Origin of the sequence: Priestia aryabhattai (assembly GCF_023715685.1) — a bacterium.
Classification (GTDB): Bacteria; Bacillota; Bacilli; order Bacillales; family Bacillaceae_H; genus Priestia; species Priestia aryabhattai_B.
On the sequence record NZ_JAMBOQ010000003.1, the window covers coordinates 288,357 to 346,027 of the forward strand.

57 protein-coding genes and 1 pseudogene (2 of these 58 cut by a window edge) are annotated in these 57,671 nt (G+C 38.6%); 43 read left to right on the forward strand and 15 right to left on the reverse strand.

Going from position 1 to position 57,671, the window contains the following annotated elements:
* The 12 genes from M3225_RS14590 to rpiA all read left to right on the forward strand — a co-directional run.
* Window positions 1-602: the end of a 6-phospho-beta-glucosidase gene (locus M3225_RS14590; protein ID WP_251394881.1), read on the forward strand. 715 nt of this gene lie to the left of the window's left edge; 602 of the gene's 1,317 nt are visible here — the last part of the coding sequence; its start codon lies beyond the left edge, outside the window; its stop codon occupies window positions 600-602.
* Window position 603: 1 nt separating this feature from the next.
* Complete coding sequence (gene anmK, locus M3225_RS14595) at window positions 604-1,749, forward strand: anhydro-N-acetylmuramic acid kinase AnmK (RefSeq protein WP_251394882.1); 1,146 nt, start codon at window positions 604-606, stop codon at window positions 1,747-1,749.
* A gap of 17 nt (window positions 1,750-1,766) precedes the next feature.
* Window positions 1,767-2,102, forward strand: coding sequence for a PTS lactose/cellobiose transporter subunit IIA (locus M3225_RS14600; RefSeq protein WP_014461294.1), 336 nt, complete (start codon window positions 1,767-1,769; stop codon window positions 2,100-2,102).
* Window positions 2,099-3,187 (forward strand): DUF871 domain-containing protein, encoded by a 1,089-nt coding sequence (locus M3225_RS14605; protein ID WP_251394883.1) that lies wholly within the window; start codon window positions 2,099-2,101, stop codon window positions 3,185-3,187. Before M3225_RS14600 ends, M3225_RS14605 begins: the two co-directional genes overlap by 4 nt.
* 4 nt (window positions 3,188-3,191) lie before the next feature.
* A complete protein-coding gene (locus M3225_RS14610) occupies window positions 3,192-4,085 on the forward strand; it encodes a BadF/BadG/BcrA/BcrD ATPase family protein (protein ID WP_251394884.1) in 894 nt (297 codons plus the stop codon).
* Window positions 4,086-4,120: 35 nt separating this feature from the next.
* Entirely contained in the window at window positions 4,121-5,035 is a 915-nt protein-coding gene (gene murQ / locus M3225_RS14615; protein ID WP_251394885.1) for an N-acetylmuramic acid 6-phosphate etherase, read from the forward strand.
* A 120-nt stretch (window positions 5,036-5,155) separates the two neighbouring features.
* Entirely contained in the window at window positions 5,156-7,222 is a 2,067-nt protein-coding gene (locus M3225_RS14620; RefSeq protein WP_251394886.1) for a BglG family transcription antiterminator, read from the forward strand.
* Between the two features lie 15 nt (window positions 7,223-7,237).
* On the forward strand, window positions 7,238-7,513 hold the full coding sequence (locus M3225_RS14625) for a PTS sugar transporter subunit IIB (protein WP_013055730.1): 276 nt from the start codon (window positions 7,238-7,240) through the stop codon (window positions 7,511-7,513).
* A 3-nt stretch (window positions 7,514-7,516) separates the two neighbouring features.
* The gene (locus M3225_RS14630) at window positions 7,517-8,779 is read left to right on the forward strand and encodes a PTS ascorbate transporter subunit IIC (RefSeq protein WP_251394887.1); all 1,263 of its coding nucleotides are present in this window, start codon (window positions 7,517-7,519) and stop codon (window positions 8,777-8,779) included.
* A 67-nt stretch (window positions 8,780-8,846) separates the two neighbouring features.
* Window positions 8,847-9,605, forward strand: coding sequence for a carbon-nitrogen hydrolase family protein (locus M3225_RS14635; RefSeq protein WP_251394889.1), 759 nt, complete (start codon window positions 8,847-8,849; stop codon window positions 9,603-9,605).
* A 132-nt stretch (window positions 9,606-9,737) separates the two neighbouring features.
* Window positions 9,738-10,328, forward strand: coding sequence for a hypothetical protein (locus M3225_RS14640; protein WP_251394891.1), 591 nt, complete (start codon window positions 9,738-9,740; stop codon window positions 10,326-10,328).
* 82 nt (window positions 10,329-10,410) lie between these two features.
* Window positions 10,411-11,079, forward strand: a complete 669-nt coding sequence (rpiA, locus tag M3225_RS14645; RefSeq protein ID WP_251394893.1) for a ribose-5-phosphate isomerase RpiA — start codon at window positions 10,411-10,413, stop codon at window positions 11,077-11,079.
* A 32-nt stretch (window positions 11,080-11,111) separates the two neighbouring features.
* Here the strand turns inward: rpiA and M3225_RS14650 are convergent, their stop codons facing one another.
* Window positions 11,112-11,705: a YdbC family protein gene (locus tag M3225_RS14650; RefSeq protein WP_013055735.1), complete on the reverse strand. Its 594-nt coding sequence runs from the start codon at window positions 11,703-11,705 to the stop codon at window positions 11,112-11,114.
* 136 nt (window positions 11,706-11,841) lie between these two features.
* On the opposite strand from M3225_RS14650, the gene M3225_RS14655 reads away from it, so the two are divergent.
* On the forward strand, window positions 11,842-13,773 hold the full coding sequence (locus M3225_RS14655; protein ID WP_251394895.1) for a hypothetical protein: 1,932 nt from the start codon (window positions 11,842-11,844) through the stop codon (window positions 13,771-13,773).
* A gap of 62 nt (window positions 13,774-13,835) precedes the next feature.
* Here the strand turns inward: M3225_RS14655 and M3225_RS14660 are convergent, their stop codons facing one another.
* On the reverse strand, window positions 13,836-14,897 hold the full coding sequence (locus M3225_RS14660) for a L,D-transpeptidase family protein (protein ID WP_251394897.1): 1,062 nt from the start codon (window positions 14,895-14,897) through the stop codon (window positions 13,836-13,838).
* Window positions 14,898-15,466: 569 nt separating this feature from the next.
* Entirely contained in the window at window positions 15,467-16,141 is a 675-nt protein-coding gene (locus M3225_RS14665) for a class I SAM-dependent methyltransferase (RefSeq protein WP_251394899.1), read from the reverse strand.
* A 131-nt stretch (window positions 16,142-16,272) separates the two neighbouring features.
* Between M3225_RS14665 and M3225_RS14670 the strand changes: the two genes are divergently transcribed.
* Genes M3225_RS14670 through M3225_RS14685 form a run of 4 tightly spaced genes read left to right on the forward strand, consistent with a single transcriptional unit; the run spans window position 16,273 to window position 17,529 of the window.
* The gene (locus tag M3225_RS14670; RefSeq protein ID WP_251394901.1) at window positions 16,273-16,500 is read left to right on the forward strand and encodes a LysR family transcriptional regulator; all 228 of its coding nucleotides are present in this window, start codon (window positions 16,273-16,275) and stop codon (window positions 16,498-16,500) included.
* Window positions 16,466-16,861 (forward strand): LysR family transcriptional regulator substrate-binding protein, encoded by a 396-nt coding sequence (locus tag M3225_RS14675; protein WP_251394903.1) that lies wholly within the window; start codon window positions 16,466-16,468, stop codon window positions 16,859-16,861. Before M3225_RS14670 ends, M3225_RS14675 begins: the two co-directional genes overlap by 35 nt.
* A 54-nt stretch (window positions 16,862-16,915) precedes the next feature.
* Window positions 16,916-17,143 (forward strand): substrate-binding domain-containing protein, encoded by a 228-nt coding sequence (locus M3225_RS14680; RefSeq protein ID WP_251394905.1) that lies wholly within the window; start codon window positions 16,916-16,918, stop codon window positions 17,141-17,143.
* Between the two features lie 32 nt (window positions 17,144-17,175).
* Complete coding sequence (locus M3225_RS14685) at window positions 17,176-17,529, forward strand: DUF4181 domain-containing protein (RefSeq protein ID WP_251394907.1); 354 nt, start codon at window positions 17,176-17,178, stop codon at window positions 17,527-17,529.
* Between the two features lie 37 nt (window positions 17,530-17,566).
* Here the strand turns inward: M3225_RS14685 and M3225_RS14690 are convergent, their stop codons facing one another.
* Window positions 17,567-18,499, reverse strand: a complete 933-nt coding sequence (locus M3225_RS14690) for an aldo/keto reductase (RefSeq protein ID WP_251394909.1) — start codon at window positions 18,497-18,499, stop codon at window positions 17,567-17,569.
* Window positions 18,500-18,686: 187 nt separating this feature from the next.
* Entirely contained in the window at window positions 18,687-19,400 is a 714-nt protein-coding gene (locus M3225_RS14695; protein WP_251394912.1) for a suppressor of fused domain protein, read from the reverse strand.
* 181 nt (window positions 19,401-19,581) lie between these two features.
* Here M3225_RS14695 and M3225_RS14700 point away from each other — a divergent pair, with 181 nt between their 5' ends.
* Window positions 19,582-19,728 carry a hypothetical protein gene (locus M3225_RS14700; protein WP_251394914.1) on the forward strand — a complete coding sequence of 49 codons (147 nt, stop codon included), beginning with the start codon at window positions 19,582-19,584 and terminating at the stop codon, window positions 19,726-19,728.
* A 44-nt stretch (window positions 19,729-19,772) separates the two neighbouring features.
* On the opposite strand, the gene M3225_RS14705 is transcribed toward M3225_RS14700, so the two are convergent.
* Window positions 19,773-19,928 carry a hypothetical protein gene (locus tag M3225_RS14705; protein WP_251394916.1) on the reverse strand — a complete coding sequence of 52 codons (156 nt, stop codon included), beginning with the start codon at window positions 19,926-19,928 and terminating at the stop codon, window positions 19,773-19,775.
* 127 nt (window positions 19,929-20,055) lie between these two features.
* The gene (locus tag M3225_RS14710; protein WP_251394918.1) at window positions 20,056-20,766 is read right to left on the reverse strand and encodes a M50 family metallopeptidase; all 711 of its coding nucleotides are present in this window, start codon (window positions 20,764-20,766) and stop codon (window positions 20,056-20,058) included.
* A gap of 202 nt (window positions 20,767-20,968) precedes the next feature.
* Between M3225_RS14710 and M3225_RS14715 the strand changes: the two genes are divergently transcribed.
* The 6 genes and pseudogenes from M3225_RS14715 (at window position 20,969) to M3225_RS14735 (ending at window position 25,573) form a co-directional block, all read left to right on the forward strand.
* A complete protein-coding gene (locus M3225_RS14715; protein ID WP_251394920.1) occupies window positions 20,969-22,168 on the forward strand; it encodes an amidase in 1,200 nt (399 codons plus the stop codon).
* A complete protein-coding gene (locus M3225_RS14720) occupies window positions 22,165-23,049 on the forward strand; it encodes a fumarylacetoacetate hydrolase family protein (RefSeq protein ID WP_251394922.1) in 885 nt (294 codons plus the stop codon). The genes M3225_RS14715 and M3225_RS14720 overlap by 4 nt, the downstream gene beginning before the upstream one ends.
* Window positions 23,050-23,247: 198 nt before the next feature.
* Window positions 23,248-24,228 (forward strand): UDP-glucose 4-epimerase GalE, encoded by a 981-nt coding sequence (gene galE / locus M3225_RS14725; protein WP_074678814.1) that lies wholly within the window; start codon window positions 23,248-23,250, stop codon window positions 24,226-24,228.
* 229 nt (window positions 24,229-24,457) lie between these two features.
* Entirely contained in the window at window positions 24,458-24,640 is a 183-nt protein-coding gene (locus M3225_RS14730; RefSeq protein WP_013055747.1) for a DUF3973 domain-containing protein, read from the forward strand.
* 192 nt (window positions 24,641-24,832) lie between these two features.
* Window positions 24,833-25,057 (forward strand): annotated as a pseudogene (locus M3225_RS29940) (PAS domain-containing protein); the annotation flags it as partial.
* 9 nt (window positions 25,058-25,066) lie between these two features.
* Window positions 25,067-25,573, forward strand: coding sequence for a diguanylate cyclase domain-containing protein (locus tag M3225_RS14735; RefSeq protein WP_374109836.1), 507 nt, complete (start codon window positions 25,067-25,069; stop codon window positions 25,571-25,573).
* Between the two features lie 22 nt (window positions 25,574-25,595).
* On the opposite strand, the gene M3225_RS14740 is transcribed toward M3225_RS14735, so the two are convergent.
* On the reverse strand, window positions 25,596-25,910 hold the full coding sequence (locus tag M3225_RS14740; protein WP_013055757.1) for a winged helix-turn-helix transcriptional regulator: 315 nt from the start codon (window positions 25,908-25,910) through the stop codon (window positions 25,596-25,598).
* Window positions 25,911-26,199: 289 nt separating this feature from the next.
* On the opposite strand from M3225_RS14740, the gene M3225_RS14745 reads away from it, so the two are divergent.
* Together M3225_RS14745 and gdh are read left to right on the forward strand one after the other, a co-directional pair.
* Entirely contained in the window at window positions 26,200-27,051 is an 852-nt protein-coding gene (locus tag M3225_RS14745) for a RhaT/GlcU family sugar-proton symporter (RefSeq protein ID WP_025749619.1), read from the forward strand.
* 62 nt (window positions 27,052-27,113) lie between these two features.
* The gene (gene gdh / locus M3225_RS14750; RefSeq protein ID WP_014461262.1) at window positions 27,114-27,899 is read left to right on the forward strand and encodes a glucose 1-dehydrogenase; all 786 of its coding nucleotides are present in this window, start codon (window positions 27,114-27,116) and stop codon (window positions 27,897-27,899) included.
* Window positions 27,900-28,078: 179 nt separating this feature from the next.
* Here gdh and M3225_RS14755 read toward each other — a convergent pair whose 3' ends face one another.
* Entirely contained in the window at window positions 28,079-29,041 is a 963-nt protein-coding gene (locus tag M3225_RS14755; RefSeq protein WP_251394926.1) for a bile acid:sodium symporter family protein, read from the reverse strand.
* 201 nt (window positions 29,042-29,242) lie between these two features.
* On the opposite strand from M3225_RS14755, the gene M3225_RS14760 reads away from it, so the two are divergent.
* The 12 genes from M3225_RS14760 (at window position 29,243) to M3225_RS14815 (ending at window position 42,568) form a co-directional block, all read left to right on the forward strand.
* On the forward strand, window positions 29,243-29,443 hold the full coding sequence (locus tag M3225_RS14760; RefSeq protein ID WP_251394927.1) for a DUF3311 domain-containing protein: 201 nt from the start codon (window positions 29,243-29,245) through the stop codon (window positions 29,441-29,443).
* Window positions 29,440-30,894: a sodium:solute symporter family protein gene (locus M3225_RS14765; RefSeq protein ID WP_251394929.1), complete on the forward strand. Its 1,455-nt coding sequence runs from the start codon at window positions 29,440-29,442 to the stop codon at window positions 30,892-30,894. The genes M3225_RS14760 and M3225_RS14765 overlap by 4 nt, the downstream gene beginning before the upstream one ends.
* 578 nt (window positions 30,895-31,472) lie before the next feature.
* Window positions 31,473-32,780, forward strand: coding sequence for a sensor histidine kinase (locus M3225_RS14770; RefSeq protein ID WP_251394931.1), 1,308 nt, complete (start codon window positions 31,473-31,475; stop codon window positions 32,778-32,780).
* 1 nt (window position 32,781) lies between these two features.
* On the forward strand, window positions 32,782-33,705 hold the full coding sequence (locus tag M3225_RS14775; RefSeq protein WP_251394933.1) for a response regulator: 924 nt from the start codon (window positions 32,782-32,784) through the stop codon (window positions 33,703-33,705).
* A gap of 215 nt (window positions 33,706-33,920) precedes the next feature.
* On the forward strand, window positions 33,921-35,192 hold the full coding sequence (locus M3225_RS14780; protein WP_074894094.1) for a cation:dicarboxylate symporter family transporter: 1,272 nt from the start codon (window positions 33,921-33,923) through the stop codon (window positions 35,190-35,192).
* Window positions 35,193-35,425: 233 nt separating this feature from the next.
* Window positions 35,426-35,605, forward strand: coding sequence for a YfhD family protein (locus M3225_RS14785; protein ID WP_013055768.1), 180 nt, complete (start codon window positions 35,426-35,428; stop codon window positions 35,603-35,605).
* Between the two features lie 520 nt (window positions 35,606-36,125).
* Window positions 36,126-36,590: a C40 family peptidase gene (locus M3225_RS14790; RefSeq protein ID WP_251394935.1), complete on the forward strand. Its 465-nt coding sequence runs from the start codon at window positions 36,126-36,128 to the stop codon at window positions 36,588-36,590.
* Window positions 36,591-36,796: 206 nt separating this feature from the next.
* On the forward strand, window positions 36,797-37,675 hold the full coding sequence (locus M3225_RS14795; RefSeq protein WP_251394937.1) for an N-acetylmuramoyl-L-alanine amidase: 879 nt from the start codon (window positions 36,797-36,799) through the stop codon (window positions 37,673-37,675).
* Window positions 37,676-37,891: 216 nt separating this feature from the next.
* The gene (locus M3225_RS14800) at window positions 37,892-40,957 is read left to right on the forward strand and encodes an Ig-like domain-containing protein (protein WP_251394939.1); all 3,066 of its coding nucleotides are present in this window, start codon (window positions 37,892-37,894) and stop codon (window positions 40,955-40,957) included.
* Window positions 40,958-41,138: 181 nt separating this feature from the next.
* The gene (locus M3225_RS14805) at window positions 41,139-41,981 is read left to right on the forward strand and encodes an aldo/keto reductase (protein WP_251394941.1); all 843 of its coding nucleotides are present in this window, start codon (window positions 41,139-41,141) and stop codon (window positions 41,979-41,981) included.
* A gap of 166 nt (window positions 41,982-42,147) precedes the next feature.
* Complete coding sequence (locus tag M3225_RS14810) at window positions 42,148-42,315, forward strand: Fur-regulated basic protein FbpA (protein WP_251394943.1); 168 nt, start codon at window positions 42,148-42,150, stop codon at window positions 42,313-42,315.
* Window positions 42,316-42,364: 49 nt separating this feature from the next.
* Window positions 42,365-42,568: an IDEAL domain-containing protein gene (locus M3225_RS14815; protein ID WP_016766443.1), complete on the forward strand. Its 204-nt coding sequence runs from the start codon at window positions 42,365-42,367 to the stop codon at window positions 42,566-42,568.
* 532 nt (window positions 42,569-43,100) lie between these two features.
* Here the strand turns inward: M3225_RS14815 and M3225_RS14820 are convergent.
* From M3225_RS14820 to M3225_RS14845, 6 genes are all read right to left on the reverse strand, one after another.
* A complete protein-coding gene (locus M3225_RS14820) occupies window positions 43,101-44,456 on the reverse strand; it encodes an arsenic transporter (protein WP_251394945.1) in 1,356 nt (451 codons plus the stop codon).
* 328 nt (window positions 44,457-44,784) lie between these two features.
* Window positions 44,785-46,191 (reverse strand): amino acid permease, encoded by a 1,407-nt coding sequence (locus M3225_RS14825; RefSeq protein ID WP_251396084.1) that lies wholly within the window; start codon window positions 46,189-46,191, stop codon window positions 44,785-44,787.
* A 251-nt stretch (window positions 46,192-46,442) separates the two neighbouring features.
* Window positions 46,443-47,552 (reverse strand): o-succinylbenzoate synthase, encoded by a 1,110-nt coding sequence (gene menC / locus M3225_RS14830; RefSeq protein WP_251394947.1) that lies wholly within the window; start codon window positions 47,550-47,552, stop codon window positions 46,443-46,445.
* A complete protein-coding gene (locus M3225_RS14835; RefSeq protein WP_251394949.1) occupies window positions 47,552-48,385 on the reverse strand; it encodes a GNAT family N-acetyltransferase in 834 nt (277 codons plus the stop codon). The genes menC and M3225_RS14835 overlap by 1 nt, the downstream gene beginning before the upstream one ends.
* Window positions 48,382-49,533, reverse strand: coding sequence for an amidohydrolase (locus tag M3225_RS14840; RefSeq protein WP_251394951.1), 1,152 nt, complete (start codon window positions 49,531-49,533; stop codon window positions 48,382-48,384). The genes M3225_RS14835 and M3225_RS14840 overlap by 4 nt, the downstream gene beginning before the upstream one ends.
* Before the next feature lie 19 nt (window positions 49,534-49,552).
* Window positions 49,553-50,410: a MurR/RpiR family transcriptional regulator gene (locus M3225_RS14845; protein ID WP_251394953.1), complete on the reverse strand. Its 858-nt coding sequence runs from the start codon at window positions 50,408-50,410 to the stop codon at window positions 49,553-49,555.
* Window positions 50,411-50,622: 212 nt separating this feature from the next.
* Between M3225_RS14845 and M3225_RS14850 the strand changes: the two genes are divergently transcribed.
* The 5 genes from M3225_RS14850 to M3225_RS14870 all read left to right on the forward strand — a co-directional run.
* On the forward strand, window positions 50,623-51,993 hold the full coding sequence (locus M3225_RS14850) for a sigma-54 interaction domain-containing protein (protein WP_251394955.1): 1,371 nt from the start codon (window positions 50,623-50,625) through the stop codon (window positions 51,991-51,993).
* 73 nt (window positions 51,994-52,066) lie between these two features.
* A complete protein-coding gene (locus M3225_RS14855) occupies window positions 52,067-53,383 on the forward strand; it encodes an aspartate aminotransferase family protein (RefSeq protein WP_251394958.1) in 1,317 nt (438 codons plus the stop codon).
* Between the two features lie 70 nt (window positions 53,384-53,453).
* Window positions 53,454-54,860, forward strand: a complete 1,407-nt coding sequence (locus M3225_RS14860) for a sodium:solute symporter (protein WP_251394959.1) — start codon at window positions 53,454-53,456, stop codon at window positions 54,858-54,860.
* Between the two features lie 130 nt (window positions 54,861-54,990).
* Entirely contained in the window at window positions 54,991-56,328 is a 1,338-nt protein-coding gene (locus tag M3225_RS14865) for an MFS transporter (RefSeq protein ID WP_251394961.1), read from the forward strand.
* A gap of 332 nt (window positions 56,329-56,660) precedes the next feature.
* Window positions 56,661-57,671: the 5' end (the start) of an efflux RND transporter permease subunit gene (locus M3225_RS14870; protein WP_251394963.1), read on the forward strand. 2,001 nt of this gene lie beyond the right edge of the window; 1,011 of the gene's 3,012 nt are visible here — the first part of the coding sequence; the start codon lies at window positions 56,661-56,663; its stop codon lies off the right edge, out of view.

The following is a 57,671-nucleotide window of genomic DNA, read 5'->3' on the forward strand; positions in this document are numbered from 1 at the left end:
CGGATTTTTTGGAAGCTCTTGGAGTAATTTTATGTCCTTATCATCGCTACTACTACAAAACAAAAGAAATATTAGCAGAAGAGCTTCTGGCCTTTCAATCAGGTACCACGCGCGCTGAAGTGGTTAAAACACTAGAAGCCGAGCTTTTTGAACTCTACAAAAATCCAAATCTAGAAATTAAGCCTCCACAGCTAGAAAAAAGAGGAGGTGCTTATTACAGCGATGCCGCATGTAATTTGATTTCATCCATTTGTAACGATAAAGGGGATATTCAAACATTAAATGTAAGCAACAATGGCGCTATTTCCTCACTCCCAAACGAATCTGCAGTTGAAGTAAACTGTGTGGTAACAAAACAAGGACCAGTACCACTTGCTGTCGGTGAACTTCCTGTAGAAGTGAATGGACTTGTGCAGCAAATTAAATCGTTTGAACGAGTAGGGGCAGAAGCAGCGGTTACAGGATCTTACGAAAAAGCGCTTGTTGCGCTGACCATTAATCCGCTTGTTCCAAGTGACGAACTGGCTAAATCGGTCTTAGATGAACTGCTTCAAGCTCACCGCAAGTATTTACCCGCTTTTTTTAAGGAAGTGAACGCGTAGTATGTATGCTGTTGGACTTATGTCAGGAACGTCACTCGACGGAATTGATGCAGCTCTTGTTCAGATTGAAGGAAGCGGCTATGAAAGTAAAGTTAAGCTTCTTCATTTCATTACCATGCCGTTTTCACCGCAGTTAAAAAAGGAAATTGAACAGGCACTTTCTTTCGAACATTCAAATGTGCAGCTGATTTGCAGCTTAAATTTTAAACTTGGCTATGCATTTGCAGATGCAGTGAAAAGAGTGTGCCAAGAAGCCGGCTTTTCTCTTGAACAAATAGATGTCATTGGATCGCATGGGCAAACCATTTACCATCAGCCTTATACTTCGGGAAATACAGCAATGTCTACGCTGCAAATTGGAGAGTCAGCTGTTATTGCCTATGAAACAAAAACGAAGGTAGTGGCAAACTTCAGAGTGATGGACATGGCAGCGGGCGGGCAAGGAGCTCCGTTAGTTCCTCACACCGAACGGATTTTGTACAGCCACGATGATCATACAAGGTTGCTTCAAAACATTGGAGGTATTGGAAATGTAACGTTGATTCCGCCAAAACACTCTAGTATACCCGTAGTAGCTTTTGATACGGGGCCGGGAAATATGATGATAGATGAAGCGTGTCAACAGCTTTTTAATGTTTCATTTGATGAAAATGGGCGTTTAGCAGCTGGAGGAAATATTATTTCAGAGCTTTTAGAAGACTGTATGAATCATGATTATATGAATCTTTCTCCGCCTAAATCCACGGGAAGAGAGCTGTTCGGTACACAGTACACAAGGAGACTGCTAGAGAAATATAGCAAGCATAAAAAAGAAGATCTGCTAGCTACGATTACCATGTTCACGGCATCATCCATTGTGCATCACTATGAAACATTTATTTTTCCTGCCTATTCTATTGACGAAGTCATTATTGGAGGAGGCGGAAGTTATAACAATACGCTGGTGAATATGATTAAAGCGCGGCTTGGGAAGCGCTGCCGTGTGTATACACAAGAAGAGATAGGGATGTCTTCAGAAGCAAAAGAAGCCGTAGCTTTTGCAGTGCTGGCAAATGAAACACTTTCAGGTTATCCAAGCAATGTACCAAGTGCAACCGGCGCCTTGGCTTCCGTAATATTAGGAAACATTACGCCTGTACCATTATGAAAAAGGGGATGGAAGAAATGACAGAAGCAGCAAATATGGAAAATGAAATTTTTGAACTTATTGCATACGGAGGAAATGCTAGGTCACTGGCATACGAAGCGTTAGAAGCAGCTGAAGATTATGATTTTAATAAAGCTGACGAACTTTTAAAGCAGTCGCAAGAAGAGCTCAGTCATGCTCATAAAACGCAAACTACGCTTATTCAACGTGAATTGAACGGAAAAACAATTGAAAAGTCGCTGCTTTTAATTCACGCGCAAGATCATTTGATGACGGCTATTTCAGAGCAAAAATTAATTGAACATATGATTAAGCTTATTAAAAAATTTAAAAAAGAAGGCGAAAATCAATGAAAAAGCTAGGTATTGCGATTTACCCGGAACATTCGACTGTCGAAAAAGATAAAGCGTATATAGCACTTGCGCATCAATACGGATTTACACGCATTTTTACGTGCTTGCTTTCTGTTGAAGGCGATCAGAAAAAAGTAATGACAAATTTTAAAGAAATCATTGAGTTTGCCAATGAGTTAGAGATGGAAGTAGTAGTTGATATCGCCCCTCGCGTATTTGGAGCGCTTGGCATTTCTTATGATGACTTATCTTTTTTTCACGAATTAGGAGCTTATGCTATTCGTCTGGATTTAGGCTATACGGGAAATGAAGAGTCCATTATGACATTTAATCCATACGGCTTAAAAATTGAAATTAATATGAGCAATGCAACGAAGTATGTGGATAATATTTTAAGTTACCGACCGAACCAAAAGCAGCTGCTCGGGTCGCATAACTTCTATCCTCATCGATATGCGGGATTGTCGTATGATCACTTTATTAAGTGTTCAGCATTGTTTAAAGAACATAACCTTGAAACGGCTGCTTTTATTAATTCACCAAGCGCTACTTTTGGACCGTGGCCTGTTACTGAAGGGCTTTGTACGCTTGAGATGCATCGTACGCTTCCGATTGATGTGCAGGCTAAGCATCTTTTTAAAACGGGATTAATTGATTGTGCAATCATTGCGAATGCTTATGCATCGGAAGAAGAAATGAAGGCGCTGCGTGATGTTGTTCAGCAAGAGCGTTTTACCTTTAATGTGACGCTGTGTGATACGATTACCGAGCTTGAGAAAAAAATTGTGCTAGAAGAGTTTCATTTTTACCGCGGAGACGTATCCGATTATTTAATTCGCTCTACGCAAAGCCGAGTGAAATATAAAAAAGAAGAATTCAAGCCTACGCATACTCCTCCAATTCGAAGAGGCGATATTTTAATAGAAAATGAACGTTACGGCCAGTACAAAGGAGAGCTGCAAATTGCGCTGTTAGACATGGAAAACTCAGGGAAAACTAACGTAGTAGGGCGCATTGCAGAAGAAGAAATTTTCTTATTAAATGAACTGCAGCCATGGGACAAATTTGCTTTTTGTGAGCGGTGATGAAATGAACTATATTATTGGTATCGACGGTGGCGGAACAAAAACAGAAGCCGTTGCTTACAGCTTAGACGGCCAAGAGCTCGCTGCTTCAAAAAGCGGTTATGGAAATCTGCTCATTAATTACAATACGGCTATTACTCATATTGATGAATGTATTATGGCGTGTAAAACCGCGCTTGCAGGTCATACATGTAAAGGGATTTCACTAGGACTCGCTGGTAGTAAAGCGTTATCTAAAGGAGAAATAAAACAGTATTTTTATGATCGTTATCAAGTAGAAATAGGTTTATATGAGGACGCAATGATTGCGCATGAAGCACTTTTACATGGAAAAGAGGGCATTTTAACAATTGCAGGAACCGGAGCCGTCAGCATTGGGAAAAAAGATGGCGTGTACGAATACGGAGGAGGGTGGGGGCACCTTCTTGGAGATGAAGGAAGCGGATATTGGATTGGTCTTCGAGCACTTATTTTGCTGACGAAAGAGCATGATCAAAGCCGTCCGTACAGCAGCCTTAGTCAGACAATCTTGCAACATTTAAATGCAGATACCATACACGATATCAAAAAGTTTGTCTATTCATCTCCTAAATCAGAAGTTGCTTCACTCACTCCACTTGTTGTAAATCAAGCGAGAAATCATAAACAAGAAGCAAGTGAAATTCTTCACCAAGCTGGAAAGAACCTTGCAAACATGACCCTTCATTTATATACAAAACAGCAGTTTGAAGGGGACTGCTTGTTAGCGTGCAAAGGCAGCATTTTAACGGAAGTTCCAGAAGTGTTTAATGTTTATAAGAAAGAATGTGAAAAAGAAATAAAGCATATACAGTGGGCAACACAGAGAGTATCATCTGCTAAAGGAGCTTATCAGCTGTTCATGAACGAGTATAAATAGAGAAAAAACGATGGTGGAAAAGGCAGGGGATCACAGTGAACTTAAATCATATCTTAACAGAAAAACGCAATCCGAAAACCTTAAACATTGATGAATTATCAAGCCTGGAAATTGTGAAAAAAATTAATGAAGAAGATTATCAAGTGCCTCATGCAATCAATAATGTGCTACCTGTTATTGCTTTGTTGGTAGATGAAATTGTCAGCGCTTTTAAACAAGGCGGTCGTCTTATTTATATCGGAGCAGGTACAAGCGGACGTCTAGGTGTGTTGGATGCATCTGAATGCGTACCAACATTCGGTACACCTGCCGAACAAGTAATTGGTATCATAGCCGGGGGAGACAAAGCGCTTCGGCATGCGTTAGAAGGAGCAGAAGATAATAAGAAACAAGCGATAGAAGATTTGAAAGCGATTAATTTATCAAATAAAGATATTCTTGTAGGGATAGCTGCAAGTGGAAGAACTCCTTATACATTATCAGCGCTTGTGTATGCAAACAGCCTGGGGACAGTAACCGGCTGCGTTGTAAATTCTCCTCAATCAGCTATGGAACAAGAAGCAAAGTATGCAATAGTAGCAGAATCAGGGCCGGAAGTTGTAACAGGTTCAACAAGAATGAAAGCTGGAACTGCTCAAAAACTTGTTCTTAATATGCTGACGACCGCTTCTATGATTCAAATTGGTAAAGTCTACAGCAATCTAATGGTAGATGTACAGCCGACTAATGATAAACTCGTACAGCGTGCTAAAAATATTATTGCAGAACTAACAGGTGTCTCACCAGAAGAGGCAGCGGAAAGTTTGCAGATATACAAAACGCCAAAAGCCGCCATTCTTGCGCTTCTTACTTCTATAGAAGGTGATGACGTGCATCGGCTGCTTGATAAACATGACGGACATTTAAAAAAAGCGATTGGAGAAGCAAAGAAACAGCAGACTAAAGATTAATTCGAAAAAGAAGTGCATCCAGCACTTCTTTTTTTGTTGAGTACATTTTTTGCACAATGTATGTGGGTGAATTCGGTCTAATCATTTTGCAAGACACGTAGTATAGTAGAAGCATAAAGCATGGTAAGTATTTCAATTTGTGCACGAATTGGACTGAAGGTGATTCATGTGTTAGACAAACGCAGTACGGCCGTATTGCAAGTTTTACTTCAAGCTGCAACATTTATACCAGTACAAGAGTTAATGAAACAGTTTCAAGTGTCAAGACGTACCATCTATTACGATATTGAGAAAATTAACGATTGGCTGTGTCAGCAAGAATTAGAGTTTGTTCAGTACACATATGGAAAAGGTTTTTTTCTAAACGATAAAGCAAAGGACCAAGTTGCTAAACAATTTTCTCATGTTATGCCATCTGCCTATTTATCAGTTGAGGACCGGCAAATATACGTTGCTTTGATGTGTATACTTCGAGGCGGGAAAATCGGAACTCAGCAGCTAATGGAAGAAACAGAAGTTAGCCGCAATACTGTGCTACAAGATATTAAAGACTTAAAAAACAAGTGGGCAAAAAAAGATATATCTTTGATATACAGTTATAAAGATGGGTACGAAGCACAGGGATCTGAAAGTGACATTCGAAATTTGCTTTATATACACATCACGGAATTAATAAGTCAACACCAAGAAGAGTTGCTGAAAAGAGTCATGAAAGCAGATTACGAATATTCAATAATTTATAACTGGCTTGTTGAGTGTGAAGATAAACTGGGGATGGCGTTTACAGACAAGATGCTGACGCAATTAGCCTATATGCTCACATGCTGTATTCAGCGCGTTCAAAGCAAGCGCTATGTAGACTCCTTGATTACTAGAAAAGACGAATTAGAAAAAACCAGGCAATATAAAGCGCTGCAAGAAATTGAAAGCGTTTTAGGATTTGATCTTCCACCACAAGAAAAGCATTATCTTGCCACTGTTTTACTAAGTGCAAAAGTAAATGTAGTAAATCAAGCAGATAGTGATGATTGGATGAGAAGCATTGTAAAAGAAATGGTATCACGGTTTCAAGCATATGCTTGTGTAGTATTTGAAGATCGAAATCGCCTTGAACAAAATTTATATATTCATTTGAAGACGGCTTATTACAGGCTTCTCTATAATATTCACCTCCCTAATCCTATGCTTTCGGCTATTCAAACAAAATATCAGGATATAGTGGAACTGACAAAAAAAGCGTTGCTTCCTTTGGAAAACAGCCTTCAAACACGTATTAATGAAGACGAAATTTCTTATTTTGCTCTTCATTTTGGAGGATGGATGAAAAAACAAGCGGGAAGACAAAAACAAAAGCGTATTGTTATTGTTTGTGCCAATGGAATTGGAACGTCTCGTATGCTTCAGTATCAGCTTGAACAACTGTTAACAGACGCTGAATTGATAGGGCCGATGACAGTAAGAGATTATGAACAATTTAAGGAAAGCTATGATTTAGTTATTACAACTACGCCGTTAAAAAAGCGAATGAATGTGATGCTTGTGAATCCTATTTTAACAGATGATGAAAAGCAGAGATTAATCGATTTAGTTGAACCAGCTTCCTCTCAGCTAACTACTCAAGCCATCATGGGTATTATCAAGCAGCATGCAAATATACAAGATGAAAAAGCTCTGTTAGCTAATTTAAAACTCGTTATACAGCAATCTAAAAAAATGGTAAGAGAGGATAGAAAGCCAATGTTGCATGAAGTATTGCAAGAGCCATTCTTGCAGCTTACAGATTCAGCAGATGATTGGAAAGCAGCTGTTAGGCTGGCTGCCAAGCCTTTGCTGAACTACGAATATATTGAACCTTCTTATGTAGAAGCAATGATTAAAAGTGTAGAACAGTTAGGCCCTTATATTGTTATTGCGCCAAAAGTCGCGCTTCCTCACGCAAGGCCAGAAGAAGGTGTAAATCGTGTGGGTATGAGCATGCTTCGCTTAAAGGAGCCCGTCTATTTTTCTACTGAAAAACAGCACGGAGCGCAGCTGATTATTGTACTTGCTGCTACTGATAATGAAACCCACTTAAAAGCACTGTCTCAGCTTTCGATGATGCTATCTGAAAACGATAATATTGACAAGCTTATTGCTATGAAAACAAAACAAGAAATGCTTGCGTTAATTGAAGCTTACTCAAATTAAAAGGAGAGATGAAAAATGAAAAAGATTTTAGTTGTATGCGGAAACGGTTTAGGAAGCAGTTTTATTGTGGAAATGAACGTAAAGAAAATTTTAGTAGAACTTGGTGTCGAAGCACAGGTATCTCATACGGATTTAACAACTAGTAAAACGGAGCAGGCAGATATCTATTTAGGATCTGCAGATATTGTGAATCAATTGGATGATGGCACTCGAACGGTCGTGGCACTGCAAAACATTTTAAATCAAGCGGAAATTAAAGGAGCACTGCAAAAATACTTCGTGGAGGCGTAAGCCATGTTTGATTTAATTATGAAAGATATATTAGGAACACCTGCTATTCTAGTAGGATTATTTGCACTAATCGGTTTGTTGCTTCAAAAGAAAAAAAGTGCGGATATTGTATCGGGCACTTTAAAAACTATTATGGGTTTTCTTATATTAGGAGCAGGAGCTAACATATTAATTGCTTCACTTGAAGCGTTTGGGAAAATGTTTAATAAAGCGTTCGCCGTTGAAGGCATCATTCCTAATAATGAAGCAATTGTAGCTGTAGCTCAACAAACATTTGGTACAGAAACAGCGATGATTATGCTCTTAGGTATGATTGTAAATATCATTATCGCGCGTATCACGAAATTTAAGTATATCTTTTTAACTGGGCATCATACCATGTTTATGGCTTGTTTGATTGCAGCTATCTTATCTACAGGCGGGTTAACAGGAGCACCTCTGGTTTTTATCGGCGCGCTATTATTAGGTATTTTAATGGTTTTATTTCCTGCACTCCTTCAGCCTTATGTGCGTGAAATTACAGGGTCAAACGATATTGCCGTTGGACATTTTGGTTCCCTAGGCTATTTAGTAGCAGGGTTTATCGGCAAGCGAGTAGGGAATCGTGAAAAAACAACAGAAGAAATTAAAGTTCCTCAATCCTTAGGGTTTCTTCGGGATACGTCCGTTTCTGTCTCGCTCACCATGACCGTTTTATTTATTGTTGTTGCACTTTTTGCTGGCCCTGCATTTATTGAAACAAAATTAAGCGGTGGTCAAAATTTTATTGTATACTCGCTAATTCAAGCCATCACGTTTGCAGCAGGGGTATATGTCGTGCTGGCCGGTGTTCGTATGCTTTTAGCAGAAATTGTACCAGCATTTAAAGGAATTGCTGACAAAGCGGTACCAAATGCCATTCCAGCACTAGATTGTCCAACTGTGTTTCCTTTTGCTCCTAATGCAGTAGTCATCGGATTCTTTTCAAGCTTTATCGCAGGCCTTATTTCAATGTTCTTTTTGCCTTTATTTGGGCTAAGTATTATCGTGCCAGGTCTCGTTCCGCACTTTTTCACCGGGGCCGCTGCGGGAGTGTTTGGAAATGCGACGGGGGGAAGAAGAGGAGCGGTGGTCGGATCATTCGCCAATGGAATCTTAATTAGTTTTTTACCGGCTATTTTACTGCCTGTTCTCGCGTCGTTAGGTTTTAAAGGCACAACATTTGGAGATTCGGACTTTAGTGCGGTAGGTATTCTTCTCAGCATGCTAATTAAATTATTTACGTAAAGATAAAAAACTCATGTTACGCTAGTAGCATGAGTTTTTTATGATATTGGAAGTGGAGGAGTAATGAATGAAAATTGGGTTAGCGCAAGTGAGATTTCCAAAGTCAGCCGCAGACGGTGTAAAAACAGTAGAAAAATGTATGAAACAAGCAGCAGAAGATGGATGTAACCTTGTATGTTTTCCAGAATCAATTGTGCCGGGACTTAGAGGAGTAGGATTTGAAGTTGAGACATACAATCACGAATTTCAAAAAAATACTCTTTATAAAATGAGGTTGCTTGCCAAACAGTTAAAGCTCAACGTGATTTTACCGATGGAATGGCGCGACGAACTTGGCATGCATTTAACTGCTTTTGTGATTGATGAAAATGGAGAAGAACTAGGGTATCAAACTAAAAATCAAATTGATCCGGAAGAAGATCAATTTGGGTATAAACCTGGAGATGGTCGCCGGTTGTTTGAAATAAATGGAGTGAAATTTGGTATTGTCATTTGCCATGAGGGATGGCGCTATCCTGAAACTGTCCGATGGGCTGCTGTAAGAGGAGCAAGCATTGTATTTCATCCACAGTTTACTGGTGAAGTACCAGATCCAGCTTTTTATGATTATGCAATGGTTGCAAGAAGTACGGAGAATGGTATTTACTTTGCAAGCGTGAACTATGCCTTACAAAACCAAAAAAGCACGACTTCTCTTCTTTCTCCAAAAGGTGAATATTTGATAAAAGCGGAAGCTGAAAAGCAGGAACTAATAACATATACGATACAGCCGGGCAAAGCTAATCGGTTATTAGCTCAGCGCCTGTTATCAAATTTACTATTGTAAAAAAGTTTATTTTTTCTAGTTAAATTAGCATGTGCGTTCTGATAATCCTTTGGTTATTTCTCCTTATGACGATATAAACGCGGATATGGTAATATCGAAAGTTAAAGGGGTATTAAAAGGTGTGTGGAAACAATGGATCGAAAAAAAGCCGCATCAGTAGCTGGAGCATTGGTCATTGCCGTAGGAATTTGGCTGTTTCAAAGCGGGAAATTTAAAAGTGAAGCGCAGGCAGATAAGTTTACCAGTACATTTTTGGTCGATCATGAACAAACAGACAATGGATTTGAATTATTTACTTCGGATACCAATCAATATATGACGTGGTTTCCGCTTCAGTATGTTATTCATAAATCTTCTTATAAAAGTAGCGAAGATGAAAGTGAAGTATGGACAGCGTCAACGAAGGAAAATGATTCATACAATGCTGGGAAAATAACGGCTTTATTTTCTAAGAAAAAAAGCAAAGAAGCTCAAAACAAAATGGATGCGTTTCAGCCTGATTACATGTTAAAAGGTAAAAATGCAACAATTTATGTGAAAAAACAAACAAGAGATGGAAAGTATAGCATTTATCATGCTTATGTGAATGATGATTATTCAAATAGGTATATTTACTATACGTTTGAACTAAAAAGCAATGAACAGACAAACAGTACAAAACAGCAGTATTGGGTAGAAAAAATTCTTCTAAATACACAGTTTCAAAAAAACTCAGCTGAATAGTCAGCTGAGTTTTTTTGTAAGGATTCATAATGCTTTTGCTTTTTTATGTAAACGGGTACAATATGAGTAAGGAGGCCTTTGTATGATTGAAAAACAAGCAGTTGGTGAAAAAGCAGCACAATTTGTTGAAGATGGAATGATTGTAGGGCTAGGGACAGGTTCAACAGCTTATTATACAATTGTAAAACTAGGTGAACGAGTAAAAAATGGACTAAACATCAAAGCGGTTCCTACTTCTCAAAAAACAGAAGAGCTGGCAAGGAAACTAGGTATTCCCATTGTTACCTTAGCGGATGTTGAATATATTGATATAGCAATTGACGGAGCGGATGAAGTGGATAGCGACCTTTCTTTAATTAAAGGAGGAGGAGGCGCGCTGCTTCGTGAAAAAATGATTGCGTACGCAGCGAATCGGTTTATCGTGATTGCGGATTCTAAGAAAATAGTGAAGACACTAGGAGCTTTTCCTCTTCCTGTTGAAGTTATACGTTTTGGCTGGGAAATGACGGCGAAGCATATTCGCAGTGCAGGTTGTGTACCGCAGCTTAGGCTTTTAGATGATCATACGCCGTTTATCACCGATAACGGAAATTACATTCTAGACTGCCATTTTTCAGAAATTGAAAATCCTGCTGAGTTGGAAAAACGGCTTACAATGATCCCAGGCGTAGTGGAAAGCGGCTTGTTTGTAGGAATGACGAAGGAAGTCATTACCGTACAAAATCAAGACGTTCATATCATAAAAAAATAGAAGCTTTGGCGTCTGGCCTAGGCTTCTATTTTTTAATTGGAAAGAACGTTCCAATTTTTCTCTAATTGATATATGTATTGAGACGCATTCAGTACATTTGGATGAACGAAGGTGTCGATCGTTTTTTGCGGACAAGCAGATCCATATAATGAAAAAATGACAAGCTTGCTATGCTCGATCGGTGATACAACGTGAGATAAACAGCGATAAGAAGGATTTATCAAGCTTTTTACCATCTCATGGATATCTTCTTTGTCGTAAAAATCCACTTCAATTTCCGTCTTTACTAAATAGCGACTTTCAATGGCGCTGCTTCTATAATAATTGTATCGTGCTCCTATGAAGTAGGACGGATCTGATGTTGAAACGTCCAAATTCGTATATGTTTGATCCTGCTTGCTTTTATAAAAAATAGAATCATGAGTATGCTTCATGAATTCTTGATAAGTTGTTCCATCTTCCCACAGAGCTAAAATACAAGCATCTGTTTCATCTTCCACGTTCCAACCCCCTAATTGGCCAATGAAACCATTCACGTGTGCAAGAGCAGCCCAATGCTGTTGCGTATATGAAAAAGATGCTTTTTTATCAGTCGGTATGCTGCATTTCACAATTTTTGTCAACATTCTCCCATCACCTCAATTAATTACTTCGATAAATGAAAGAAAAATCCTTCTGAAAAGAGGAAAATGATAGACATATCCCCCTTTTAAAAGCCATACATTTCAAATAGGACAATGTTAGGGAAAGAAGGGGAAATGAATGAAAGTTTTTCGTGCAAAAGCCTGTCAATCTCCTATGCGAAAAGGCTGGTCGATTATGTTTCAGCATCCGTTTAAAAAAGATGAAAGAGGAAGGTCACACCCGTTTGTTAAACGGTTTATGCATACAGAGCAACACGATGAAATTGACATTCTGGTTGAAGAGATGAATGAGCTACTGAGAGTGCAGGATTTTTGGACAAGTACTGCAAAAGGAAGAGCAAAAGCAAGATATGATGAACGAGTAGTGAATGCTTTTTATAACGATATTGAAAAAAGAACGAACGAACAAAATGACAGCGAGTACGAGTACGTTCATGTAATCGGAGAACAAGGAAGCGGCAAAACATCCTTAATCCGCCAGCTTCTTGGTATAAAAAAAGAATGTAGCTTTTTAGGAATAGGCAGTAAAGGCGCTTATTCTGTTACGTATAAGGTAAAGGAATCTCAAGATTATGAAGCTGCTGTCTCTTTTTTTACGCGAAGTGAAGTGCAAAGAAAAGTAGAGAATATCCTACTAAGAAGCGCTGAAGTGTATGCCGAAGGAGGCACGGATTATGACTTGGTTTTTGAGTTATTACACGGAGATTTCTCTTTTAATCTGCGCGCTCTTTTAGGAGATATCCCATACAAAGCCCGTTATTTTAATGATGATGTTCCCTTAAGAATGAGCGATGAAAATAGTTCATTCAAACAATTTATAGATGCGATTAAACGAGAAAGTGAAATAGTAAAAGACGCGGTTGACCAAGAAGGCAGAGACTTTGCAGAGATATGGCACAAGCGGTTTGAATGTAGAAAGATCACCGAGCAAATGCTTCTGGAAATTGAATCACGGTTGAAAGAATACAAGGAAGGAACATGGGAAGTAGGAGAAGACGACTGGCCGATATCCTGCCGTCTCACAGCAGAAGAGCTGTCTTCCTTTGATTTGCTAACAAATGAAGAGGAAGAACATAATGGAACCCTTATTTATCCGTTGTTTCGTAGAATTGAAGTTTCCGGCCCTTTTTCTTTTAAAAAAGGTATAGCGATTTGTGAGCATCCATATGTTGAATATACTAGTACAATCCACGATTCTTTAAAAAAAGCAGCTTCTGTTTTATATGTGCATCATGCGCTCAAAGAATTAAATATTCAATTTCTTCAACAGCTTATCGTACATGGTCACGGTGCTAAAGTAAACGTTTGTGTTACACACGGAGATTTGCTTACCTCTCCAAGCTGCCGTACGGATTATGCCAAAAAACATGCCATGGCTAAAATGATAGATTGTGCGCTTAAAAGTGTTTCACCGCTCATGAAAAAACAGCTTCACTACTATTTAACAGTAGGGAATACTTCTATTTTCAAACATGTACACGAGGAATCCCAAGAGAGTCCTCTTCTGTATAAAGACTTAAGGGCAGCTTTAGTATCAGAAACAAGAAAAAAGCAGCAAGAACTGCATCCTATTTATTTAAACCTAACTGTCTCCCAGGCTTTTTATGAAGCGATGGAATCGTTGAACATTCCTTATATGGATAGAGAAACTTGTTTGAACATTGCCTTAGGAAAACATGAAGGACCGGTACCAGTCATTGCGTCCGCTTTTATTTCATCTGTGTACGAGCATTTTTTAAGTCAGCCCTCTGGATGGTCGAGTACCTATCATTCCGTCACGGAACGACAGCAGGTTATTCAAGAATTAGCGGGTGAATTCGCAAGCGTTGTTTATTCATATTTCAAAGAACAGCTACTTGAACATTCCCGGAATGACTGGCAGGCTCTTTATAAAGAAAAAGAAGACGATCAATCCTACAAATATAGCAGGCTGATAGAAAGTGTGATTCCCGCCAAAAATGATATTTATCAGCAGCAAGTTCTTATGAGAACCGTTTATCAATTAATTAAGTATGTCGTAGAAAAGAAAGACGGCGTAATGGTTCATTAAGGAGAGTCAATGGACAAAAAGAGGTTTATCAATAAAAAAATAGAGCCTGATTTCAGGCTCTATTAGCGTTTAGAAATAGCAGTTAAAGTATTAGGTCCGGCAATGCCGTCAACTGCTAGCTTATTGTCTTTTTGAAAATTACGTACAGCTGTTTCTGTATTGGCACCGAAGATACCGTCTGTACCTTTTGTATTATAGCCAAGCGCTGTTAATTTCTTTTGAAGGGCTTGAACATTGCTGCCTTTGCTTCCTTTTTTAAGCGTTTGTTTTGTGTTGATCGTTGTATCTGCTGGTGGATTTGTTGGCTTTGGATTTGTCGGATTTGTTGGTGTCGGGTTCGGATTCGTTCCTGAACTTCCTAAAGCTTTATATGTTGATGGACCAACAATGCCGTCAGCCGTTAAGCCGTGGTCTTTTTGGAACTTACGAACAGCTGAATCTGTATTGGCACCGAAAATACCGTCAGTCCCTTGTGTATTATAGCCAAGTGAAGTTAGTTTCTGTTGAAGTTCTTTAACTGCATTTCCTTTACTGCCTTTCTTTAAAACAGTTCCTGTAGAAGGAGCTGGAGTAGAACCTGAGTTTCCAGAAACGTTGTACCCGTTTGCTGCTGCAATTTCATTAAATGATTTAGAAGAAGCTGTAATCACAACCGGTGTACCGACGGTCACTTTACTAAATAACCATTCCACTTCTTCATCGTACATACGAACGCATCCGCTGCTTACATATTTGCCAATGGAAGCAGGATTATTATTTCCATGAATAGCATACGTCGTGCCGTATGTACCTCTAGCATTTAGACCTAACCAGCGATTACCAAGGGGGTTTCTAGGATCTCCACCAGGAATGTTCCCTGAGTAATAAGGGCGATTGACAATTTTATTCACTACTTTAAAATGGCCCTCTGGTGTAAGAGACTGAGTACGTCCTGTTGCTACTGAAAACGTTCGGACAAGTGAACCATTTTGATAATAAGCGAGCTTATTCGTCGCTTTGTTAATGACAATTAAATGAGAGGGTGTTGAAGCAGCTTCTGTTCTTGGAACACCTACAAACAAGCAGGCCAGAGCTAAAATAGCCGCTATGAGTACGATTGTTGTTCTTGAGATTCTATTTGTCATGTGCTGCGCCTCCTTAGGCTGCATTAATGAAAAACGTATGACGCTTTGTGCTGTTGTATAAATTCTTCACTAATAAAATAAAAGACGAATAGCTGCATCTTCTATACCTGTATGTATGCGTGTAATAAGAAAATCATTAAGTAGAAAGACTTTACTAGCGAGAATTTATAATAATAAGAATAAAAAGATTTTTCTTGATATTTTGCATAACTTTACGAATATAAGTTTCCTAATCTGGCAGATTTACATTTATATAAGCACCACATCCTTTCCAGATCTTCATTTTTGTGTAAAGAAATGAAAGCGTTACAAATGCTTTTTTTGTAATCATATTGTAACATGTTTGTATTTTTTGTACCATAAAAGACATAAAATAGTATAAAAATACTTTATAAGGGTTTTATGTACAAAAAATTTAAAAATTCAGAAGAACGAAGCTATTATTAGATATACGAAATTGGAAAAGAAGTATGCGTAGTTTTAGGGAATTAAATAAATATTCTTATTCGAATATAGAGAGAGGAGGAGTAAAAAAACTACTTGCAAAGAGACAAGTAGTTTTTAAACAGTTATTTTTGTGCATACATCACAACAAAATTAAAAAATTTATAGATACAATCTACCGTGCTAAAACCGCTAGATGTTAACCAATTTAGCTGATCGTGTAAAGTTGCCATTTTATCTAACTTCGTACGTTCATAAGCAGCTTCAATCTGCTCATGAGTTAATCCACTTGAGGCAATTCTTTCACTCCAGTCCTTTTTATATAACTCTTCAATAAGAGAAGAGTGACCTAATACTTGATCGGCATTGATAAATATTCCTCCTGCATGCAGCAAATCAAAAATTTGCCCATACAGCTTTTGCTTTTGTTCGTCTTCTAAATGATGAATAGCAAGTGAAGAAATCACAATGTCAAATGAGTGCTCAAATTCGTAGCTTGTTATATCTGATACAATAAATTCCATATGCTGTTCATTTTTAAAGCGCTGCTTGGCTTTTTCAAGCATTTGATCTGATACGTCAATCAACGTGAAATGAGCATCTGGGTATTTTTCTTTGACAAAAGAAGAAAACAATCCTGTACCTGCTCCGATATCAAGTACGCGAAGCGGCTTTTTTGAAAAGTGAAGAAGTGAAACGGGAATGGAATAAAAATCAAAAAAACAAGGAATTAGTTTGCGGCGCTGCTCATCATACTGAGAAGCATGAGCATTAAATTTTTCTTTAACGTTATTTTTCATTTTTACAGCTCCTTTATTTGGTAATATTGAGATACATATATCGTATAGAAGTTTGATAGAAAAGAAAACAAACAAAAATAAGCAGTATTGATTCCAGTTTGTTATGAATAGAAAGAGATGGAGAGAAGAAAATGGAGATCAATTGGTTAAAAACATTCATCATAGCAGCTTCTTATGAAAATTTCAGGCAAGCGTCTGAAGATTTATTTTTAACACAGCCTGCTGTATCAAAGCATATTCAGCGACTGCAGCAAGAGCTAGGCGCTGAGCTTTTCGAAAAAAAAGGTAAATATATAGCGCTGACTGAGGCAGGACGCTTTTTTTTTGCCTCATGCTCAAAAAATGGTGAGAGCATATGAAGAAGGAGTAGAGAATTTTAATTTATGGAAGCAAGGATATAACCGAAAACTGACTATATCCGCTGCTCCTCAAATAGCAGCATCTGTTTTACCGAGCCTAATCAAACAATTTGTAGAGAGGTATCCCCACATTGAAGTCACTGTTAATATCACAAATTCGTTTCAAGTGGGAAAAGACATCAACGACAGAAAATCAGATATTGGACTAACAAGAATGCTTCCAGGTCAGGCAGACGTTTTTTATGAGTTAATTCATAAAGAAAAAGCAGTCTTAGTTGCACCTTTTTCTGTAGGAACACGTACGGAACAGGAACTGTTATCTTCCTACCGGCTGCTTACGAATAATCATCCTGTTTATTAGACAGATCTGCTTATTTAAATAAAAGCTTGTTATCCTCACATTCAGCTGCTTCCTGTGACGCAAGTAGAAATTACAAAGCGCTTTATTGAAGAAGGCCTAGGCGTATCTTATTTGCCGTTTTCTATGGTGAAAGAGGAAGTTGAAAATCAAACGTTAAGCGTGATTTCACAGCAAAAAATTATCCGGCCTTCTTCTGATACGTATATCGTAACGAAAGGCGAAACAGAAGAAATAAAGCAGTTTAAGCACTTTGTAGCTGAGACCTTAACAGAAACTAGCTGAAATGGTACCATAAAAAGGAAATGAGGATGATGATGTATATATTGATAATGCTAGTAGCAGCAGCGGTTTTAGTAGACTTTATCTTAAGAAAAGTGCTTGATATACCTCGCAGCAAATTTTGGGGAAAATATGAGTATGAGAGTCTAGCTTTAGGACGATGGGATAAATATGTGATGGTAGCTTTTGTCCTTTTTCTGGTATTGGATATGATCTTTATGTTTGTAGAGCCTTATATCGTGTCTTGCCTATTTTTAGTCGCGGCTATTTTGCTGAAAAGTATAGATGAATGGAAATATAAACAAGAAACGAAAGAGTACATAACAAGCTTTGTACAGCTGGGATTCTTCCTTATGGCTTTTGTTCTATTAGCCAGTGGAATGGTATAGAAAAAAGAGCTTTACCTAAGGCAAAGCTCTTTTTGTGTTATTTAAAAATATGATCAATGTCTTTAATTTCAGAAAAAGTGAGCTGAACATCTAATGTTTTTAAATTATCGAGTACTTGCTCAGCGCGTTTTGCCCCCGGAATTAATACATCAATTGAATCGCGCGTTAAGTACCAAGCCAGAACAAGGTGAGCTACTTCTACGCCTTTTGCGTTAGAGATTTGACGAAGACGCTCTACTTTTTCTAGATTTTGCTGAAATGCTTCTCCGATAAAATGAGGCATATCTTCGCGTAAGTCATTAAACTTTGTATTTTTATCGTATTTCCCAGCAAGTAAACCAGCAGCTAGCGGGAAGTATGGAATAAATGAAATTTGATTTGCAGCGGTATAAGGTAAAATATCGTTTTCTGCTTCTCGTTGAATTAAGTTATATTGGCCTTGTACCACGTCTACATAACCATCTTTATTTGCTTCTTTTAACTGATCTAATGTGAAGTTTGATACGCCAATAGAACGGATTTTTCCTTCATCTTTTAATTCTTTTAACGCACCAACCGCTTCGTCTTTGGGTGTGTTTTTATCTGGAAAGTGAATATAATATAAATCGATATAATCTGTTTGAAGGCGTTTTAAGCTATCTTCAACCGACTGTTTTAAAAACGCAGGAGAATTGTCTAGCAGTACCTCATCTCCAACAATTTTATGTGCTCCTTTTGTGGCGATAACCGCTTCTTCACGATTTCCACGTTCTTTTAGTACTTCACCAATTAATTCTTCAGAACGTTTTGGGCCATAAATGAACGCTGTATCAAGTAGGTTTATGCCATTATCTAGCGCCTTATGAACAAGGTCTTTGCCGACTTCTTCGTTTAGGTTAGGATATAAGTTATGTCCTCCTACAGCATTTGTTCCCAGTCCAATAGGATTAACATATAATTCGGATTTTCCAATCTGCACTTTTTCTGCCATGTCTAACGTCCATCTCCTTTTTTATATCTTCTTTTTTACTATAGCAAAATATCCCATGAATCAAAAATAGTACGCTCATATTAAAAACACTCTTAAAGAAAAGTATGTGAACTAAAGTTTTATACAAATAGCAGTTATGTTCTGTAAATCTTTATTTTCAATAGTAGAAATAAAAAAAGAACCTCTTCTAAATAAGAGATTCTCTTTTAGTCATGGTAATATGATAACTTTTTGACAGCTGAAATGTTTCAGCGAGTTGCCTGCGTCCTTGCGCTCCTTGTTCGCGCACGTAGTCTAATTCGCTTGGTGTAAGCAACTTCATGCTAATCAGTTTGATAGATTCATAAGGTAAAGAGAGGCTAGCTGAAATAGAAGGAGACTGAACGCCTAGTAATACACCAATTTCTCCGTTTTTATTTACAAAATGAGACGGTACGTCCAAATCAGTAAATTCAATTGAAAGAACATCATACTGCATGAATAGTTCTAGCATATTAGGATGAGCGGCGACATTTTGACTCATTTGATAAAGAAGGTCAAATGCCCAGTGATCCTGAATATCAGATAAAGGCCCACGCAAAAATTCATCATCACATTCGATATAGAATTCTAATCCTTTTCCTTGCTTTCGGTTCTTTTCTTCAAGGAATTGAAACGGATCAGATAAGCCGTCGCTTGCTAGAATAACCGTCTCTGTTTTTTGAACACGAATAAATGTTTGACGTCCAGACGGCCAAGCAGGTCCGCCAAAAAACATGGGATTTAACAAATGAGTTAATACGTCTCCGTCTACATGTCCAATTGTGTTCCAGTAGTCTTTTCTTTTGGAGATGGATTCCTCAAGAACACGCTCTAATTCTTTTTCCTGCTTCTTTTGCTTCCACTTTAAAAATAATGACAAGTATCCCACACCTCTTTACGACTTCATAGTACCCAATATATACCTCATTAAGGGAATTCGTAAACCATTATTTAGTGCATAAAAGTAAATTGTTCCTTTAAATTATAAAATTTCCAAAGTTTTCTCATGAAGATTATAGAATTTTGTCCTTAAGTTCAAAAATAAGGGTGGGAAAACTGACATGAGTAAAGCTACAATGGAACGGAATTGGAAAGATGGAAGGCGAAAAACTCAGAACGTAAATGAAGAGATACCGCTCAATCGGGTATGGCGTCAAAAAAAGAAGTTTAAAACGTTTGAAGAGTGCACAGCTTACGGGGCAAGATAAGCTGTGGTTGATGTAATACGCAGAAAATAACTATGGTTGCTAGACTATTTTTCTTTTGCTCTTTTAATAAGTAGAAAGAACAAAGTAATCAAGATGAAATAGTTTAACGGATTTTTAAAAATATTCCCACCTAAAGCAAGTTGTAATAAAATCCATAAAGCAAATATGATTAATATAGCAGGTATAATAAGTGGATTCATTGCTAGCTCCTTTCAATCAATATGTGTAAAAATAGCAGAATACTCCCCTAAAAAATGGGGAGTAACATGTCAGCTTTTGTGTGTATTATTAATTTAAATTTTTACATTGTTTTAGCTAATTCTTTTCTTAATAAATCAGTTGAAAAATCAAATAAGCCACGTAGACGGCCTGTGCGAAAAATAAAAAACCCCAAAAGCGTGCTGAAAGATGGGTAAGCTGTTTTAAACTTGTAGCGTCACCTGCATCGTTTGGATATTTGATGCTTAATACAAAAATAATAAATGCAGAAAATAGAGATTCTACAAGTAACAGCGCACCAACAAACATCATGCTGTACCGCGTAAGCTGTGGATCTTGTAAATAATAAATGCCTCCGAGGATCAGACCGATAGAAAAAAGCCACGCAATTCCGTATCCGTTGCGTACCCAAAGCAGTAAATTAATAATAACAATACTCCCCAACCCGTAGAAAAGCCAGTCGTAGTGGTGGTGAACAAGTAAGTAGAAAAATAAATAAGCTATTACTGAGCTGAACGGGTAGCCGGCTAAAGCAATAATGACGCGCGGCAGCCATCCACGGGATCCTGCGTAGGTAGCAGTCACGGCTACACCTTCATTATTTGTATAAAGCTCAATGCGATTGACGCCTTTTCCGACAATAAGCCCCATTAATGCATGGCCATCTTCATGAAACATCGTATTTAAATTTGAAAAATAGCGTCCAATATGCCGAAGCAGTTTATTAATGCTAGGAGCAAATGAACCTATAAATGGAATACCTCTTGTTAGCACAAAAGCTAATAAAATAAATAAGAAAAGTGTAGTAGATTGTTCCATCGCGATAGTCCTTTTCATAAAATGATATGTTTCTACTTTACTCGCAAACGTGCTAAAAGGGAAATAAAACGCTAGTTTCTCTATGGAAAGAGAAGCTGGGAGATTTACATAATATTAATGTTAACAGACCTGACGCATTCATTGACCAACTTATTCCAAATTTTATATTCTAAACAGATATAAGAAATGAGGAGATGGTTGAATGAAAGATACGTGGAACGCATTTATAGACAGTGATCTTTACGTACCTCCAACGGGAACGGGAATGTTAAATAACTTGAGTTTTGCGTTAAAAGACGTATTTGATGTACAAGGACATAGATCAAGTGCAGGAAATCCAGATTGGCTCGCCACGCATCAGCCTGCAGCTAAACATGCAGACGTAGTAGCTACTCTTTTAAAAGAAGGAGCTGCACTAAAGGGAGTTACACATACCGACGAGCTTATGTACGGACTAAATGGAGAAAATGCGCATTACGGAACACCGATAAATCCAAAAAGCGCAGATAGAATTCCTGGGGGTTCTTCGAGCGGATCAGCGGTTGCTGTGGCAGCGGGAATGGCTGATTTTGCGATTGGAACTGATACGGGAGGATCGGTTCGAATTCCGTCAAGCTACTGCGGCATTTTTGGGTATCGTCCCTCTCATGGACGCATTTCTACAAACGGTCTCATTCCACTTGCTCCAAGCTTTGATACAGTCGGTGTAATGGCTAGAGACGGCCACACTCTGCAAAAAGTTGGATCGATTTTATTAAATTCAACGTCGCATGCTAGTGGATTTACACGATTACATGTACCAACCGACGTGATGGAACTTGTGGATGAACAAAGCATGCGAGCTCTTACACCATCTATTAAGCACGTAATGAAGCTTTTCTCTACTACAGAAGAGATAGCGATTGCCCCTCAGGGTTTTTCTACACATATGGAAACCTTCCGTTTGCTGCAAGGAAAAGAAATTTGGCAAACGCACGGAGAATGGATTCAAAAAGAAAATCCAACGTTTGGAGAAGACATTGGAAGCCGCTTTCAATGGGCTAGCACTCTTACATTATTAAATATGAATTATATAGAAGAAAAGCGTCGTGAACTTCGCTATTTTATGTACTCACAGCTTGGAGAAGAAGGAATATTAGTTCTCCCTACTGCTCCAGGGCCCGCGCCTGTAAAAGATGCAAAAGGTCCGGAATTAGAAAACAGAAGATTGCGAACACTTCAAATGACGTGTATTGCCGGACTAAGCGGTCTTCCGCAAGTTACGATACCTGCAGGAGAACTAGACGGCTTGCCACTCGGCTTATCTTTTATTGCAGGACACAACCAAGATGAAAAATTATTAAATTGGGTAAAAGAAAACAGCGATCGCATCATTCAAGCATCGGTAAGGAGCGTATCATGAAGTTAGTAAATATAATAGAGCAAGGGAAAGAACAAGCAGCTATTTTAGACAATGACAGCATTATGCTTATAGAAGATATTAATACTAAATACTTAACAAACTGGTCTACAACAATTTGGGATCTTATTCAATATAAAGAACTGCGCCACCTTGAAACATGGTATGCTCATAATAAATTTAGTATGAACAGCTCTCTTCCCGTAATGCACTTGCAAGACAGAAAACAAGCTCCTATCATTAGTAATCCGTCCAAATTATTAGGCATTGGATTTAATTATGCAGCTTCTGAAGAAAAAGTAAAGGACTACGATCGTGCGATTGATCCGGTGAGTTTTTTAAAGCCCGCAACCGCTATTATTGGACCGGGTGAAAGCATTCGTATTCCAAAGCAATCTTATAAAACAACAGCCGAAGCGGAACTGGCGGTGATCATCGGCGAAACATGTAAGGATATAGAGCCAGATGAAGCAATGAACGTAATTGCTGGCTATACGTCAGCAATTGACGTAACCGCAGCCGATATTCATGCGGCGAATCATCGCTACTTAATGCGAGCAAAAAGTTTTGATACATTTTGCAGTATAGGCTCAGAATTTATCACAAAAGAAAGTATATCAAATGTGAAAGCACTTCAAGTGCGCACATTGCTAAATGGAAACGTGCAGCATGAAAATATAGTGTCTAATATGATTTACGACATTGCGTACTGTATTTCATTTTTCTCAAAAGTCATGACGCTGCATCCGGGCGATATAATCTTAACAGGAACGCCGGGCCGGGCTGTTATTGAAGACGGCGACTGTATTGAATGCCATATTGAAGGGATGCTTCCATTAAAAAATAAAGTGAAAGATATGAAAAAAGTGCCTCAGCAAATATAAAAAGAAAACCCGTTGCTCACAAGCACGGGTTTTTAAATAGAAATAAACATCTTCACACTCAGTTCATAATTGTTAGATATACTAATTAAAAGATAGCAGTTGCACTACCGCATACTGAAAAATGAAATATTTACAAATTGAAAAGAAACGGGTACGATATCTGTAGCGACACTTAATAAAAAGGAGCTGACTGACAGTATGATTTTAGTCATCGGAGGAGCAGGCTATATCGGAAGCCACCTGGTAAAAGAATTAGTGAAAACAAATGAAGTTGTGGTACTGGATAATCTATCAACGGGGCATCGCTGGGCAATCGATGAGAAAGCGGTATTCGTAGAAGGAAATCTAGGTAATGAGAAAGATTTAGAAAGCGTATTCACAAATCATAAAATTGATGCTGTCATGCATTTTGCTGCTAATAGTTTAGTAGGGGAGTCAGTAACAGATCCTCTTAAATATTACCAAAACAACGTAGCTGCGACGTTAACACTTTTACAAACGATGATGAAGCACAATGTGAAAAAGTTTATTTTTTCATCTACTGCTGCTACATACGGTATTCCTTCTGTAGATATCATCACAGAAGATACGGCAACAAACCCAATTAATCCGTACGGACGTTCAAAGTTAATGATTGAACAGATTCTCGCTGACTTTGCAAATGCTTATGATATGGAATATGTTGTACTTCGTTACTTCAACGCAGCGGGTGCTTATGAAACAGCGGAAATTGGTGAGTGCCATGATCCTGAAACACATTTGATTCCAATCATTCTTCAGCACCTGCTTGGTGAACGTGAAAACATCTCTGTATTCGGCTCAGACTACGATACTGCAGACGGAACGTGCATTCGCGACTACATTCACGTAACGGACCTAGCAAATGCTCATATCTCAGCCCTTCAAGCACTGTTAGACGGCACCAAGAAAACAGCAACGTACAACCTTGGAAACGGCCTTGGCTACTCTGTAAAAGAAGTGATCGAAACGTGTGAAAAAGTAACGGGCAAAAAAGCGAATGTTGTAATGGCAGATCGTCGCGCTGGAGATCCGGCACGCCTAGTCGCATCTTCCGATAAAATTCACGCAGAATTAGGCTGGAAAGCGCAAATTTCATTAGAAAAAATCATCGCATCAGCTTGGAACTGGCATCAAAACAGCGCAAAAGTAACAAATTAATAAAAAAGCCTCTTTTCTCTTTGAAAGAGGCTTTTTTATTACGATTAAAATGATTTATGTTCTAAATAATCATTTTGAAAATCCAGTGGTTTAGCCCATGGAAAAGCCTTCTTCTTTGCGGACATTTTCCCTAAACAAGCACGACTTTTGTTCTTTTCCATATGATGTAGGTAAATATACCACTCACAACTATCCCCGTTTATAAAATAGTTCGCAAGGAGGTTATGATATGTATTACTGTGTAAGATGCTCCAAATTTCATGACGAACAGGAAAAAGAAAACATCTTTCAAAATGGTTTTTACATTGATCCCTATTTGCTTCAAAAAGTTCATCTGGGCATGTGCGTACACAAATCGCCGTCAATCAAACAAATGAGAGCCGTGGAACGATTTGAAACTAAAAAGATGTAGAATTCACATTCACAAATAAGAAGCTAGATCTAACTAGGTCTAGTTTTTTCAGTGGGTAATAGCTTTCTTCAGCTATCTTTCATGTAATATTAAGAGAAATTTAAGACAATCCCGCTATACTAGTTGTTAGACGTATACATAGGATATGGTACGTTAAGAAATTGAAACAACAGTCCGGTTTATAAAAAAGAAGATTTATTGGGGCAGTATTATCGAGATGCAGGGCTTCATCATGACCATTCTGAGCTGCTTGAGACAATAAAAAGCGGAAAAGTATGGCGAGGGGAGCTTGAAATGTGGACGAAGCATAATCAGTCATACTGGGTATCGAAAACAATTGTGCCGTTAAAAGATATAGACGGAAACATTACTCATTATGTATCCATTCATAATGATATTACCGATCAAAAAGCGCTAGAGAATAAACTGCATTTTGAAGCAACTCACGATAGTTTAACAGGACTTCCTAACCGGGCGATGCTGTTAAAAGAGTTAAACAAAGTGATTGAAAAAGGACAGCGGAAAAGCGATGAGTTTTTTGCGCTTTTGTTTCTCGACTGTGATAATTTTAAGCAAATTAACGATGAATATGGCCATCATATTGGAGACGAATTTCTAAAAGCGTACACGAAGAGATTACAAAGCTGTGTACGGAAAGGCGATCGCATTTATCGTTTGGGCGGGGACGAGTTCATCATTATTTTAAATGTAACAAATGGACGAGAAATTGAACAAATTACTAGGCGGATTCATGCGTCTCTTCAGCAAACTTGGAATGTACGCGGCTATTGGTTGCGCACAACAACTACCATTGGCGTGTCTATTTATCCAGAGGATGGGGAATCGGCTACTTTATTATTAAAAAATGCAGATGATGCGTTATACAAAGGGAAAAGAGAAGGGAAAAATAATTATATCCTCTACCAAACATAAAAAAGCCTCAGTGGAGGCTTTTTTATTTTATCCATGTTTTTGCCCACTTACTGACGGGCCCTAAGATCATACCAAGCTCTGATCCTTTTTTGGTTAAGATATATTCAATGCGAACCGGACGTTCAGGAATAACGTGCCGGATCACAATTCCTTCTTCTTCTAACTCTTTCATTCGTTCGGTTAACATTCGTTTACTTAAAGAAGGAATGCTGCTGTGAATTTCACTAAAACGTTTAGGTCCGCTCATAAGGACATAAATAATCAATCCATTCCATCTTTTTCCGATTATATCGAATGTTTTCCATACTTTTGGACATAACTCATCAAATTCATTCATTGATGCCACCTACTTTATCGTATATAGGGTATTAAAAGTAACTACTTTAAGTTTATTATATACTAACAATTGGATAATGAAAAGGCTATCTTTTTTTATTTTCAAAACTTTCAGTAGCTTGAAAACGCTGTATTGTAAAGAATTTAAAAAAAGTCACAAAATCGACATATTATTGTTGACGTATCAAAAAAAAAGGTCTAAGATTGGTTACATAAAGTTACCTAGTTAAATAAAAGGTACTTTAAATTTACAATTACATCAAGAGTTTGAGAAAGAAGGTTAGTATCAAATGGATATCCTTTTGGCTATTCTTCCTGCGATTTTCTGGGGAAGTATTGTCCTGTTCAACGTTAAATTGGGCGGAGGTCCTTACAGTCAAACGCTTGGGACTACAATCGGTGCGCTGATCTTTTCGGCCGTTATTTATTTCGTAGTTCATCCAGTATTGACACCGCTTATTTTTATTGTCGGAATCGTTTCAGGATTATTTTGGGCAGTTGGGCAAAGTAATCAGTTAAAAACGATTGATTATATTGGTGTTTCAAAAACCATGCCAATTTCAACTGGTATGCAGCTTGTGACAACATCACTGTTTGGTGTTATCGTGTTTCACGAGTGGTCAACAACAACAACCGTTATTTTAGGCGTGTTAGCTCTTATCTTTATTGTTATTGGTATTGTGTTAACATCACTAGAAAGCGAAAAAAATGCAGAGCAATCTGGACAATTCAAAAAAGGGATTATTACCCTTATTATTTCAACAATTGGATACTTAGTGTATGTAGTTGTCGCTCGTTTATTTAATGTAGACGGATGGTCGGCACTATTCCCACAAGCTATTGGTATGTTAATTGGTGGACTTATACTTACTTATAAACACAAACCGTTTAATAAATACGCAATTCGCAACATTATTCCAGGGCTGATTTGGGCAGCTGGTAATATGTTCTTATTTATCTCTCAACCTAAAGTAGGGGTTGCAACAAGCTTCTCATTATCACAAATGGGAATTGTTATTTCAACGCTTGGCGGTATCTTCTTATTAGGAGAAAAGAAAACAAAGCGTCAGCTTATTTCGATTACGATTGGTATTGTGCTCATCATTTTAGGTGGCGTATTCCTCGGAATGGCTAAAAGTTAACGTTTACGTAAAAGTTAATGATAGTATGTATGAATAAATGAAAACACTAGGAGGATTTTATTATGTATACAGATTTAAAAGATAAAGTAGTTGTAATTACAGGTGGATCAACAGGTTTAGGCCGCGCAATGGCTGTTCGTTTCGGTCAAGAAGAAGCAAAAGTTGTTATTAACTATTACAACAATGAAGAAGAAGCTTTAGATGCGAAAAAAGAAGTAGAAGAAGCAGGCGGTCAAGCAATCATCGTTCAAGGCGACGTAACAAAAGAAGAAGACGTTGTAAACCTTGTTCAAACAGCTATTAAAGAATTCGGTACATTAGACGTTATGATTAATAACGCTGGTGTTGAAAACCCAGTTCCTTCTCATGAGTTATCTCTAGATAACTGGAACAAAGTTATCGATACAAACTTAACAGGTGCATTCTTAGGAAGCCGTGAAGCAATTAAATATTTCGTTGAAAACGACATTAAAGGGAACGTTATTAACATGTCTAGCGTTCACGAAATGATTCCTTGGCCATTATTTGTTCACTACGCAGCAAGTAAAGGCGGTATGAAACTAATGACGGAAACATTGGCTCTTGAATATGCGCCAAAAGGTATCCGCGTAAATAACATTGGACCAGGTGCGATGAATACACCAATTAACGCAGAGAAATTTGCAGATCCTGTACAACGTGCAGACGTAGAAAGCATGATTCCAATGGGTTACATCGGTAAACCAGAAGAAGTAGCATCAGTTGCAGCATTCCTAGCATCATCACAAGCAAGCTATGTAACAGGTATTACATTATTTGCTGATGGCGGTATGACGAAATATCCTTCTTTCCAAGCAGGAAGAGGCTAATATAGTTTAGAATCGATGTAGAAAAAGAGACATGGCAAAAGCGCCATGTCTCTTTTTCTATACCTAAGCGAATGCCACCCCCCTGGCGGGGTTGGTGGCATTCGCTTAGTTAAAACCTTTTTAAGATCTTTTTAGGAAGATTCAAGGGAGTCTTCGTGCCCCTGTATAAATTTGTTGTATTAGCCAGCCATTTTTTTGTCAGATGAGGACTGGTTTTTGTCTTTTAGTTTGCTGAAGATAAAGGCAAGCACTGAGCCTGAGATGTTGTGCCAGACGCTGAAGATTGCGCTTGGGACAGCGGCTAGTGGCGAAAAGTGAGTAGAAGCAATGGTGACGCCCAGCCCTGAGTTTTGCATACCAACTTCCATTGCGACTGCTTTTTGTTTGGCTAGATCCATTCCGCACAAGCGGGCAAAGAAGAAGCCGATTGTGAAACCAAGAATGTTGTGAAGTACCACTACGGCAAAAATGATACCACCCGTTTTAGCAAGCTGTGCTTGGCTTCCTGCCACAACGGCAGATACAATCAGAACAATCGCGACTACTGAAACAAGTGGAAGAGCTTTGGAACTTGCCTCTGCGGCTTTTCCAAAAAACTTTTTGATCGTAAATCCAAGGGCAAGTGGAATGATGACAACTTGTATAATCGAAATAATAAGAGACATGATATCAATATTGACCCACTTGCTTGCAAATAATAAAATGAGAAGCGGTGTAACAATCGGTGCTAAAATGGTCGAAACAGAAGCGATTGCAACCGCGAGCGCAACGTTTCCTCGAGCCAAAAAGACCATTACGTTTGATGATGTGCCGCTTGGACAACAGCCTACTAAAATAACGCCCACTGCTATTTCTTTCGGTAAATGTAAGCCAATCGCCAAACCGAATGCGAGAAGCGGCATAATGATAAAATGTCCCACCACGCCTAGTGCTACTTCTTTCGGTCTTCGAAATACTTCACTGAAATCAGACGCTGACAGCGTTAATCCCATTCCAAACATGACAATTCCTAAGAGTGGAACGATGTACTTTCCAATCCATACAAAGTGCTCTGGGAATGAGTAAGCAATAACGGAAATTAAAATAACCCAAAGCGTAAATGTTTTTCCTGCAAATGTACTGATTTTCTCTATTGTTTTCATCTGTACGATACCTCCTGCGAACTATAAGAAGAAATTATACTATTTATTCAGAAAAATTAAAACAGTATTTTTATAAAATAGTACAGAATATTTTATCTTTTGGACATTATTTCAGTTTAAATGCAAGCATTCCTTCATTGAATGTACAGAATATGTGGTAATATAGAGAGGCTAGTTTTAGAAATTCGGAGGAGTTTGGTCATGAAATTTATCTATATTTTGTCTGTCCTTCCGTTCGTAGGCATATTAGGGTTTCTTCCTTTTGTTAATCGAGTGAGTCCGTTTGTTCTCGGTATGCCGTTCAATATGTTTTGGATGGTGATATGGGTGGTGCTTACGTCCATTATTTTAGGGGTTATGTATAAGCTTGATCCCAGAAATCGGGAAGGGGAAGAGGAATGAATAGTGCACTTATTATTATTTTACTATTTTTAGTTGCAGCTATTTTTCTTGGCATACGATCAACCAAAGGCAAGGATATGAACTTGGAGCAGTGGACGGTAGGCGGACGCGGTTTCGGGGCTATTTTAGTGTTTGTGCTGATGGCCGGAGAAATCTATACAACGTTTTCGTTTCTAGGCGGAAGCGGGTGGGCTTATGGAAAAGGAGCTCCTGCACTTTATGTCTTAATTTATATTAGCTTATCGTATGTCTTATCATACTGGCTTCTTCCGGTTATTTGGAAGTATGCAAGAGATCATAAGCTCGTCTCGCAGCCGGATTTTTTTGTAAGCAAATATAAAAGCCCTTACCTTGGTGTGCTTGTAGCTGCTGTCGGAGTGATTGCCGTCATTCCTGTTATTGTTGTGCAGTTAAAAGGATTAGGGATTATTGTATCGCAAGCATCATATGGTGCCATTTCGATGTCGGCAGCAATTTGGATGGGAGCCATCAGTTTAACGCTGTACGTCATGATATCCGGTATTCACGGTTCTGCATGGACGGCGGTTATCAAAGACATTATGATGCTTGTTGTCATTGGGTTTTTAGGTATTTATTTGCCTTTCCATTATTACGGAGGATACGGTCCGATGTTTGAGGCTGTGAATGCAGCGAAGCCAGGATTTTTAAAGTTTCCTGAACAAGGCTTAAGCGTCTCGTGGTTTATTTCGACCGTTATTTTACTAGTACTTGGTTTTTATATGTGGCCGCAGGTGTTTAGTTCAAGCTATACAGCGAAAAATGCAAAGGTATTTCGTAAAAATGCAATTATTAGCCCTCTTTATACGCTGATGCTGCTCTTTGTATTTTTTGTCGGATTTGCAGCTATTTTAAAAGTTCCTGGTTTAAGCGGAGGAGACGTGGATCTTGCGCTATTACGGATCTCGATCCAGACATTTGATCCTTGGTTTATTGGAATTATAGGGGGAGCCGGTTTGCTGACAGCGCTTGTGCCGGGGTCGATGCTGTTAATGAGTGCGTCGACGCTGCTGGCTAAAAATATTTATAAACCGTTTGTGCCTCAAGCAAGCGAAGCGCGTATTGCCGTTTTAGCGAAAAGCTTTGTACCGATCGTGGCCCTCATTTCCGTTTACTTTACACTAAACGGGGGAACGACGCTGTCAACGATTATTTTAATGGGCTATAGTCTAATGACACAGCTGTTTCCATCTCTGCTTTTTAGTTTGAAGAAAAACAACTTTGTAACGAAACAAGGAGCAGCGTGGGGAATTATTGCTGGAATTATTGTAGTAGCCTATATTACAATCAGCGGATCTACTATTGGTACGTTATTTCCGTCACTGCCTCAGCAAATGAAGGATATCAACGTCGGATTTATTGCGCTGCTTGTCAACTTTATAGTGATGTGGGCAGTCAGTATGCTCACGAAAAAAAACAGCGTTTCTGCATAAGAAGCGCTGTTTTTTCTGATTAAACAGCAAAGAGCCAAAGGAATATGCTCATCCTTTGGCTCTTTAAGTGGCTTTTAACCGATAATTTGTAAACTTCCTACATCAACTGATTTACGCTAAAGCGGGAACTCGGTCGTTATAGTAAATAACTTCCGATAGGATCTTACACCCTTTAATCTCCTGAAATGTCTTTTTCGCCTCTACCTCTGATTCAAATTCAAACATAGTCGGACTTTGGTTTTTCGAGTAAACGGTAATGATCCACATTGTAAAATAAGCTCCCCCTATAAAATAATAGTTTTCCTTTTTAATGTAGCTATCAGGTGATGTAATAATGAGTGAATAGTTGTGATACAGCCTCACATTTTAAAAGGTACTTCTACTATACAACAAAAATTACAAAATAAAACAAGAAAATCTAAAAAACTACAGAGAATAATGAAAGAGAATAAATAACTGTTTATATATGGGCTATATTTATAAATGGAAGTGGGAATGTAAAAAAATATAGGGAAGAGCGATTGTCTTTTAGATTGCTAAACTATATACTTATGTTCAAAAAGTGCAGGACGTGAACGATGAAAGTTGATACGGTAGTAAAAAAAGATGTTTTACTCATTTTGGTGATGGTAGTAGTTGTGCCGCTAGCAGGAGAGCTTAAATATTATCCTTTTCATGATACGTATAGAGTTAGTTTTGCTGTGCCTATTTTTTTCTTTTCACTGCTGCTTTTAAGAAAGATATCTCCCGTTATCCCAGGTATTTTAGTTGCGGGTGCTATAGTAGGCTTTCGAATGTGCCTTGATTGGTATAACTACGAATTATTTGATTTTCTTCATTCTTTGCAGATCCGGTGTTCAGCAGGAATTTATTATCTCGTGTATGCGATTGCTTTTTCTTGGTTTAAGATTAATGATTTCCATTCAAAACCATGGATTATTGGCATATGGAGCATCATAATCGAAACGGTTTCAGGCGGTATGGAATTGTTTTTTATGTATGTGACGGTTCATCATCATATTGTGTTTCCGGAGTTCATGCAAATTTTTATTGTAGGCGTCTTTCGAAGTTTCTTTGTTTTATGCCTATTTAGCATGATCAAACTCTACGAAGGGCAGCTGCGAGAACGACAAATCTCTCAAAAAAATGATCAGCTGCTTGTTGTACTTTCAAATTTATATGAAGAATCCATTCATTTGAAAAAAACGCTGCAAGACGCTGAGCGAATTACGAAAAAGTCATATGATTTATATGAAGAATTACACGAAGCAGATATAAATGAGCTTACTTCGCTGCACGAATTTAGCCAAAAAGCATTACAAATTGCAGGAGAAGTACATGATATTAAAAAAGACAATCAGCGAATATCCGCAGGATTGTCCAAGGTCATTACAAAAGAGGAATTTTCTGAGTATATGGAAATCGAAAGTCTGCTTCAAATCGTCATGCGCAGCAATGAAAAATATGCGGCGCTGTTAACAAAAGATATTCATTTTTCATATTCGATTCTAGGAGAGCACCCTCGCTATCACGTGTACTTGTTTTTGTCATTAATTAACAACTTAGTAACGAATGCAGTGGAAGCAATTGAAAAAGAAGGGACGATTATTATCGACGTATGTCGAGAAGAAGACCGCATTTTACTGTATGTGAGAGATAGCGGTCCCGGAGTGAAAAAAAGGCATGAACGTCTCATTTTTAAAGCGGGATTTACATCCAAATATGCAAAGGACGGGACGCCTTCTACAGGTCTTGGGCTTGTCTACGTTAAGCAAATGACCGAGCAGCTGGGGGGAAGTATTCAATTTATTAATCTGTCTCCAAGCCCCGGTGTTCAATTTACTATAGATTTACCTATTTCTACGTTAATGGGGGATAAGGACTAATATGCGATTTTATATCATAGATGATGACGAAGTCTTTCGTTCAATGTTAGCTGAAATTATTGAAGATAATGATTTAGGGGAGGTTATAGGAGAAGCAGAAGACGGAATTGTATTAAATGATCAATTTTCTCTATTACAGCAGATCGATATTTTATTTATTGATTTGTTAATGCCCATTCAAGATGGAATCGAAACCGTGCGCAAAATAAAGGATAGTTTTAAAGGGAAAATTATTATGATGTCACAAGTAGAAACAAAAGATTTGATTGGAAAAGCCTACTCACTTGGCATTGAATACTATATCACGAAGCCGCTTAATCGTATGGAAGTACTAATGGTCATTCAAAAAGTAATTGAACGAATTCATGTTCAACAATCAATGGAGAAGATTCAAGAATCGTTAAATACCGTACTTAATGTAGGAAACCAGCAAAAAACGCCTTCTTTTGGTAAAAAAGAAAGCGATCCGGCAGAAGCCTGCAGGTTTCTTTTAAGAGAACTTGGTATTTTAGGAGAAAGCGGAAGTAAGGATTTGATTGAAATCATCAATTACTTGCATCAAACGGAAAAAAGCACGATGTATGAACAGCATTTTCCTTCTCTCAAAGAAATCTTTGAGAAAATTACCGTGAAAAAGCTCGGGGCATCTTTTTCAGAAGAGGTGCTGCAAAAAGAAATGAAAGCAGCCGAACAGCGAGTAAGAAGAGCCATTTATCAGTCGTTAAATCATTTGACCTCTCTTGGCATGGTTGATTTCTTTAATCCTAAATTTGAAAATTACGCTTCTAAATTTTTTGATTTTTCAATGGTACATCAGCGCATGAGAGATATAGAAAAAGGCACAGGAAAAAGCAGTACCCCGAGTCGCATAAACGTAAAGAAATTTATTCAAATGCTATATTATGAAGTCAAACAAACGCTGTAGTAAAAAAACTACAGCGTTTTCATTTTGTAATTTTCTAAAAACTTTTGTTAGTTTCAGTAGGTTTTTGTTAGATTTTGTGATGCCCATGATAATGTAATCTTATGAATAAAAGAACTACTTAATAAACAGTTCTTAATGGAATTGTATCTGTTGAATACATTAAGTGCAAATAAACAGCTTCGAGCTGTTAGAAAAAAGAAGGAAGGTGCAAAGATATGTTTAAAAAGCTTGGATTAGCAGGACAAATTTTAATCGGTTTGATTGCAGGTATTATTGTAGGCGCCATTTTTTATGGAAATCCTAAAGCAGTTGAAGTGCTACAGCCAATTGGAGACGTATTCATTCATTTAATTAAAATGATCGTGGTGCCGATTGTTATTTCTAGTATCATTGTGGGCGTTGCGGGTGTTGGTGATATTAAGAAGCTTGGTAAATTAGGCGGAAAAACAATTCTTTACTTTGAAATCATTACAACAGTTGCCATTGTTGTAGGTTTATTAGCAGCTAACTTGCTTCACCCTGGTACTGGTGTGGACCGCAGCGGTCTTGAAAAATCAGATATCAGCAGCTACACGTCTACAGCAGAAGCTACAGAACAAAAAGGGTTTGTAGAAACATTTGTTCATATTGTTCCAACGAATGTATTTGAGTCAATTGCTGCAGGCGACATGCTGCCAATTATTTTCTTCTCGGTCCTATTTGGACTTGGAATTGCATCAATCGGTGAAAAAGGCAAGCCGGTTTTAAGATTCTTTGAAGGCACAGCAGAAGCAATGTTTTGGGTAACGAATTTAGTTATGAAGTTTGCACCGTTTGGTGTATTTGCATTAATCGGTGTGACCGTATCAAAATTTGGACTAGCGTCTTTGATTCCGCTTAGTAAGCTTGTGATTGTTGCTTACGGCACGATGATTTTCTTTGTATTAGTTGTACTAGGACTTGTAGCTAAATGGGCAGGCGTTAACATCTTCCACTTATTAAAAGTACTAAAAGATGAATTGCTACTAGCATTTTCAACTGCAAGTTCAGAAACGGTCCTGCCGCGTATTATTGCGAAAATGGAAAAGTTCGGATGTCCTAAAGCAATTACATCTTTTGTTATTCCGACGGGATATTCATTTAACTTAGACGGATCTACTCTTTATCAAGCGCTTGCTGCCATTTTTATTGCGCAAATGTACGGTATTGATATGAGCATCACACAGCAAATTTCACTGATATTAATTTTAATGGTGACATCTAAAGGAATTGCAGGAGTTCCTGGCGTTTCGTTTGTTGTATTGCTTGCAACGCTTGGATCTGTAGGACTTCCAGTAGAAGGGCTTGCTTTTATCGCTGGAATCGACCGCTTGTTAGATATGGGACGTACAGCGGTAAACGTAATTGGAAACTCACTTGGCGCGATTGTGATCTCGAAGTGGGAAGGGCAATTTAACGACGAACACAAGAAAGCTTATATTAACGAAGTAACAAAAAAAGTATCGTAATTACAAAAGAGGCTGGGACAAAAGTATTTTAGTTGAAGGAAGATCCGAACGATTAATCGTTCGGATTTTTTCATTGTTATGGTGAACGTAGGTTTCATGTATGTAGTTGCTTCTAGCTGTTGATTGGAGTGATTTAGTTATGTCTCAATCTCTTTTCGTTTGAATGTGCTTTGAAAAATTGGGAATAGTAACTAAAGATAAAAAACAAATGAGTGATACAGGGAGGTCTCAACATGGGAAGAGCAAATAATCACAAATCATCACATAACAACAAAGGGTCATTGCCTCAAACACCAAAAGAGTTAAAAATTGCTCCGGATCAAGCAAATGAAGAATTTTCACGTGAGTTAGCGCAGCATCATGATGCTAAAGCGAAACAGGACTTAATTTTGAAACAGCAAAAAGAAAAGTAAAAGACAAAGAGGCTGGGACAAAAGTATTTCAGTTAAAGGAAGATCCGAACGATGGATTGAGGTTCTTGATTGAGAATCAAATTCGTTCGGATTTTTTCATTGTTATGGTGAACGTAGATTTCATCTGTGTAGTTGCTTCTGGTTGTTGATTGGAGGGCAAGGCGAAGACTCCTGAAGGAAAAGCGGAACAGGTGAGACCCCGCAGGAGCGTAAGCGACGAGGAGGCTCATCGGCCGCCCGCGGAAAGCGAAGTCTTGCACGGAAATCAACAGCCGTGTAACAAGTGATCCATACCAGCTCATTTATCCAATTTGTTCGTCTTTAGATTGGGTTGATTTAGTCATTTCTCAATCTCTTTTTATAAACGTCTAAAGATAAAAATTCCTAAGTAACCATTTTGTAACATTATTTAATCATAGCGTAATAGTTTTTGAGGCTTTTTTCATTATAATTAAACCGAACACATTGAGAAATAAGTTCATAGAAACGTAACGTTCGGTTACATAATGGAGGAAGAAAAATGAAAAAAGCCATCATGGGGTCTATAACGGCAGCGGCAGTCTTATTTAGCGGAGCCAGTCCGTTTATTGCACCTGCTCAAACAGTAGAAGCAGCGTCATATTCATACAAAGACACGGCTATTGCTACTGGTAAAAAATTAATGGGTGTTCCTTATAAATGGGGAGGCACGACAACAAAAGGTTTTGACTGCTCTGGATTTATTCAATATATTTTCAAAAAAGCTGGAAAAACACTTCCGCGCACAACGGAACAAATGTATCGAGTAGGGACAAGCATTTCAAAGGCAAAGCTTCAAAAAGGAGATTTAGTTTTCTTTCAAACGTATAAAAAAGGTCCTTCACATGTAGGCGTGTATTTAGGAAATAATCAGTTTCTTCAAGCTTCTACGTCTAAAGGAGTGACGATTACATCTCTTAGCAACAGCTATTGGAAAGCACGTTATATTGGTGCAAAACGGATTTAACCATCCGTCATTTTTTTGAAAACAAACACTACATTATGTAGTGTTTGTTTTTGTTTGCATACACATAAAATATTTCCGAAATTACGAACAATATTTTTTAACGGTTTATACAAAAAAATCCATATTCTGTGAGATAATAGCATTAACACATTTTGTACTTTAACATAAGGAATATCCCACTCTATTCGAAAGTTTGGTGAGCGAAGATGAAGCGCTTAGTATGGAGTTATGGAATAGGTATTGTTGCAATAGTAGCAGTACTCTCACTTTTCTTTATGATGAAAGGTCAAACTGAGAAAGCAGTTGTTGTTAGTGGAAATGTACCAAAAGCTCATGCGCAGGGAGAAAGAGTTAAGCAGCCCATCTCACGGTTCCGAGCAGTACAGCCTAATGAAGCAGATAATGAAGTGAAAAATGTAAAAAACCCCATGCCTGAAAAAGCCGATCCGCCTCCATTTTTAGTCTACATTGATCCTGGTCATCAAGCTCAGGCTAACCTAGAGAAAGAGCCAATCGGACCGGGAGCAGCAGAAACGAAAATAAAAGTTTCCGGAGGCACATCGGGCGTGGTGACCAAGAAGCCCGAATACAAGCTGACATTGGAAGCCTCCATGATATTAAAAAAACTATTAGAAGAAAAAGGCATAACGGTAAAGTTTACTCGCAGTTCTCACAGTGTGAATATCAGCAACCGGGAACGAGCGGAGCTTGCGAACAATTCAAAAGCTGATTTGCACGTACGTATACATGCAGATGGTTCTGAAAATGCGTCTGTAAAAGGACTTTCTGTGCTCACTCCTGCAGAAGATAATTCCTATACGAAGCCTGTTTATCAAAGCAGTCTACAGGCATCTCAAGCTATTCTGACAGAGGTGAAAAAAGATCAGTTTGTCGAAGTAGACGGCATTCGTTATCGCAGCGATCTTTCAGGATTTAACTGGTCGACTGTACCTGTAACGCTAGTTGAACTGGGGTATATGACGAATCCAGAAGAGGACCGAAACCTGTCTGATCAGGCTTATCTTACAAAGCTGATGAATCATGTTGCAGACGGTATAGTGGTATATGAAGAAATGACAAAATAAAAGGTGAAAAGACCTATAAAAGCGTGTGATTAAATCAATTGATTTATGTCACACGTTTTTTTGTCGTTCATATGATATAAAAAAGCGTTTTTTCGACAAAAAAGTGGACGAGCAGAAAAGAAAACTAGGTAAAATGCTTTAGATTTTATAAAACTGTGTCGATATAACGAGTGATATTAAAATGCGTTAGACAGTAAATAAAAATGGGGGAACAAGATGAGAAAGTTAACGGTATTAGCTTTAGTACTAAGCGTACTGCTGTTTCAATTCACGCCGCTTGCTAGCGTGAAAGCTGAAACGGTAGAACCAGTTGTGTCTGTAAAATTAGTAAACTATTTAGGAGATCAGCATGCAATTACAATTAAGCCGTCTTATTTATACACTATTAAAAACTCGGATTTGGTCTTAAATGCAAATACAGAGTATACGGTGGCAGCAACAAATCAAGGTGTCACTTTAAAACAAGGGACCACTGTCTTAGGTGAATTTACGAGCTTTGAAATTACACCGTCTCTTTATAAAAATCCCATATCTATTAACGGCAGACAGTACTTAGGGGACGTGGCGTTTACCAATGAAAAAGGAACTTACGTCAGACCTATTAATACGCTGCCGATTGAAGACTATTTAAAAGGCGTTGTGCCAAATGAAGTCTATACATCTTGGAATCTGCAAGCTTTAAAAACTCAGGCGGTGGCAGCGAGAACATACGCAATGAGCTATGCAGGAAAAGTTATTAACGATACGGTAAGCTATCAAGTATACGGTGGCTATACGTGGTATGACAGTACAAACCAAGCAGTAAATGAGACATTCGGACAAGTAGTTACGTACAACAGTAAATTAATCAACGCCGTTTTCTCATCAAGCAACGGTGGAAGAACCGAATCAAACAGCAATGCCTGGGGAGGAACTCAGTTTTCTTATTTCCCGGTGAAAGAAGATCCATACGACAAGCAGACGCCGTGGACATTAGCTATTCAAAAAACGCAAATTGATTTAACAGGAAAAGATTTAGCTAACTATAGCGCATGGTGGAATACAATTTCTGAAAAAGATAAAATCGTTACGGATAATTTGAAATCATGGTTAGTAGCCAATAAGCATCCTGGTAAAACCATTAAAATTACGTCTATTCCAAAGGTAAGTTTTTATGCTCCTTCATCGGGAGGCCGTGTGACTAAAGGTGCGATTACAGTGGACTACCTTGTTAAAGGAGATGTAGACAGTTCGCAAAAACTAGTGGTTCATCATTTGGAATTAACAGATTTAACATCGACAAAGCTAAAATCTATGTTAAACAGCCGTGCAATGCTTAGTCTGCTTGTAACGGAAACAAATGAAACAAGCAGATCAACAACCTTTAATGGTAAAGGAAATGGACACGGAGTTGGAATGAGTCAGTACGGTGCTCAAAAAATGGCAAGTCTAGGAAAGGACTATCGTGAAATTCTAGATTTTTATTATCCAACAACTACTCTTTTAAGCTTTTATACAACAAAGTATCCGCGAAAAGAGCAGGAGGAAGAAGCGCCGAAAGATACAGTTGCGCCTGATGCACCTTCAGTTAGTGCACTAGGAGATGATCAAACATCGCTTACGGGCGTAACAGAACCAAATGCTTCTGTTATTGCAAAAGTGGAAAATGAAGTAATCGGAACAGGTCTTGCTGATGAAGACGGAAAGTTTGCGATTACGATTGCAAAGCAGCAAGCAGATACAAAAGTGTCGGTAACGTCTAAAGATGCAGCTGAAAATGAAAGCACGGCAACAGTGGTGACCGTAACAGATCAAACGCCGCCTTCTGTTCTAATTGTAAATGAAGTAAGTGACCAAGACACGACCGTGACGGGCGTAACGGAAGCAAGCGCAGCCGTGACGGTAAAAGCCGGCAGTGCGACGTTCTCTACAGTAGCGGATGCTAACGGTAAATTTACCGTTTCAATCCCAGTACAAAAAGGCGGAACAACAATAGCGGTAAGTGCAAAAGATAAAGCAGGAAACGAAAGCCAAGCGCCTTCTTTTGCGGTTAAAACAACGTTAAAAGCACCGCTTGCACCAAAGGTAAATGCAGTAAGTGATCAAGACACAATGATTAAAGGGACGACTGAAGCAAATGCGACGGTCATTGTTAAAAACGGAAGTCTTCAGCTTGCAGCCGGCAAAGCAGATGCTAAAGGAAATTACAGCATCTCAATTGCGAAACAAAAAGCAGGAAACAAGCTGGCTGTAACGGCTCAAAACGCTGGGGGAACAAGTTCACCTACTACAGTAGCCGTACAGGATAAAACGGCACCAGCCGCGCCAAAAGTAAATGCAGTAAGTGATCAAGATACCAAAGTTACCGGTACCACTGAAGCAAATTCCACAGTTACTGTAAAAGCAGGAACAACTACTGTGGGAACGGCTAAAGCAGGTGCAAATGGAGCATTTTCTGTTGCCATTTCCCTGCAAAAAGCGAATACAAAGCTAAGCGTACAAGCAAAAGATGCAGCAGGAAATAGCAGCTCTGTATCAACCGTAACCGTACAGGATAAAACAGCGCCTATTACACCAAAAGTGAACGCGGTAAGCAATCAAGATACAGTAGTAACGGGAAGCACAGAAGCAGGCGCAGAAGTGCATGTGAAAATTGACAAAAAAGTAATCGGCAAAGGCAATGCAAAATCGAATGGAACGTTCAGCATCACGATTCCAAAGCAGTCTGCTGCTACAAAATTAGCCGTTATTGCAAAAGATGCAGCCAATAACTATAGCTCCAATACGTTTGTAACGGTTAGTGCTGCGCTGACAAAACCAGCACTTCCAACCGTTAATACGCTTACTGAAAAAAGTACAGCGGTAACGGGAACGGGAGAAAAAAATGCGTCTATTTATATTAAAGTAGGCGGAAAGATTATTGCGAGTGGAAAAATTGATGGGAACGGCAAGTTCAGCGTGGAAATTCCTGCTCAAAAAGCAGGAACAGAAGTGACGGCCGTATTGCAAAATAAAGTAGGGTATAGTCCTTATAAAATTGTAAAAGTTCAAGACACAACCCCGCCGGCACCTCCGGCAGTTAATGCAGTTACGTCTTTGTCCACGTCTATCTCTGGAAAAACGGAAGCAAATGCCGTGATTACGATTAAAAGCGGTACAAAGCTGATCGCATCAGGAAAAGCAGATAGCAAAGGACAGTTTAAAGTCAATATTCCCAAACAAAAAGCAGGCGTAAAACTGGCTGTTACGGCAAAAGATGCCGCTGGAAATATAAGTTCGGCAGTCAACATAAACGTTAAATAAAAACAAAAAGAATTCTCTGCGGAGGATTCTTTTTTTGCGATTTTTAAGTGGAATAGCAGGTTACTAAAAAGTTACCTTGGAACTTTGAAGTGCCTAACTTACTTTAAAGTGGGTTCTATCTTTTTCTTTTTTTGTGTTTCATAATAACAAATGTAGCAAAATTAGTAGGGGGTTTTTTATAATGAGTAATCATTTGCAAGATACAGTTACACTTCATAATGGAGTCAAAATGCCTTGGCTTGGATTAGGGGTATTTAAAGTAGAAGAAGGGCCTGAATTAGTTAACGCGGTGAAAACAGCTATCGTAAAAGGCTACCGCAGCATTGATACGGCAGCTATTTATGGAAATGAAGAAGGTGTAGGAGAAGGAATTCGCCAAGGTCTGAAAGAAGCAGGTCTTTCACGCGAAGACATCTTTGTTACATCAAAAGTTTGGAACGCAGATTTAGGCTATGAAGCGACATTGGCTGCTTACGAAACAAGCTTACAAAAGCTTGGCTTAGAATATTTAGACCTATACTTAATTCACTGGCCGGTAGAAGGTAAGTATAAAGAAGCGTGGAAAGCATTAGAAACGCTTTATAAAGAAGAAAAAGTAAGAGCTCTGGGTGTAAGTAATTTTCAAATTCATCATTTAGAAGACTTAATGAAAGATGGAGATGTAAAGCCTGTTATTAACCAAGTTGAATATCATCCTCGTTTGACGCAAAAAGAGCTGCATGCTTTTTGTCAAAAGCACGATATTCAGCTAGAGGCATGGTCTCCGCTTATGCAAGGAGAATTGCTAGATAACGATGTGTTAAAAGAAATTGCTGAAAAACACGGTAAATCAGTTGCTCAAATTATTCTGCGATGGGATCTGCAAAACGGAGTTGTAACGATTCCAAAATCGACAAAAGAACATCGTATTGTTGAAAATTCATCGCTATTTGATTTTGAATTGGATGCTGAAGACGTAAGCAAAATTGATGGATTAAATCAAAATCACCGAGTAGGTCCAGATCCGGACAATTTTGATTTTTAATAGAAGAACCAAGACAGGGAGTTTCTCTCTGTCTTTTTTATATGCATTATTACATAAATTTAACATTTTCTTCACAGTAAGCTAAAGGACGGGCCGTATGATAAAGAAAGGTCGTGAAAGATAGAGAAATCATTTCATTTTTAGGTGTAAAATAGGCGGTGTAACGATGACAAAACAAGCTTACTCTCACATACAATGTAAAAAAACATCAATGATTGATTTATTGCTGGATGCAGGGGTTTATAAAAAAGGAAACAAGCAGTTATATGAGCTTACGCTTCAAGAATTAGAAACAGAATACGAAGCTATTTCACAACAGCGCATATCTGAATGAAATTTTGATACATTGCTAGAATTTGTTATAATAGAGGAAAGGATAGGAGTTGATTTATATCGAAAAGCACCCGACAGACTCGCAGCCCATCCGTATGGATATCCTCGATTCTATATTTGCTAAAATGGTATTAAATAAGGCTATCCGAGATTTTAGAAGAGATCAAATTTTACGTGAAGTAGATCAAACATTAGAAGAAAGAAACAAAGAGAAATTTTTTCAATTAATTGAAGAATTAAAATCAATTTCTTAAAGTGCGTTCGCGCGATAGAATTTGATTTAATCATTTTAGCATATAAAAACAGGTAAAGAGCGGCATGCTTAGTTACCTGTTTTTTGTCGTCTAATTGCAAATAAAGGCTTTACATAAGAAGTGCATAAGGTTCCGCTATTAAACAGACAAAAAGAGCAAGTCTAATGTACTCACTCTTTTCAGAAAGGTATGGGTGTTACTGAGAAAATGAATGTCACTTTCTAAGTGTTGCGTGTGGGGTTTAGAAAGTTCTATGCATCTGCATATTTTCTAATTCATTCACTCTATGTATTGTTAAAATAACAATATAACCATATCTTATCATATGATTGAAATGTGATTCAATATTTTTATTGATTTTCTTTTTGAATTGTTCGAAATAATTAAGAAATAGCTTCTGTTAGTAGACTGCTGCTGTGTTATAGAAGCTATATGGACTTATCATATAAAACGAAATTCCTATATAAGAATTTCGTTCATGCCTGACGGACTGTAAGCTTCAAAAGAGTACAATCCGTCCTGTAAATCAGTATTAAGAAAAAATGAGCTGAACCCAGTAGAATAGGAGGAAAAGAGTAACGATGGTGGTAAGCGGGATAACGATAAGTGAGACTTTTAAATAATCTTTCCATTTCACTTTGATATGATTTTCTTTTAGAATATGCATCCAAATAAGAGAAGCTAGTGTTCCAATCGGCAATAAAAGCGAGCCCATATCACTTCCAATAATATTAGCAAGGTAAATGGTTTTAAGAGTAATAGGATCGAGCCCCATTTCGGTCAAGGTAATGGTTCCGACCATTAAAGCGGGGTGATTGTTAAACAAGTTAGAGAGAATGGAAACAAGTCCTCCCATGATAAAGCTTGCTTCAAAAAGCCCTCGATTTACAATTGGTTCGCAAATTTTTACTAATAGCTCTGTCAACCCTACGTTATGGAGACCGTAAATAATAACGTACATTGAAAAAGCAAAAACGAAAATGTGCCACGGCGTTTTCTTTAAAATATCAATCGGGTTTGTACGTAAGTGGTACCATCTCCAAATAAGTAAGATCAGTGAGCCCAGTACAGCAACCAATTCGATTGGTATGCCGAAATAAGAGGCGACAAATAGGAGACAGCGCATGACAAACACAAACAATAAAACTTTCAGCATAAATTGTGTGCGTTTACGTTTTGTTTCAACAGAAATGCTTCCTTTTAAGGGATGAAACTGTTTCGTAAAGAAACTCTCTTCTATATCTTTTGAAGCATGCGGCAGTTTTTTTGGCAAATGGCGTTTTACGACCGTATACATGAGCCAAGACATAAATAATAAACCAAGTGTCGCCGGTACAAACATCATCGCGGTGTGCATATAAAGCGACATATGAACAATTTTTAAGGCAATCAAATTGACAATATTACTTACACCTATAGGCGCGCTGGAAGCGGTAGCAATAAGCGCTCCACTTAAAAGGTAGGGGATCTGCTGGTGGGGTTTTAGCTGAAGGTTTTTCAAAAGTAGAATTAAAATTGGAGTGGTAATTAAAATACTGCCGTCATTATTAAATAGTAAAGTCATTAAAAAGCAAAGCAGTTGAATGTACCAATATAATCGATACCCTGAGCCTTGGGATAAACTCACTAGTCGTGCAGCTGCCCAGTGGAAGAATCCAAAACTTTCTAATATGACGGCCATGACAATGGTGGCAATAATGGTGATAGAAGCGCCGCTTATTTTCCCAAAAATATCAACGATGTCTGATTTGGATACAATGCCTGTAAGTAGGATAATGGCTGCTCCTATAGCTGCCGGCCATGCTTCGTTGATGCCGTTTGGCCTCCAAAAAATGACGAGCATTGTCATTGTAAACACGAAAATGGCAATTCCAATTTCAATATTCATCAGTATGCTCCTTTCTTCTAAAATTTGTAATGAATATACCCTTGCATGTCCCTTACACTCTATTTATATTCATTTATTACTAGAAGGATTGTGCATAAGACCATTTTTGCTAATATGTTTGTTTATCTTGACAGGATAAGTATCAGGCAGAGAGATATGCCTAATTTGGTTACGTGCTGAAGTCGTCGTTTTAAAGACGCAGAAAATTTATCTGGCTATGTAAACTTAATATTGCTTGCCAAAACAAAAAAAGAAAGCTCTTATAACGCAAGCTTTCTTTTTGGAGGTATAGGGGGGCTCTTTTCTTCGGGAAAAAAGAATGAGCACACTAAGATTTTTTTTCAGTTTCTACTTTATAATCAGATTGTTTTTGTTTGTAGTGCCAAAAATATAAGGCATAACAAATAAGTGCAAATGGCACGCCGCAATATAAAGCCATACGCTGTTCAGGAATAAAGATTAAGCTAACTAGAGCAGCACTGTTTAATGTAAAAGCAAGGATAGGCACTACCGGATAAAGAGGGGTGCGATATTTTAAGTCAGCTATGTTATTTCCGGATTTTATATATTGTCGACGAAAAAAATATTGTGAAGCGGCAATAGACATCCAAGCTGCAATCGCTGTCATGCTAGCGATAGATAATAGCCATACATAAACAGTATCAGCAGCGAAAAAACTAGTTAAAAGGCACATGCATGATAAGCCCAGGCTGACTAGTAAAGCGTGAAGCGGAATGCCGAACCTTGAGACTTTGCTTAAGCTAGAAGGGGCCATGTTGTTTTTAGAAAGAGAATATAAAATTCGAGTTGTAGCAAATAATCCTGAATTAGCTACCGATACTAAAGCTGTTAAAATGACAAAGTTCATGATGTCAGCCGCATACGGAACGCCTAACTGTTCAAATACAGCCACAAACGGACTTTCTAGCAGCCCTGCTTGTTTCCAAGGAATAATTCCTACTAATACAGCGATGGTCAAAATAAAGAAAATCATGACTCGCCATATTGTGTTATTAATAGCTTTAGGAAGCGTTTTTTCTGGGTTTTCACTTTCACCAGCGGCAATACCAATCAATTCCGTTCCTTGAAATGAAAAATTTACAGCTACCATGGTCAAAAGGACGCTTACAAATCCTGTTGGGAAAAGTCCATCTTCAGTGATATGACTAAATGAGATGTTTTTACTATTTTCAAGAGGGATAAGTCCAAATAATGCGGCTCCTCCTAATAAAATAAAGAGAATAATAGTAACAACTTTTATAATTGAAAACCAAAATTCACTTTCAGCATAACTTCTTGCAGAGAATGCATTCGTCACAAAGAGGAGAACAGCAAAAACTAAACACCAAATCCAGATGGGGGTATGAGGAAACCACCGCTCCATTAAAATGCCGATTGCCGTAAGCTCTAAGCTGACCGTTGTTCCCCAGCTCAGCCAATACATCCATCCGATTGTAAAGCCTGTTGCAGGATTGATAAATTTAGTAGCATAATCTTGAAAAGAGCCGGAAACAGGCATAGCTACTGACAATTCTCCTAAACAAAGCATAGTTAAATACATCATTAGTCCACCAACTAGATAAGCAAGAATGGTTCCCGCCGGTCCAGCATGACTAATTGTGTAGCCTGAACCAATGAAAAAACCAGATCCAATGACACCCCCTAGTGTAATCATGAATAAGTGCCTGCCTTTAATTGTTCTTTGCAAATCTGACTCGTTTTGTTTTGTTTTCATACCCATTATGACAACCCCTTTTTCAACGTTATATATAAATCGATGTAGAAAATTCGACATGACTAAAGAACGGTCATGTCGGATTTTCTATGCCTAAACGGCTACCACTCTCCTTTAGGGTGTGGCGCCATCCTCATAGGTGAAATTTTGAGGGGATATTCAAGTTGTATGAATCACCGATTGGGAAGGCTCTTTGATGAAAGATGTCGAGCTAATAATTAGAATGTATATATTTATTTATCTCATTCTATTTATCTGACATATACTTTTTTCTCTAACGTTAAAAGGTTGATTTGTTCCCAGTCGGGCTCATAGCCGATACCAGCTTTATCTGGAACGTTAATGATGCCGTTGTCAACCGTGATTTCAGGCTGCACAATGTCTTTCAACCAGTACTTCGAAGAAGCAGCTGTATCTCCGGGAAGGGTAAAGTTAGCAAGAGTCGTAATGGCAATATTATGAGCTCTGCCAATACCTGATTCCAGCATCCCCCCGCACCAAACTGGCATATTATGTGCTTGACATAAATCATGAATTTTTTTGGCTTCTGTTAGCCCGCCAACTCGTCCAATCTTAATATTAATAATTTTTGTGCTTCCAAGTTTAATAGCTTTGCGTACATCTTCAGCAGAATGAATGCTTTCGTCTAGACAAATAGGTGTGTGCATGCGAGATTGAAGATCGGCATGATCAATTAAGTCATCGTGTGCTAAAGGCTGTTCAATCATCATTAAATTAAACTCATCAAGCTGAGACAAATGATCAAGGTCATCTAACGTATAAGCAGAGTTTGCATCAACCATCAGAGGAATAGAAGGGAACTCTTTGCGGACAGCACGGGTGATGTCGATATCCCAGCCCGGCTTAATTTTGATTTTAATTCGTTTATACCCTTCATGAAGCCCCAGTTCAATTTTCCGAAGAACGTCATCAGCTGTATCCTGAATGCCAATGCTAAGACCGACTTCAATTTGTGTTTTTATGCCTCCTAGAGCTGTGGCAAGCGAAATGTCTTGTTCGCGCGCATATAAATCCCATACAGCCCCTTCTAAAGCAGCTTTGGCCATATAGTTGCCTCGAATATGAGCAAATAAGTCAGACACATCGTCAGGATGCTTAATATCTTGTTGTAAAAGAAGAGGAATTAAAAAATCCTCCATGATGTGCCAGTTTGTTTTAACCGTTTCTTCTTTATAAAAAGGGTCGGCGCATGCAACGGATTCCGCCCATCCTGAAAGACCGTCTTCATTTTGAATTTCTGCTAAAATAAAATCCCGGTCTGTTTCAGTTCCCAGACTAGTGGTAAAAGGATGAAGCAAATCCATTTTTAAATGTCGTAAAATCACTTGTTTGATTTTCATCATTCCGCCTCTTTTCTCGTTAAAATGTAAAAATGAACTGGAGATTCAGGTTCTTTATGCTTCATAAAATTAGTTACTTCATAGCCTTTAGAAAAATATTCTGTAAATAGTTTGCGTGTTTGCATACGCCACTCTAACGCAATAGAAGGTGAGCGGTCTTTCATTTGTTGAAAAGCAGACGGAATGGCTACTGCTACAAAGCGATCATTATCAAATGAAGCTTCACGAATAGCTTGAATGAAGGGGAAACCCTCATCGTTCAGCTTCCACTGCACCATATTTGCCTCGATCACTTCCTTCATCGTATACTCCCGCGGTAATTTTATAGATTCAATTGTGTCCCATTTCACTACAAACCGATCAGATGGTAAATCGGCGTTTAACGGATCGTTCATTTCTCCGTAGCAATTTTCAATATACGTTGAACACACAGCTTTTAGCTTTCCAATGTTTAAGTAGCCGTTCACGCTCTCCAACGGATCATACGTCCAGCTAATATATGAATAATTCAGTTGTTTGCTGTATTCACGCTGTGCTTGCTTTAACTTTTCTCCAATTCCCGAACTTCGAAAAGCAGGATCCACAGCTAAAATATGAGAACAAAGATAAATTGACTTCCCGTCATAGCCAGGAAAACTGTATTGAAAGCCAATCAGTTTTTTATGGCTGAAAGCTCCAAGGACAAGTCCGCCGTTTTTTGTAACGGTTAACGTTTGGTGAACAGGTACGGCTTCAGCCTCGCCCCAAACCTTGCTTTCTAATTGTCGGACTTCCTCTAGTTCAGCGGATGTTTTTAATAAACGAATATCGATCTCATGCATATGCTGAGTCATTTTTTCACTTCCTTTTCTAATGTATAAGCTGCTTGCGATAAGGCGTGCAGGAGAATTTGTGTTCCTGAAATCAGCGCTTCTTTTTGAAAAGTCATATGAGGGTGGTGCAACCCTGGTTTTAAATCACATCCAAGTCCGAGCATTGTCGCTTTGATATGAGAAAATGTCCACGTGTAAAAGTGAAAATCTTCTGCTCCTACAGAGACACAAGGTTTTGTCAAAGCTTCTGGTCCTAGCACATCAACGATAGCCTTTTCTACTAGCGTCACAGCATAATCATCGGGCTGAGCAGCAGGAGAGAAACCACTTTCTTTCCAAACAATAGGTGTATCATTTAACTCAGAGACATGTTTCATAACAGCTGTGACTTGGCTTTTAAGTTCATCCATTAACTCATTAGCCGGTGCACGTAAATCCAACGTGAATGAAGCCGTTTCAGGACTCACATTAGATGAAGAAGCACCAGCTTTTACTTGCGTCATTTGCACTGAAAACGCTGCTTCACTTGTTAGCCGAATATTTTTCAGCAGTTGAAGAAGCAAGGACACAGATTCAATGGGGTTTTTTCCTTCATGCGGTCTGGCGGCATGTGCTTGAACTCCTTTAATTTGTCCTTCAATGGTTAAGGCAGAGCCGTGCAGAATAGCAGGAGCAGCCTTTCCACCAGGAACTTCCGTATGTGGACGTAAATGAATGCCGAATAAAAGAGAGACATCATCTAAAGCTCCGTCTTTAATCATTTGCAGAGCGCCTTTTGCTGTTTCTTCTGCAGGCTGAAAGATAAAACGAATGGTATGAAGAGGAGGCGTTTTAGAAGAAGCCAGCATTTTGGCCGCATATAAAACCATCGTGCTGTGTGCATCATGACCACAGGAATGGTTCGCTCGTTCGACGCCGTCTACTTCTTGAAGCAAAGCATCCATATCAGCTCTGATCGCAATAATTTGCTTCGTTTGTCCTGCTATTTCTGCTGTTAATCCGTAATGGTCATTAAATGTTTGAACTTCTAGACCTGACTGTGAAAGAAACTGAGCCACGTATTTAGATGTTTTTTTCTCGTGCCAGCTTGGTTCAGCCAAATCATGTAATTCTTTATACGTTTGAAAAATCGCTTCTTTTTGCTGTATGACATTCTTTGAGAAATTCATCAGTATGGCTCCTTTTCTTTTATTCTAAAAAGATCCCTTTTTCCGCATAGAGCTGCTCTAATTTTTCCTGGCGTTTTTGAATATTTTCCGAATCCTTTTTCTGCAGCCCTGTTATAATCAGCTGCGATAAGCTAAGAAGAGATAAAATATGATCAGAAAATACTTCTGTTTGTTCGCCTGTAATGAGCGTAATATCAGCTAGCTGTCCAACGGGAGATAAGCGCCGGTCTGTAATCGCAATCACAAGAGCTCCTTGTTTTTTTGCTTGTTCAGCTAATGCTACGGCTTCTTTTGTATAGCGAGGAAGCGAAAAAACAAGAACGACGGACTTCTCTGTAAAATGGCATAATGTTTCGAGCAAATAACCTGTCGGAAGCGACACATAAATATGTTCCCTAAGCTGACTCATTTTGTAATAGAGCCAGTACGCAGCGGTATATGATTCCCGAAATCCCCCGATATAGATTTGATCTGCTTGACGTAATGCCTCGACTATTTGCCAAATATCTTCTTCTTCGACCTGATGAATCAGTTCATCTAATATTTGTTTTTCATGCTGCAGCGTGTGGGTAAACATGCTGGTGTCGCTTAAATTGTTCTTTTCAGCAGCTTCTTTTGGGTGAGAAGGAGACTGTTTGCTTCCGAGCCAATCTTGTCTAATTCGTTCTTGCATGTCAGAAAATCCATTTAATCCTAGTGCATAAGCAAGGCGAATCACAGTCGTTTCGCTGACGCCAACTTCACGCCCGATTTGAAAAGCTGTATGAAGGGCGCCTTCTTCTAGTGAAGAAACTAAAAATTCAGCTACTTTTTTTTGACCGGGTGAAAGAGCTGAAAATTTTTCTTTAACTAAGTGTTGAAATGTTTGTGTATTCATACATCCTCCTAAAATTAAGAAGTTTAAACTTCACAAAATTAATATTAATGCATTTTAAACTTCATTTCAATTCCTTCTTTTAAAATAAAAAACGAAATAAAATGAACGAGCATGATATAATTTAAATAAATTGACTATTCAAAAATAAATAACATTATTCAAAAATGAATTGTATTTCATTCAAAAATGAATAAAGAAAGTAGTTGATCGCCATGAATTCAGAATGGAATGAAAATCAGTGGATCCTTCATTCATTAAAAGATGATTTGCTTGTGACGGATGAAAAAGGCATCATTGTCCGAATACATGAAGGAACGGGAAATATTTACGATGTAAAAGCTGAAAAGCTCTTGGGAAAGTCTGTGTATGAACTTGAAAAACAAGGGCTGTTTACACCAATCGTCACGCCAATTGTGCTTGAAACAAAGAAGAAAATTACGCTTGTACAAACAACTAAACAAGGCAAGCAAGTACTTGTTACAGGCATTCCTGTAAAAGATGAAAAAGGAGAGATTAAAAGAATCGTCAGCTATTCTCATGATGTGACGGAGCTTATGGAAATGAAAACGTATCTTGATGCAATGGAAGGCGAGATGCAGCGCGTAAAGAGCGAGCTTATGCTGCTGAGGAACCAAAATCTATCAACAGAAGGAATTGTATGCAACAGCGACAGAATGCAGCACGTTCTTCGTACGGCGGTTCACGTCTCGAACGTGGACGTAAATATTTTACTTTTAGGGCAATCTGGAGTAGGAAAAACGCACTTAGCCAAGCTGATACATAACAAAAGTACAAGAAGCAAAGGACCGTTTATTGAAGTGAACTGCGGGGCGATTCCAGATCATTTATTTGAAGCTGAACTCTTTGGCTATGAAGCGGGGGCTTTTACCGGCGCATCTAAAAACGGAAAAGTGGGGCTAGTGGAATTAGCAGATGGGGGTACGCTTTTTTTGGATGAAGTGGGAGAGCTGTCACCGGCTCATCAAGTGAAAATTTTAAAGCTCATTCAAGAAAAGCAGTTTTACTCCGTTGGAGGCAGAAGGCCTAAAACCGTGGACTTTCGCTTAATTGCAGCAACGAATAAAGATTTAGAAAAAGCCGTAGCTGAAAAAGAATTTCGAGAAGATTTGTATTTTCGTTTAAGCGTCGTACCGATCACCATTCCATCTTTGAAGGAGCGTCCTGAAGATATTTTTCCGCTGCTCACACATTTTGCCGAGCAGTTTGAAAAGAAATATAACCGAAAAAGAACGTTTGATAATGCGGTTATTCACGCACTGCTTGCGCATGAGTGGAAAGGAAACGTAAGAGAGTTAATCAATGTGATTGAACACGCGGTGGTTGTGTCTTCACAAACGCTGATTACAATGGAACATTTGCCGCATTCTCTGCATAGAAAAAAACGAATTCAGCATGTTGAAAAACATCAGGAAATGAAGCTTAACGATGCGTTAAATGAGCTGGAAAAAGAGATATTAGTAAACGCAAGAAAACGGTACAAAACCACAACAGAAATAGGTAACGCACTCGGAATCAGTCAGCCTTCAGTTGTTAGAAAATTAAAAAAACATTCCGTTTTTTAACGTTTTTGGCATGCTCTTTGCATGTAAAACAAGTACAAACACATTACTTGATAGATTGCGAGGAGGAAGTCATATGACGCAGGCATCACTTACACAGTTAATGAACAGTTTACCGGATTTACTAGCACCAAGCATGGCGAAAGATCATCCTAATTTACCGGTGGTAAAAGCAGAAGGCTGCTACTACTACGGAGCGGACGGAAAAACGTATTTAGATTTTACATCAGGTATTGCAACAGCGAATACGGGTCACCGTCATCCTAAAGTTGTACAAGCGATTAAAGATAGCGTTGATCATCTTATGCACGGCCCGTCAGGTGTTATTATGTACGAATCTATTTTACAGCTTGCCGAAGAGTTAAAAACAGTGTTGCCAAGAGGCTTGGACTGCTTTTTCTTTGCCAACAGCGGAACCGAAGCAATTGAAGGAGCGTTAAAGCTGGCAAAATACGTTACGCAAAGAACTTATGCTGTTTCGTTTACAGGCTGCTTTCACGGCCGTTCTCTTGGAGCGCTTAGCGTGACCACATCAAAAAGCAAATACCGGAAATTTCTTCAGCCATCGGGCTTAACGTATCAAGTACCTTATGCAGACGTGACTCAGTGTCCAAAAGGAGAAGATCCGGAAATCTACTGCGTGGAAAAGTTAGAAAAAGATTTTGACACTTTGTTTAAGCATCAAGTAACGCCGGAAGAAGTGGCGTGCATGATTGTAGAGCCAGTTCTTGGAGAAGGCGGCTACGTAATCCCGCCGAAAGCATGGCTGCAAAAAATAAGAGAAGTATGCGACAGACACGGAATTCTGCTTATTTTTGACGAAGTGCAAACCGGCTTTGGACGCACCGGCGAGTGGTTTGCAGCTCAAACGTTTGATATGACGCCTGACATTATGGCCATCGCAAAAGGCATAGCATCAGGCCTTCCACTAAGTGCTACCGTAGCTTCCAAACAGCTCATGGAAAAGTGGCCGATTGGTACACACGGAACAACTTTTGGAGGCAATCCCATCGCTTGTTCAGCAGCACTTGCGACATTGGACGTATTAAAAGAAGAAAAGCTGGTTGAAAACTCAAAAGTAATGGGGAAATATGCAGCGGATCAGCTTCAGCATTTAAAAGCGAAGCATGAAGTCATCGGAAGCATCCGTTCAGTAGGACTAATGATTGGAATTGAAATTATTAACCCAAAAACAAAGCAAGGTGACGGAAACCTTCTTCTTGAGATCTTAGACAAATGTTTGGAAAAAGGCGTGCTGTTTTACCTTTGCGGAAATAGTGGAGAGGTGATTCGAATGATTCCTCCGTTAACGATTACAAAAGAAGAAATTGATGCCGGTCTTCGCGTGTTAGATGCAGCATTGACAGAAATAACAAGTCTTCACGTAATCTAAGGCTTTAAGGTCAAGGAAGCTCTTTGTTTCAGTGAAAGATAGATTGACCCATACTAAGGAGGAATCTGTTATGAACGGACTGGATATGACGGTTATGTTTGTCTATTTTGGCGTATTGGTTGTAGCTGGTATTATTGGCTCGTTAAAAGCTAAATCATCAGAAGAGTTTATTTTAGCCGGACGAAACTTAGGGATGTTCATGTATTTAGGATGTTTGTCTGCCGTTATTTTAGGCGGAGCGTCGACGATTGGAACGGCTCAGCTTGGCTACGAGCACGGGCTGTCTGGCATTTGGTTTGTGACGATGATTGGACTTGGAATCATTACGCTTGGCACGATTTTTATCAAGCGGATTTCGTCTTTAAAAGTAACCACTATCAGTGAACTGCTAGGAAAAAGATATAACGCGCAGGCGCAAATTATCAGTGCAGTTGTTGCCGCTATTTATACATTAATGGTATCGGTCACTCAAGTCATTGGAATGGGAACCATCATTCATGCTTTGCTTGGATGGAACATGACTGCGTCGATGTTAATTGGCGGTTCGATTGTCCTGTTTTACACGATTTTAGGCGGAATGTGGAGCGTAACGGTCACCGACATTATTCAGTTTGTTGTGATGACGGTGGCGATTTTTGGATTTATGCTTCCAATGAGTGTATCAGAAGCAGGAGGTCTCAAAACACTTGCCGGAGATTTGCCGACATCTTACTTTGATTTTTCATCCATTGGATACGGTCAAATCTTTCAGTATTTCCTCTTGTATACGCTTGGTATGGCAGTTTCTCAAGATATTTGGCAGAGAGTATTTACAGCGCGAACAGAAAAAATTGCGCGAAACGGCTCCATTTTTGCAGGCGTGTACAGCATTGCCTACGCGATTGCAGGAAGTGGGATTGGAATGTGTGCGTATTTGCTGCTGCCAAACGCAGAAAGCAGTCAAAGTATTTTTGCTACGCTTGCGGTTCAAATTCTGCCTCAAGGGCTATTAGGTTTAGTACTAGCAGGTGTTTGTTCAGCGCTGATGTCAACTGCTTCAGGAACACTGCTTGCGTCTTCTACGCTGATTAGTAACGATATTATTAAAAAAGTATGGCTTAAAAATATTTCAGAGAAAAACTATTTAATTTTAACGCGCGTCAATACCCTTATTGTCGGCGTGCTTGCTATTGTTTTTGCTCTTTGGATTCAAGACGTACTTGTCGCTTTAGACGTTGCGTATGCTATTTTATCAGGAGCCATTTTTGTTCCGTTTGTTGTGTCGCTGTTTTGGAAAGACATTCATCCAAAAGCAGGGGTTTCGGCTATTGTTGTCAGTACGCTAGTGGTACTTGGAGGTCTATTGATTGAAGGACTTTCTTCTACCACTCCAATTCTATACGGAATTTCAAGCAGTATTATTATAATGGCTGGATTTGCTGTTATGGCTCGAAACAAAGAACTATCTGATCAAGAGAAAGTTCAAGAAGATATGTGAATAAGCAGGTAAAAAGCTTCTCATAGTAAAGTGAGAAGCTTTTTACCATTTTGTGTGCATAAATATAGACAACAAACGGCAAGGAGGAGTACACTAGACGCTCAGATTATACAGATAAGGAGATTGTCAAATGAAAAGCAGAACGTCTGTAATGGTTAGTATTGTGCTGGCAATGCTAGTGGCTTCGCTTGATTCAACGATTATGAATACGACGATGCCCGTTATTGCAAAAGAGCTTGGAAGATTTGATTTGTACGCGTGGTCGTTTGCTTCGTACATGATTGCAAGCACGATTTTATCTCCAGTAGCAGGGAGGTTATCGGATTTATTTGGCCGCAAAAAAGTATTTGGGTTTGGAATTATTGCTTTTTTAATTGGTTCGATGCTTTGCGGCGTGGCGAATACGATGATTCAGCTTGTTCTTTTCCGTGCGGTTCAAGGAATAGGAGCCGGGTTTATGGTGGCGTTTCCCGCTATTATTGCCGGAGACTTATTTCCCGTAGAGAAACGAGGGAAAATTCAAGCGCTGTTTACAACGATGTGGGGATTATCAGCTGTGTTGGCTCCGCTTTTAGGCGCTTTTTTTGTGGACTATTTAACGTGGAGATGGATTTTCTTTATTAATTTACCGGTATGTATTGTCTCATTTCTTACGTTAATGCCATATCAAGAAAGCTATGAGCCGAAAAGAGCGAAAGTCGATTACATTGGCGCCATTTTGTTTGGAGCGGGCGTTACGTCACTCCTGCTCGTTACGGTAGTGGAACAGAACCGATTTGTGTATACAGCCGCGGGACTTATTTTATTAGTTATTTTTTATCTGCATGAACGAAAACATGCTTCTCCGATTGTACCGCTGTCTATGTTCCAAAACAAAACGCTGTCATGGATTAATATCAATGCGTTTATTGGTACAGTGGCTTTATTCGGTACGTCGAGCTACATTCCGTTATTTTTACAGCGAGTAGCGCATCTGTCACTGTTTATGAGCGGAGTTGCGCTGTTAGGAACAGCGGTCGGATGGATGTCTGTGTCCGTGCCTGCAGGTAAATGGATTTTAAAACACGGCTACAGAAAACTTTTGTTAATCGGAAATGTGCTGCTGGTTGGATCGGGAACGCTGCTGCTGATGCTAAATGAAAGTCATGGTTTCTTCTATGTGTTTTGCGTCATGATTGTGCAAGGACTATCGTTTGGACTGCTGTCTACGGTCGGAGTCATTGGTGTACAGCAATTAGTAGGAGGACATGAAAGAGGTATCTCTACGTCATTTTTTATGTTTTGCAGAAACATGGGAACAGCAATCGGCGTTACCATTATGGGTGCTTTGCTGACTTCAGGCGGAAGCTTTATGGCAGGCATTCATCACTTGTTTTTATTTGGCTTTGCAGGAAGCATCGTGGCTTTATTAACTTCCTTAAAAATTCAAAACGATACGGAATCAAAGCGCAATCGAGCTGCTAGTTAAGGGAATTTACGCTAAATATGTTTATTTCATAAAAAAACGGGAAGAAACACAATAAGGTCATAGAATTGCCTGAAAAATCTTAGGCATATTCTTCTTCTTCTTTCACTTACTACATGTGGGACGCCGGATATCGGTGTCTTTTTTTTTGTTCTGTAAAGAGGCTGCTTATATAACCAAAAGCATATACATAAACGATTTTGTTCAAATAATGGGACTTTTTACAAAAATAAGTCTTTAAATGGTAAGAAACATTAGGTATAATTTAGTAGTTATTTAGCATATTTTAGAAATGTTTGACTAAGTTCGTACGGAAAAGTGAAAGGGGAAATTTTATGTCATGGCTCACCAAATGGTCGTTTAAAAACAAAGCGGCTATCACCATTATGTCTATTTTAATTTTAGCTCTAGGAGTCATTAGTTATTTTACACTTCCGATGGAATTCCTGCCGACCGCTGATCAGCCTCAAGTGTCAGTAGTAGTTATGGGCCAAGGAACGGATGCAGATTCCATGGAAAAACAAGTTACGTCACCGATTGAAGAAGCGGTAGCCGGTGTTAAAGGAAAAAGCAACGTGTATTCGACAACAGGAGACGGCTATTCCAAAATCGATATTTTATTTGAATCCAAAACGGATATGAAAGAAGCAAAAACAAATGTCCAAGAAGCGCTATCTTCCGTGCAGCTTCCAACCAATGTATCAAAACCTAATGTTATTCAATTAAATACCTCTATGATTCCCATCGCAGATATTTCACTCACATTTAAAGAAGGATTAACAAGAGACAATCTAGATCTTGCAGAGAAAAAACTAATTCCTAAATATAAAGACGTCAAAGGCATTGCTAGTGTTCAAACGTATGGAACAGCGGCTTCCTATGTGTCTATTACGGTTGATAATAAGAAATTGTCCAAAAAGAACGTGACCATTGATAAAGTCATCAGCGTGTTAGAAGGAAAAAACACGTCCCTTGCAGTTGGAGAAAAAGTCATTAATAATGTAACAGGTAAAATTGACAGCTTGGATAAAGTGAAAAAGCTGCCGGTTGTACCGAATGTAAAACTGGGCGACCTTGCAAAAGTAGAGGTGAAAAAGCCTGAAGGCGTCGTGACGCATATTAACGGAAAAGATGCACTTTTACTTATTGTTACAAAAGACAGTCACTCAAACGCCGTTAGCATTACAAAAGAAGTGAAAAAACTGTCTCAACAAATTAGCAAAGACTACAAGAATGTGGATGCTTCCGTGTTTTTTGCAACGGGTGACAGCGTACAAAACTCTGTTCATTCGATGATGAAAGAGGTGTTGCTTGGCGCATTCTTTGCAACCGTTGTAATCATGCTG

Bases quoted from the DNA above. Each gene is read 5' to 3' on its own strand.
- anmK (WP_251394882.1), top strand. From the start codon at position 604: ATGTATGCTGTTGGACTTATGTCAGGAACGTCACTCGACGGAATTGAT.
- M3225_RS14600 (WP_014461294.1), top strand. From the start codon at position 1,767: ATGACAGAAGCAGCAAATATGGAAAATGAAATTTTTGAACTTATTGCA.
- M3225_RS14605 (WP_251394883.1), top strand. From the start codon at position 2,099: ATGAAAAAGCTAGGTATTGCGATTTACCCGGAACATTCGACTGTCGAA.
- M3225_RS14610 (WP_251394884.1), top strand. From the start codon at position 3,192: ATGAACTATATTATTGGTATCGACGGTGGCGGAACAAAAACAGAAGCC.
- M3225_RS14620 (WP_251394886.1), top strand. From the start codon at position 5,156: ATGGTAAGTATTTCAATTTGTGCACGAATTGGACTGAAGGTGATTCAT.
- M3225_RS14625 (WP_013055730.1), top strand. From the start codon at position 7,238: ATGAAAAAGATTTTAGTTGTATGCGGAAACGGTTTAGGAAGCAGTTTT.
- M3225_RS14630 (WP_251394887.1), top strand. From the start codon at position 7,517: ATGTTTGATTTAATTATGAAAGATATATTAGGAACACCTGCTATTCTA.
- M3225_RS14635 (WP_251394889.1), top strand. From the start codon at position 8,847: ATGAAAATTGGGTTAGCGCAAGTGAGATTTCCAAAGTCAGCCGCAGAC.
- M3225_RS14640 (WP_251394891.1), top strand. From the start codon at position 9,738: ATGGATCGAAAAAAAGCCGCATCAGTAGCTGGAGCATTGGTCATTGCC.
- rpiA (WP_251394893.1), top strand. From the start codon at position 10,411: ATGATTGAAAAACAAGCAGTTGGTGAAAAAGCAGCACAATTTGTTGAA.
- M3225_RS14650 (WP_013055735.1), bottom strand. From the start codon at position 11,705: ATGTTGACAAAAATTGTGAAATGCAGCATACCGACTGATAAAAAAGCA.
- M3225_RS14655 (WP_251394895.1), top strand. From the start codon at position 11,842: ATGAAAGTTTTTCGTGCAAAAGCCTGTCAATCTCCTATGCGAAAAGGC.
- M3225_RS14660 (WP_251394897.1), bottom strand. From the start codon at position 14,897: ATGACAAATAGAATCTCAAGAACAACAATCGTACTCATAGCGGCTATT.
- M3225_RS14665 (WP_251394899.1), bottom strand. From the start codon at position 16,141: ATGAAAAATAACGTTAAAGAAAAATTTAATGCTCATGCTTCTCAGTAT.
- M3225_RS14670 (WP_251394901.1), top strand. From the start codon at position 16,273: ATGGAGATCAATTGGTTAAAAACATTCATCATAGCAGCTTCTTATGAA.
- M3225_RS14685 (WP_251394907.1), top strand. From the start codon at position 17,176: ATGTATATATTGATAATGCTAGTAGCAGCAGCGGTTTTAGTAGACTTT.
- M3225_RS14690 (WP_251394909.1), bottom strand. From the start codon at position 18,499: ATGGCAGAAAAAGTGCAGATTGGAAAATCCGAATTATATGTTAATCCT.
- M3225_RS14700 (WP_251394914.1), top strand. From the start codon at position 19,582: ATGAGTAAAGCTACAATGGAACGGAATTGGAAAGATGGAAGGCGAAAA.
- M3225_RS14705 (WP_251394916.1), bottom strand. From the start codon at position 19,928: ATGAATCCACTTATTATACCTGCTATATTAATCATATTTGCTTTATGG.
- M3225_RS14710 (WP_251394918.1), bottom strand. From the start codon at position 20,766: ATGGAACAATCTACTACACTTTTCTTATTTATTTTATTAGCTTTTGTG.
- M3225_RS14715 (WP_251394920.1), top strand. From the start codon at position 20,969: ATGAAAGATACGTGGAACGCATTTATAGACAGTGATCTTTACGTACCT.
- M3225_RS14720 (WP_251394922.1), top strand. From the start codon at position 22,165: ATGAAGTTAGTAAATATAATAGAGCAAGGGAAAGAACAAGCAGCTATT.
- galE (WP_074678814.1), top strand. From the start codon at position 23,248: ATGATTTTAGTCATCGGAGGAGCAGGCTATATCGGAAGCCACCTGGTA.
- M3225_RS14730 (WP_013055747.1), top strand. From the start codon at position 24,458: ATGTATTACTGTGTAAGATGCTCCAAATTTCATGACGAACAGGAAAAA.
- M3225_RS14740 (WP_013055757.1), bottom strand. From the start codon at position 25,910: ATGAATGAATTTGATGAGTTATGTCCAAAAGTATGGAAAACATTCGAT.
- M3225_RS14745 (WP_025749619.1), top strand. From the start codon at position 26,200: ATGGATATCCTTTTGGCTATTCTTCCTGCGATTTTCTGGGGAAGTATT.
- gdh (WP_014461262.1), top strand. From the start codon at position 27,114: ATGTATACAGATTTAAAAGATAAAGTAGTTGTAATTACAGGTGGATCA.
- M3225_RS14755 (WP_251394926.1), bottom strand. From the start codon at position 29,041: ATGAAAACAATAGAGAAAATCAGTACATTTGCAGGAAAAACATTTACG.
- M3225_RS14760 (WP_251394927.1), top strand. From the start codon at position 29,243: ATGAAATTTATCTATATTTTGTCTGTCCTTCCGTTCGTAGGCATATTA.
- M3225_RS14765 (WP_251394929.1), top strand. From the start codon at position 29,440: ATGAATAGTGCACTTATTATTATTTTACTATTTTTAGTTGCAGCTATT.
- M3225_RS14770 (WP_251394931.1), top strand. From the start codon at position 31,473: ATGAAAGTTGATACGGTAGTAAAAAAAGATGTTTTACTCATTTTGGTG.
- M3225_RS14775 (WP_251394933.1), top strand. From the start codon at position 32,782: ATGCGATTTTATATCATAGATGATGACGAAGTCTTTCGTTCAATGTTA.
- M3225_RS14780 (WP_074894094.1), top strand. From the start codon at position 33,921: ATGTTTAAAAAGCTTGGATTAGCAGGACAAATTTTAATCGGTTTGATT.
- M3225_RS14785 (WP_013055768.1), top strand. From the start codon at position 35,426: ATGGGAAGAGCAAATAATCACAAATCATCACATAACAACAAAGGGTCA.
- M3225_RS14790 (WP_251394935.1), top strand. From the start codon at position 36,126: ATGAAAAAAGCCATCATGGGGTCTATAACGGCAGCGGCAGTCTTATTT.
- M3225_RS14795 (WP_251394937.1), top strand. From the start codon at position 36,797: ATGAAGCGCTTAGTATGGAGTTATGGAATAGGTATTGTTGCAATAGTA.
- M3225_RS14800 (WP_251394939.1), top strand. From the start codon at position 37,892: ATGAGAAAGTTAACGGTATTAGCTTTAGTACTAAGCGTACTGCTGTTT.
- M3225_RS14805 (WP_251394941.1), top strand. From the start codon at position 41,139: ATGAGTAATCATTTGCAAGATACAGTTACACTTCATAATGGAGTCAAA.
- M3225_RS14810 (WP_251394943.1), top strand. From the start codon at position 42,148: ATGACAAAACAAGCTTACTCTCACATACAATGTAAAAAAACATCAATG.
- M3225_RS14820 (WP_251394945.1), bottom strand. From the start codon at position 44,456: ATGAATATTGAAATTGGAATTGCCATTTTCGTGTTTACAATGACAATG.
- M3225_RS14825 (WP_251396084.1), bottom strand. From the start codon at position 46,191: ATGAAAACAAAACAAAACGAGTCAGATTTGCAAAGAACAATTAAAGGC.
- menC (WP_251394947.1), bottom strand. From the start codon at position 47,552: ATGAAAATCAAACAAGTGATTTTACGACATTTAAAAATGGATTTGCTT.
- M3225_RS14835 (WP_251394949.1), bottom strand. From the start codon at position 48,385: ATGACTCAGCATATGCATGAGATCGATATTCGTTTATTAAAAACATCC.
- M3225_RS14840 (WP_251394951.1), bottom strand. From the start codon at position 49,533: ATGAATTTCTCAAAGAATGTCATACAGCAAAAAGAAGCGATTTTTCAA.
- M3225_RS14845 (WP_251394953.1), bottom strand. From the start codon at position 50,410: ATGAATACACAAACATTTCAACACTTAGTTAAAGAAAAATTTTCAGCT.
- M3225_RS14850 (WP_251394955.1), top strand. From the start codon at position 50,623: ATGAATTCAGAATGGAATGAAAATCAGTGGATCCTTCATTCATTAAAA.
- M3225_RS14855 (WP_251394958.1), top strand. From the start codon at position 52,067: ATGACGCAGGCATCACTTACACAGTTAATGAACAGTTTACCGGATTTA.
- M3225_RS14860 (WP_251394959.1), top strand. From the start codon at position 53,454: ATGAACGGACTGGATATGACGGTTATGTTTGTCTATTTTGGCGTATTG.
- M3225_RS14865 (WP_251394961.1), top strand. From the start codon at position 54,991: ATGAAAAGCAGAACGTCTGTAATGGTTAGTATTGTGCTGGCAATGCTA.